A 57,671-nucleotide genomic window follows, 5' to 3' on the forward strand; every position below is an offset into this window, starting at 1 on the left:
CTGCCTTTCCTACCCATGTCTTTGTTACGGGGATAGCGATTTTTTCTACGTTGGTATTGGTAATCGTATAACCATTCTTTTGAGAACCTGTTATCTTATTTTCATAGCCATTTGGAATGTCCTCTTTAATAGTATATTTGATTTCTGTGCCATCTGAGTTGAATTTACGTAGGTTACCAAAAGTATGCTGCCAATGATTAGCCTTATTTAAAGTAGCACTCTTTCCGGTATCGACATTGTCTGCGATTAAATGTACAGTAACAGAATCTTGTTTCTTTCCAACCCATTTTTTATTGACAGATACAGAGGTTTTGACCGGTTCGTTTTTAATGGTTTGGATAGTTGCCTTTTCAGATGAAACAGTAACGGTATATTCTGTACTATCTGACTCATATCCCGGAGGAGCTACAATTTCTTGAAGCTTATAGTCTCCTGGTATCAATCTTTCTGAAATAGCTTCACCATTTGAATCTGTTGTTATATCAAATGTTTTTCCATCAGAAATTCTTGTAATTTTAAACCTCGCACCTGCAAGCTTTATTTCAGTATTTTCAGCATCTACCTTAATAATTTTAATTTTACCAAGTAAATCACCCTGCCCGTTTCCACCAGAAGATGCATTTTGATAGGTTGAAGTGGTTGTAAAATTATCTGTCTTTGATTTTATATTAGCTTTATTGCCTAATTTGACTCCGGGAACATATGTAGAACGATATCTGAGTCGATACTGCTTACCATTAACATCTCCGAGATTATATGTGAAAGAAGTTTTATCTCTATTAAATTTTATTTTATCACTAATATCCGTTGTCGATAAAGTCCTAATAGTGTCACCATATTCATTATATTCAACTTCCTCTAATTTAAACGTTCCAGGAATATAATGCATTCCTTGAAGGTTGTCATCGTAAGTGTAGAGACTATCCTTAATAACTACATTTGGATAGGTTCCTTTTTTGTGATTGATTCGTAAATTCCACAAAGCCTCAGTTTCACTATCTGTACTCTCTGACCATTTCCCCAAAATTTCATTATTTGGCTTAGTAGGACCTGTAATAGAAGGAACCGTTATTCGACTAACCTTGCCATTTACTGTAATATCAAAAACATTCTGACCTCCATAGGTTATTTTTTCTCCATAGAAAGTTGCAGCAAGCCACATTGTTCCTTTAATGTTAGATCTACTTTCAACGTAATTTGTAAAAGTAACTCTTAATTTCCCTCCTCCGTTTTTATTTGGAGTCACTACTGCTTTCGCAAGGACAGAGCCATCTGGTGCTGATATATCAAAATGAGTAGCAGCCGAATTAGTTGGAAACTTCATCTTATCTGGTAATTTTACATCAAAGTAATCTCCTTCACGTAAATTATTCTGATACATACTGGCATCCCAATTCATTTTTAATTTAAATTCTTCCCACCAGGCATAGGTATTTCCAGTAGTACCATCTTTATGTTCAATGGAGAAATCAGTTATTTTAATCTCCGTTTTCTCTGAATTATTTCCTTGTGCGGATACTGGTATGCTTGTTTGTATTAACATACCAAACAAAATGATTATCGACAAAAATATTGAGAAAATCCCTTTCTTTTTGATTTTCATCATTCTTCCTCCTTAAATTCCATAATTATCTTTGTAGATAATGTTAGCTCTTAATTTACAACGAATTATCAATGAATACACAGTATTACTCATCAACAACACATTGATACGCAAACAAAAACCTACCGCACACATTATACTAAATAATAATGAGAAAAAACCGCCATTATTAATCTATTTTTCTCAAATATAATCACTTTCGCACAATCATTTTGAAAAAATTCTGTGATTTTTATAAAATAACTTAACACCTTTTCTTAATTTATTCCTTCATTTTCAACTCTGGTATTTCTTGTTGACTTGATCATCACTTCATTGTGGTGTCATCTTGATATACTCAAAATTCTCTTTCTTTTCGATAATAAAATGTTAAAAGATTTCTAGCTAAGAAAAAATAAGGATTGAAACTAGATGAAAACCTAAGAAAATAAATTTTTTAAAAGATTTTGAAATCTTCAACGCTTTTTCTCAATGCGATCATTCAAAAACTTTCTGAGTCTGAAATCGACCTATTCCTTAAATCATAACCCCCCGTGAAAACGGGTGGCTTGTACACCGGCTATAAGCCGTTCATCTCCAGCGACGTCTAAAGACGTTCGCTGAACTTCGTTCAGGTTATGCTTTCGTTACTTGACTGATGCCCGTAACAACGGGCTTTATTTTGATCTGAATCCACCATCTGAAAACGGATCTTCATATTTCTTAACACTCAATTTATCGAGCGCTATGTCATTTTTCTCTTGCTCGCGTATATATTTCGCTACAGTTTTCTCATTTAATCCAACTGTACTGACATAATATCCCCTAGCCTAAAACTTACGATTTCCATATTTATACTTTAAATTCGCATGCTTATCAAATATCATCAAAGCACTTTTACTTTTTAAGTAGCCCATGAAATCTGAAATCGCAAGTTTTGGTGGAATAAGCACAAGCATATGGACATGATCTGGCATCAGATGTCCTTCAATAATTTCTACTCCTTTGTACTGACATAGATGACGGAAAATTTCAATTAAATCCTGTCTTATTTTGTAGTAAATGGATTTGCGACGATACTTTGGTGTGAAGACAATGCGATATTTGCATATCCATTTTGTATGTGATAAACTGTAACTGGTTTTAGCCATTTATTTTTCCTCCTTTGTCTAACCTAAACAATTAGATTGTACTAGGAAAAATAAATGGAAGCTACAAGCCTTGTTAGCCACCAGCTTAGCTGGTGGTTTTCTTGTTTTCCTCTTCGAGAAAAACTGCCTCGAAGCCATAAAATAAAATGCACCACTACTGTTCTAATGGTGCTAGTTAGTTATTGCTAAACAAAAAAGTTCACTTGGATTATACTGTCAGTGACAAAATAACAGAGGTAACCCAGATGAACCACTTATATGACAACCCCAACTCCCATCATTTACACTATAGTTTGCCACATTTAAAAGTCATCTGTACTCAATATTATCGCCAGCATACTCCATGTAAGTTATTAGAAATCAGAACTACAAGCGATGCAAAATCAATTATTTCAGTTTTTACTTGATAAAATTTTTTATAAATCATATAATCTAGTTATCATAACTAGATAAAGAGATTTTAATAATGATTTTTCCTACACTACCTACTTGGAAAGAATTGCCTGATCTAGAGTTATATTTAGACCAAGTTCTACTCTACGTTAATCAAGTAACAATGTTTACGGACACACAAGACAATAAAGCATTAACGGCTTCAATGATCAATAATTATGTCAAACATGGCTACGTTTCAAAACCAGTCAAGAAAAAATATCAAAAACAACAACTGGCCCGTTTAATTGCTATTAGTCTTTTTAAAACAGTCTTTCCTATTCAAGAAATTAGTCAAGTCTTGCAAGGACTTCAAACGACTGCTGATTCAGAAAATCTATATAATACTTTTGTTACTTGTTGGAATAACCCGTCTGCCAACATTGACACCATTCCTGACATCATCATCGTTGCATGTCAGACCGTTAAATATTACCATCAAACCATTCATTTATCTCAGGAGAAAATCTCATGAACCAAACCTTCAAACAGAACTTACCGCTGTCTTTTAGTGAGGAAATTGCTAATAGTGTAACACATGCGATTGGTGCCCTTGCTATGCTAGTACTACTGCCTATTTCAGCTATTTATGCTTATTGCACTTATGACTTGACTGCTGCGGTTGGCATTTCAATCTTCGTCATTAGCTTATTTTTGATGTTTTTATCATCCACTATGTACCATTCTATGGCTTATGGATCTATCCATAAATACATCTTACGCATTATTGATCACAGCATGATTTATATTGCCATTGCAGGGAGTTACACACCAGTTGCCTTATCTTTAGTGACTGGCTGGATAGGTTATGTTATTATTATTTTACAATGGGGCATTACTATTTTTGGTATTTTATACAAAATTTTTGCCAAACGGATTAACGAAAAATTTAGTCTTGCCCTTTATATTGTAATGGGGTGGTTAGTCATTTTTATCTTACCCATCATTATCCCTAAGACTAGCCTTATTTTTGGACTCTTAATGCTGTTGGGTGGATTGGCCTACACAGTCGGTGCAGTTTTTTATGCTCAAAAAAAACCTTATTTCCATATGATTTGGCATCTTTTCATATTACTGGCTTCTGCCTTGCAATTTATCGCAATTACTTTCTTTATGCTTTAATGGAATGAGATATGCTTGACAGAAAGTGATATAATAAAAACAGTCCACAGCATTTTAGAGGAGAAACGTAATGAAAACTGTTCGTATTTTTTACAATCCCAATTCTGGAAAAAAAGAAAACCAACTGGCAGAACAAGTAAAAGCTCACTTTATTCAAAACGGTTTTTCCAAAGAAACCGTTGAAATTATCACACCTAAAAATGCTGATCATGCTTTTTCATTGGCTAAGAAAGCCTCCCAAGAAAAAATTGATTTGGTCATTCCGCTAGGTGGTGATGGCACCTTAAATAAAATTATTGGAGGTGTTTTTGAAGGTGGTTCCTATTCTTTAATTGGTCTAGTGCCATCAGGTACCGTTAATAATTTTGCAAAAGCATTACACGCCCCCTTACAAATTACTGAGGCACTGGATACCATTCTGACAGGACAAATCAAAAAAGTTGATATTTGTAAAGCTAATAACAATTATATGATTTCTAGTTTGACTTTGGGGTTGTTAGCTGATATTGCCGCTAATGTCACAGCTGATGAAAAACGACGCTTTGGTCCATTGGCATTTTTAAAGGACAGTATTAGAATACTAAGACGAAATCGCAGTTATTCTATCTCCTTGATTAGCCATAATCATCGGGTTCATCTTAAAACGAAATTTCTTTTAATTACCATGACCAATACCATTGCCGGTTTTCCATCTTTTTCAACCGGAGCTCAAGTTGATGATGGTTATCTTCAAGTCTATACTATGGAAAAGCTCTCTTTCTTTAAATGTTTATGGCATATTAATGATTTTAAACAAGGTGATTTTTCAAAAGCAAAGGGAATTAGCCATTTTCAAACCAATAGTTTAACCTTGTTGCCACAAGCTATCTCTCCGCGCACTCGTATTGACGGAGATAAAAGCGACTATCTTCCTATCCAATTAGATATCATTCCAAAAGCCATTTCAATTATTGTCCCTAAAGAACAATAAAAAGTGCCAAAGGCACTTTTTTATCTTATTTATTATGGTTTGAAGCCGATTTTCTCTACGAGAAAAATCATAACCACCAGTACTAGTGGTTATGACTAGAATAGATATTTCTTTTGAAATAATAACCTTAAATAGTGCAAGAGTAATTGCTAACCCCAGAAACAATCTTAAAAATACCATTGCAGCGCTTCTAAAACATTAACATTTCTTTTCGTCACTTTCTTAAAAGTTACTCCTCTTTGTCTTTTCTTGATAGTCCAAATAAAAGACCTTTAAGGCTATTTTTAGCATCAGTGATGACTTCAGAAATTTTACCTTTTGTTTGTTCAACCTTGCCTTTTGTCTCTAGGTCTTTATCGTCTATAAGGTGACCAACCGTTTCCTTCACTTTTCCTGAAACTTGGTCTAGTTTGGCATCAAATTTTTCTTCTAACATTAATCCCACGTCCTTTCAATGAAGAGTCACAAAACTGCCTTATCTTAAATGATTAATGAATGGTTGTCGAAGTGACCACATCAATCATTTTTGCATTTCAAAGTGACAACACATTTTTTATTTCGTATTGTCATTATATCATCCTAGTGATTTTTCGTCAAAAATTTTGATTTTTTAGAACAATAGTAAGTCTTATTTTAAAGTTACTAGGAAAAGAATAAAAAAATCCAAAACCTATTTAAGACTTTGGATACTCATTTATGTTAATTGATTGAAATCCCAAACACTAGTTACCCAACCTTCATAAAAGTCAGGTTCATGACAAACCATCAAGATAGATCCTTTATAAGCTTTCAAAGCTCGCTTAAGTTCTTCTTTAGCATCGACATCAAGGTGATTGGTTGGTTCATCTAAAATAAGCACATTGTTTTCACGATTCATCAGGAGACAAAAACGAACTTTGGCTTGCTCACCCCCTGATAAGACTTGAATTTGACTTTCAATATGTTTCGAGGTTAGACCACAACGGGCCAAAGCTGCTCGTACTTCGGCTTGGTTCAAAGCAGGAAAAGCATCCCAAACAGCTTCCAAAGGTGTTTGGCGGTTACCACCTGCTACTTCTTGCTCAAAGTAACCCACTTCCAAGAAATCTCCCGTCTCCACTTCTCCGTCCAGAGATTGAGTGATTCCAAGAAGGCTTTTTAGTAAAGTAGATTTTCCGATACCATTAGCGCCGATAATAGCTATTTTTTGATTACGCTCAAAACTAAGATTCAATGGTTCTCTGGTCAACGGACGATCATAACCAATCATAAGATCTTTAGTCTGGAAAATAAATCGACTCGGTGTTCTTGCTTCCTTAAATTCAAAACTTGGCTTTGGTTTTTCTGCCTGAAGCTCAATCAGATCCATCTTATCAAGTTTCTTTTGACGAGACATGGCCATATTACGTGTTGCCACTCTAGCCTTATTACGATTAACAAAGTCTTGCAAGTCAGCAATTTCTTTTTGCTGACGTTCATAAGCTGCTTCCAGTTGTGATTTTTTCATGTCATAAACAGCTTGAAATTGATAGTAGTCACCAGTATAGCGAACCAAATCTTGATTTTCAACATGGTAAACAATGTTAATCACATCATTCAAGAAAGGGATATCATGTGAGATTAAGACAAAGGCATTTTCGTAATTTTGCAAATAACGTTTTAGCCATTCAATATGTTCAGCATCTAGGTAGTTAGTTGGTTCATCCAGTAAGAGAATATCAGGTTTTTCCAACAAAAGCTTAGCTAATAAAATCTTTGTCCGTTGCCCCCCTGATAAGGCTGTAACATCTGATTCCATTCCAAAATCCATGACGCCAAGAGCACGTGCAACTTCGTCAATCTTAGCGTCTAAAGTATAAAAATCGCGACTTTCTAGCCGATCTTGAAGTTCACCAACTTCTTCCATCAAGGCATCAACATTTGCCCCATCGTCTGCCATTGACATATAAATCTCATTGATGCGCTCTTCCGTCTTAAAAAGGTCATCAAAAGCAGTTCGCAACACATCACGAACCGTTTGCCCAGTTTTAAGAACGGTATGTTGGTCTAGGTAACCTGCTGTCACATATTTTGACCATTCTATCTTCCCTTCGTCAGGTTGGAGATGACCGGTCACAATACTCATAAAGGTAGATTTCCCCTCACCGTTTGCTCCCACAAGTCCAATATGTTCTCCTTTTAAAAGACGAAAAGAGACATTTTCAAAAATAGCACGATCTCCAAAACCGTGACTTAATTGTTTAACTTCTAATATACTCATGATTTCTTCCTTAGTTGTCATCAACAAAGCCGTAAAAACGACCTGTCATTTCCATCTAATTATGGCAAAAAGCAAGCCTTTTGTCAATGAAAGCCATGCCATTAACATGCGTTGTACGTACGAAAAACTCAATCATTAACCGTCAAATTCTTCGCTCACACATATCTATGATCAACCTTTATAATTTTTCTAAATTTCAGATGTCTGTTGTAAGAAGAAGTCTTATCAGGTACAATAGAAGTAAACTTAACTGTATGGGGACAATAATGACTAGTAAATATCAAATGATTATTGCAGATTTGGACAAAGCTATTCAGCAACAAGAATTTAAAAAAGGAGATAAACTCCCTTCCATCAGACAATTAAGTCAAAGCTATCAATGCAGTAAAGACACGGTTCAAAGAGCACTCTTAGAATTAAAATACCGTCACTTAATTTATGCTGTTCCCAAAAGTGGTTACTACGTTCTTGGCAAAGTTATTCAGGAAGATTTTTCGCATGATTTAAGTCTTGAGGATTATAATAATTTGGCTTATGAGGATTTTCGACTTTGTTTAAATGAAGCGCTAGTCGCTAGAGATTCCTATCTGTTTCACTATTACCATCAAACTGAAGGTTTGGAAGATTTGCGAAATGCCTTATTACCTTATTTGGCAAGTAATAGTATTTATAGCAACAAAAGTCAGCTTTTAATCACTTCTGGCACGCAACAAGCCCTTTATATTTTATCACAGATGACTTTTCCAACGACTGGTCAAAAGATTTTGATAGAAACGCCTACTTATCACCGTATGGAAGAATTAGTGAAAAAACTAGGGTTAGCTTATCAGACCATTGAGCGAGAATTTGAAGGGCTTAATCTGGTGGAGTTAGAAACTATTTTTCAGACTGGTGATATCAAATTCTTTTATACCATTTCACGTTTTTCAAATCCATTAGGGCTTTCTTATAGTCCAAAAGAAAAAGAAGCAATCGTCCAATTGGCAAAACAGTATCGTATTTATATTTTAGAGGACGATTACCTCGGTGATTTTGTAAACTCCAAAGAACCACCACTTCATTATTATGATACTAATGATCGTGTCATCTATTTAAAATCCTTTTCAATGAGTGTGTTTCCTGCACTTAGGATAGGAACTCTTGTTTTACCAACAGCTTTAAAAACTCATTTTCTCGCTCAAAAATCAATGATTGATTTAGATACCAATTTGCTCATGCAAAAAGCACTCGCCCTGTATTTAGAAAATGGCATGTTTCAAAAAAATCTAAAACATATTAAGCACTTTTTAAAACAGCGCAAAGAAGACTTACGGGATTTCCTAAACCAAGAATTCCCCCAATTAGATTATCGTCTAAGCCCAAATAATATCATTATCAACTGTACTCAAGCCACTCTTTCTCTTCCACAGCACTTTCTAAAGAAAGAGAATTATCTCCTAAAAACCACTAAAGCAAGCTACCTCAATATAACGATTAATCAAGAAACAAAAGCTAATTTATTACAATTACTTAAAAAATAACTGCTTAAAGATCTTATAAAAATAGAATCAGTGCTTAAATGCCTGATTCTATTTTTTTATTTTGTTTGCTCAAAATGTAAATGCACGATAATACTATCACCATAGCCATTTCTTTCAAGATCACGCTGAAGGCGATAAGAAATATAATGTTCGGCAATAGTAATATAACCAGCATCTATCAGTCGATTTTCCACGAGTGACTGAATCATATTGATCGTAGGGCGTTCAACATGCACTTCTTCCAAGTCAATTACAACTTTTTTAGTAACTTGAGCGAGATTTTGTCGCCATGTTTCATCAATAGCATAGACCGTCCTTGCCGCTTTGATAATCGCTTGATAAATTTTATCCGGATCAAATTCTGCTACTTGACCATCACGCTTAATAACTTGCATAAGATCGCCTCTTTTCATTAATTTTCACTTCCACTTACATTATGCAAATGTTTTCATGATTTGTCAAGCCATAGCCATCCAAAAGCACAGTATGATAGCCATAACCAACTTTTGTCACTATTACCAACAATAAGTGTTATTCTGACGAAAAAATAGTTTCTTGACTAGGATAGACCAATCCTCTTTCATGCAAGCTTTCAGCAATCTGAACAGAATTCCAGGCAGCACCTTTTAAAAGATTATCAGCAACCACCCAAAGGTGTATTCCTTTTTCAATATCAAGATCTTTACGAATACGACCAACATAAGTTTCACAACTGCCTACAGCATTAATGGCTTGAGGATAAACTTGGTGGGATACATCATCTTCTAGAACAGCTCCTGGAAAATGCTGAATGGCATCTTTGACAGCTTCAATAGGTGCTGCTATTTTGGTTTCAATATAAACTGATTCCGAATGAGCTGATAGAACTGGAACTCGGACACACGTTGCTGAAATCTTGATGCTGTCATCTGCCATAATTTTTTTTGGTTTCCTTAGTTATTTTCATTTCTTCATAGGTGTAATCATTGTCAGTAAAGAGATCAATTTGAGGCAAAGCATTAAAAGCGATCGGATAGTGTTTTTTATCTCCTGCTGACGGTAAAATACACGCTGTCACTTCTTTTGGCATCTTACCTTGGTGAAGCACCTGCTCGTATTGCGATAAAGTTTCAAAAATAGCAGATTGACCAGCGCCAGAAACAGCTTGATAAGTTGAAACAATAATGCGCTCTATCCCCCACTGATGACGAATAGGTTCAAGAGCAATCATCATTTGGATGGTTAAACAATTAGGACAGGCAATAATCCCTTTATTTGCCACAAGTGCATCAGCATTTACCTCTGGAATGACCAAAGGAACATCTGGATGCTGTCGAAAATGTGAAGTATCATCAACAACAACTGCCCCTGCTTTGACAGCATACGGAACAAAGGTTTCCGAAACACTCCCTCCTGCCCGAGAAAAAAGCAATGTCCACATCAGAAAAAGAAGTCTTTGTTGTCTCCTCAATACTGATGTCTTTCCCTTTGAAGGCTAAGGTTTTACCTACAGAACGTGCTGATGCTAGTAGTCTAAGACTAGAAATAGGGAGACTTGATTTTTCTAGCATGTTAAGCATCTGATGTCCAACAGCACCTGTTGTTCCAACGATTGCTACTGTATAACCCATAAAACACCTCTTTTATCTACCACAATGTACTAGCTACTTGTTGTAATTTTCTAAAAATTATACAAAACCTATTATAGCTTATTTCATTTTAAAAGGAAAGAACAAAAAGAGCTATCTCTAAAATGAGCAAATTCAGTACCATTCAATAAATTGATTGACCTTATTGTCTCAATTCGTCAATGTTAACATTATCCTCGTAACTTAACCTCATCAGAAAAACACCCCAATCGTTAGATTTTGTGTCTCGCTTTTGGAGTGCAACTTAAAATTGGAAAAGGGAAGTTTCGAACGATCTTGAAATAATTTCTAAATTTTAATTTTTAGATATTTCTTCCTTGAATCCAATCATGACAGTTAATAGAAAACCTAGTACAAACGCTAATATAGCAGCAACTATAGCTAATATATAATTATTCATATTCCCACCGCCAATAAAAATTGGTAAGGACAATAATGATGGACTAGCAATAGCATAAGCACGAACTTGGAATAATCCTAAAAAAATACTCCAGTAATTGCAGCAGCTAGACATGAAGCAACCAATGGTCGACGGAATCTAACTAAGTATCCATACAAGGCTGGCTCAGTAACCCTAACCAATGCTGCTATCAACGTTGAAAAACCAACCTGCTTATTATTGTTATTTTTTGATTTTACTCCTACTGCCATTGCAACAGCAAAATTAGCTGTCAAAGCTCTACAAAGCACAAGAGAATGAAAATAGTAATCCAACCCTAAAAAACTCTTTTAAAACAACAAGCCATTTATGTTTATGGCATACTGTTTCAAAAGAGTTCTAATTATTAATTATTTAAGTTATACTTCAACTCTAACAAAACCAAGTGCAACGATTCACAGCATTTGGAAATTATTAATGGAATTGCATGCCACCATCTATTTCAAGGGTATGACCTGTCATGTAATCTGAATCTGGTCCAGCAAGGAAAGATACAGCTGAAGCAACATCTTCTGGTTCTGACAAACGACCAAGCGTTATATTTTGTGTAAATTGTGTCAATGCCCAATCACTATCTTTACCATGAGCAGCTGCAATATCATTGACGGCGCCTAAAAGCATTGGAGTTTTTACTGTACCTGGAGCATAAGCATTAACTGTAATTCCACGATAAGCAAGATCTTTGGCAGCAACTTGAGTCAACCCACGAACGGCGAATTTAGAACCGCTGTAAAGAAAGGCTCCTGCATTACCGACAACTCCACCTTGCGAACTAGCATTAATAATTTTACCGATAATTTCATGCCCATGGCGTTCTTTTTTGGCAAATTGCTCTAAAGCTGCCTGTGTTCCCCAAACAATACTAGCCACGTTGATTTGGAAAATCTTATCAAAATCTTCCTGGCTAATTGTTTCAATTGGTGTCCCAGGACCGATGCCTGCATTATTTACCAAGACATCGAAATGTCCTAATTTCTCGGCAACCTTACGAACAGCTGCCAAAAAATCATCCTGATGAGAAACATCGACCCTAATAGCGTAGGCTTTTCCACCACCTTCTTCAATGTTTTTGACAACTTGTTGAGCCTTATCAAGGTTAAGATCCGCTACTGCTACTGTAAAGCCATCTTTTGCTAATCGTTTAGAAATAGCCTCGCCAATTCCTTGAGCACCACCTGTAACCATTGCCACTTTTACCATATTTAACTCCTTCAATTTATGTTTGTTTTAGATCCCATACATCAATACCTATATTAGGATCAAAGCATTGATGAATAGTCCCTTCAACAGGTGATAATTTGATTTCTGCTGTGTATCTGACTCTGGCTGAGGTTAAATGCCCACCCAAAAAAGCCATTTCTTGCTGATCATTTAGATAGGAGAATAGTGCATGAGCATGTTGAGAAAAATTGTTTTTCCCTTGTACTACATTGCCATTTAAGGAAATCATTTCTAACATCCCCTGTTTTTTGTGATCTAAAAATGACTCTGTTTCTGGCAAATAGGTGGATACAACAACCTGATCACAAGCTCCGATTCCCTGAAAAATGGCAGAAGTGATTCTAGCAAAACGACAGACTTCAATGATACTTGATAAGATTTCATCGCCTTTATCCACTCGAATAAAATAATCTGTCCCTATTTTTTGAAACTCCATTTTCAATACCCCTAAATTATTTTACAAATCCCTTGATTGTCCCCATATAAATAGATCCAAAGCCATCTAAAATATTACGAACAGCTGTGTTTGGACAACCATAAACCGTACAAGCATTGACGTCAACACAAGCCATAAAATCTTTTGCAAAGTTTTCTGTAAAGGTATTTAAGTGTATCAAGGTTGCATCATTATCTGCATAATGCTCAATCACATGCACATTATTTTCAGATATAGACCAGTGGTACGCTAAAGCACCAGGCTCTTTTTCGGCACTAGCCACCATTTTTTCAATCAAGCGAAGTAAGGCTTCTTTTTGTCCTTCTTTAATTGTGACATCGACAAGATACATGATACTGTTTGGCATAAATTTTTCCATTCTTTTCTTTTAAATTTTTAATTCATGGTTGCGCCACCATCAACATTGATGGCTTGACCGGTAATATGATCGGCTAATGATGAGGCTAAAAATAGTGCTGTGTAAGCGATATCTTCAGGTTTTTGATCCCCGCGTTTTAATGGGATAAAATGTTTCAAGTTTTCGGTCCAAGCCTCTTCCTTGTCCTGACCATGATCTGCATAGTTTTGAAGAATTGCTTCCCACATGTCTGAACGGATAATACCTGGGCAAATTGCATTTACATTGATGTTGTAATCTGCACCAGCATAGGCCGCTGCTTGTGTGAGGTAGTTAATGGCTGCCTTGGTCATGCCGTAGTGCGCAAAGCCCTCTGGTAAAGCATGACGCCCTGCAAAAGATGAGGTATTAATGATTTTACCATGTTGGTATTTCATCATACGCTTGATTCCAGCCTGCATGCCATTATTAGCTCCCATTAGATTGACATTGAACAGCTTTTGAATATCTGCTTGAGAAGTGTCCAAGAAGGAATCAAGAGTTACAATTCCTGCGTTATTAATGATAATATCCAAACGACCAGTATCTGCTTCTGCTTGTCCTAAGATAGCATCAATGGCTTCATAGTCTGATACATCACATTGCAATCCAACTGCTTTCAATCCCTGTTGACACAAACGTTTTGCCAAGTTTTGGCAATTTTCCAAGATAAGATCAGCAATATAGACAGTTGCCCCAGCTTGTGCAAAGATAGTTGCCATGGCCTCTCCAATGCCACGACCAGCACCATAAATAACCGCTGTTTGTCCATTTAATGAAATGTCCATGAATAATCATCCTCCTTTTAGTCTCTATGTCTTTGTCTGAATACTCAAAAAATGCTCCTTTTTGTATTTACAGGCAAATTGTGATACTATTATCATAATTCAGTCTATCAGATAATCACTTTCAACAAAAGTAGGTACAATAAGGTAATTTACTAACCTAAAGGTAAGATATGGAGGAAACATGGTCAAAAAGGTGTACCAAATGGGAATATATAAAACTTTGGAAGTTATTAGCGGAAAGTGGAAACCACTCATTCTCTGTTATTTGGGACATGGTCCTATGAGAACAGGAGAACTGCAGCGTTCGTTAGGAACTATCTCTCAAAAAGTATTAACAGAACAATTAAAAGAATTGCTTGATGAAGGGATCATCGAACGTATTAGTTACCCTGTTGTTCCCCCAAAGGTAGAATACCAATTGTCACATGAAGGGAAATCACTTCGAGATATTTTAGTCAGCATGTCTGAATGGGGTGAGACAAGAATTCAGGCTTTAAAAAAACAGGGAAAAACTATTGACATCATTCACTCTTCTCATGACGGATATCTTGATATTTTTTATAGCTAATCAAGGAACTTACCGTCTATTAGACGAGCGTAGCCGATAAAAGCTATAGATAGATTTAAGCCCATAGATACTCTTGACGGTGTATTTGAACCGCCCCCCAAATTATATATTATAGTTAAGTTAAGGATTGGGTTTCGTATTGGACAGAACGCAGTCCTTTTAGTTTTATTTTAATAGAAAAGGGCATATTATAATAGGTGTCACTTCTTTGATAGATTGATTATGATACAATCCTTGATCTTTTTAGTTTAGCTGAATTTGGAAACGTTCTTTAACTTTTGAACAATAACAATTCTGTGTTTATCAATAAAATGACCAAAGTAGGACCTTTCCTGTTTTAAACTTCAATTTTATCTTCATAACTTTACACAAAAGCACCCCATCATTAAATGTAATATTTAATAATGGAGTGTACTTCAACTTTGAGGAATCGGTTTTAATCATTTTTTGACACTTGACGGATCCAAAAACTAGTAAATCTTGGGAGTTTGCGGCTAGTATACTTTAATCTCTTGATTTATATTGCATTTGCTTGCTTAGACGATCAGAAAATAGCTGAAGCTATTTGTTTGAACTTTTTACTTTTATTTAAAGGATGGCGAAATGATAACATCTGTTCCTTCTCCCACTTCACTTTTGATTTGAATGGTAAGCTGTAATTGCTCCAGTATTTGTCTGGTCATATATAATCCTAGCCCAGTAGCCTTTTGATGTTCATGCCCATTAAAACCAGTGAATCCTTCTTCAAAAAGACGGGGCAAATCTTCTGGTAGTATTCCAATACCCTTATCTGATATTAGAATACTTTTATTTTTGATCTGAATATTAATCTGCCCGCCCTTATTAGAATATTTTATGGCATTGTCAATGAGTTGTGTCAGGACAAAGTCAAGCCACTTTTTATCTGTTTTTAATAGCCAATCGCCATCAATAGCAATGCTAATTCCTTTAGCAATGCAGATCTGACTTGATTTCTTAACAACTGAAACAATGATGTCCCTAACAGAAACAATTTGGAATCGGAAATCATCTTTGTGCTGACTAAACTTTAGATAACTCAACAAATTATTAAGATAGTTTTCTAACCGATAAATTTGCTGTTGATAATCTTTTAAATTCGTATTCTGTGTTTGAACCATCAATGACAAAGCAGACAGAGGTAATTTCATTTGATGCGACCACATTTTAATTACGGATTCTACATTCTTTTGTTTGTTAAGCTGATTCAATAACTGATCTGCTTCTGCTTCCTTTAATTTTATAATGAGTGAACGGTAGGCCTGCTCAGTAGGACTAGATAATTCATCAAGCTCGTTTACATAAATAAATTCCTGTAAAATAAAAATTTTCTCTTTGAATTTATAATATTTCCAAAGGCTATTTAGTCCCAAAATGGTTAAGGCAATCAGATTAGCTATTGTAAAATAAGCCATGGGAAGGTGATGTAAGTAAAAAATGACCCAATAGGTAGCGATGAGAAGTCCATATTGAAGGTAAAAGGAACGGTATTCCTTTAAAAAGGCTAAGATCATTTGACTAAGTACCCCACTCCTCTAACAGTATGAATACGATTAAAGCCGATCGTTGCAACTTTTTTACGCAGGCGTGTCATATTCACATTAAGGGTATTATGGTCAATGAAATTATCATTTTCCCAAAGTTTCTCTAAAATCTCTTCTTTTGAGACGATTTCCTGTTGTTTAATCATTAAAATAGTCAAAATTTTGTGTTCTGTTGGTGATAGGATAATCTTATCATTACCATTTGATAAGGTACCATCAAAATGCAATTTAAATTGATCTAGGCTGATGTCATCATTTGTAAATTGTTGAGTACGACGCAAAAAGGCTGCTATCTTGGCATCTAAAATACTAAGCGAAAATGGCTTAGAAATAAAGTCATCTCCCCCCATATTGAGCGCCATCACAGTGTCCATCTCATCATTACTACTTGAGATAAAAATGATAGGAATGGTGGAATGTTTTCTAATTTCTGTTGTCCAATAAAAACCGTTAAAAAATGGTAAGGTAATGTCCATTAAAATGAGGTCTGGTTGGTAAGTGGTAACCTCTTGTTTAATATCCCGAAAATTAGAAACACTTAGTACTTGATACTTTTGACTAAGATGATTTTGAAGAAGAGATAAGATTGTTTCATCATCTTCAATGATATAAATTTTGTCATGTTTTGTCATACTGTTATTCTACCAAAAAAGTGGCGAAAAATCGCCACCTATCTTATCTTTCAATAATACGATAATAGGTTCTGCTTGTCATCTTGTAAATGATAAAGTACAGACAGATAATGACTCCAATAGTTGTAGCACTGACAAGGTAAATTAAATTAGAATCAACAACACCAAACAGTAATAAAATTTGTTTAATCATTATAAGTGCGACACAGAAATGTAAAACTGCCATAACAATCGGCATAAAAAACACCAAGAGAATTTGTGAATTAATGGTTTCTTTAACTTGTTGTTTACTCATACCAACTTCTTGAAGAATTTGATATGATTTTTTATCTTCATGACCTTCAGAATACTGTTTATAATAAATGATAAGAGCTGCACCAAGAATAAAGCTTAATCCTAATAAAAATCCTGTAAAGAGAAAACCACCCGTTATGGCATAACCACTTTCTAGATAATCTTTCTTGGTTTCAATGTGTCCAACAACTTGTCCATTATCACTGATCATTCCTTGCCCATCCAAAATATTAGCAAGATCAGTCTTATTGAGATTCCCATAAGCTATTATGCCAGGTGCTGTTCCTAAATTAGTGCTATTATGAATACCACTATAAATAGCTTTCAAGGTTTCAAGATTATTAACGACTAAAATTCCTGGATTATAAGTATTCGCTACTTGTGGGAAAATGACATGTTTGAAATTTTTAATATTCTTGAATACTTTTCCCATAATGGTTATTTTTTTTAAATTGCTATCTCCTTTTTGTTTGAAGAAGGCTGTTTCATTAGCTTTTAAATACGGTAGCTGATTTCCTAAAGCGCGAAAATCGTCTTGGGTTATCAAATAGATAAATCCAAGCTTTGTTGGTGTGATCTGCTGTAAATTCTCTTTGCTAACCGTGATGGTTTCTCCTTTTGATATTTCAAAGGAAACAAAACTTGTTGTATAGAGGATGAAATCAGAAGCAGATTTGTTTGTTTTATCCACAACTAATTTTTTAAACAATGCTTTTTGATCCTCAATAGAGCCAACTTGATCAAAGCTAATAAGTGTATTTTTAGGATAGAGCTTATTAGCCATTGTTTCAGTACCGCTATAAAGGGCTGTTGTGGTTGCTATCGCAACGAAAGCCATAACAGCCAATAAGGTAATACTAGCTAGACCAACGGCGTTTTGCTTCATTCTAAAAATCATTTGTGAGGTACTGACAAAGTGTTCCGGTTGATAAAAATAAACCTTGTTGTGACGCCGACGTTTCAAATACCAAGTCATAAAGGAAATGTAAAAAAGATAAGTTCCAATGATAACAAAAATAACAGCTATAAAAAATGTCATCAGTGTTTCTAGTGAGGTTTTGTTGGTTGATGATAATGACAGGTAATAACCGATTGATAAGCTTGTTAAAGATAAGAGGGCTAACAAAAGGTTGCCACGTGGTTCTTTTTCACCTTTTTCTTGGTCGCGAAAGAGCATTAACGGAGAAGTTTTTCTAATCTTTACCAGACCAACTAGGGCTAAAAGTCCAAAAATAAGTGCAAAAATAATGGCAGATAGTGTAAAAGCACTCAAGCGAAATTGTAGGCTAAGATTCGTTGAATGTAAAAGATTTGCAAAAATGAGATAAAAGAAATGAGAGAAAATGGCAGATAGTACACTTCCCAAGCCCACTGTTACAAGATACATGAAGAAAAGTTCAATCGTAGATACCCAAACGACTTGTTTTTTATTCATTCCTAGCATATTATAGAGACCGAACTCTCGACTTCTTTGGTTGAGTAAGAAACGGTAACTGTAAATTTCCATAATAACAGCAAATAATACCAAAACAAAGGTTGCCATTCCCAATAACATTTTCCCATTTTTCATGTTTTCAGAAATGGGACTCATCAAAATAATTAAGACAATGCAGTTGAGCATGTATAAGACTGTACTAGCTAATAAAAATGGCGCTGATACAGATAAAGATTTTTTGAGATTATTCCAAGCTAATTTGAGGTAAAACATCTTATTCACCTCCTAAAAGACCAGTCATAGTAATTGAAATATCTTTGCTGAAGTCCAAATTTGTTTTGTTTCCACGGTAAATCTGGTGAAAAATGCGACCATCCTTAATAAACAATACACGATTGGCATGGCTAGCTGCATTGGCAGAATGGGTCACCATAAGAATGGTTTGACCATCCATGTTAATATCCTCAAAGAGATTGAGTAGTTCTTCGGAATTACGGTAGTCAAGTGCTGCTGTAGGTTCATCGGCAAGGAGTAATTGTGGGTAAGTGATGAGACTTCTTGCAATGGCAACCCGTTGTTTTTGCCCGCCAGAAATCTCAAATGGACGCTTGTCTAGCAGAGTATTAATACGTAATTTTGGTGCCATTTTGTTAAGACGATTCTCCATTTCTTTAAGTGGTTTCCGATTTAAAACCAAGGGGAGAAATATATTGTCACGGACAGATAAGGTATCTAATAAATTAAAATCTTGAAAAACGAACCCTAGATTTTTTAAACGAAAGTCTGCTACTTGATTCTCTTTAATTTTGGTAATATCCGTTTCATTTAAAAAAACAGAACCTTTGGTTGGTTTTTCTAAGGTAGCTAGAATATTTAAGAGGGTTGTTTTACCTGATCCGGATTCCCCCATGATGGCAATAAATTCGCCTTTATCTACTTTAAAGTCGACATCTTGCAAGGCTCTTGTTTCTTCCTTAGAAAAGCGGGTGCGAAATACTTTCTCTAAATGATTAATTTCTAATAACATGATAAACTCCTTTGACAACCTTGTGTCTATTATATCTTATTTCTTAACTTCTGATAACCATTGCTTGGCTTCAGCGAGTGGGTCTTGGCTATTTCTGTCAGGGAGGATAGAATTATTTTCATAAACTTGTCCTTGACGATTGATAATGCGACTGCTAGTAATAGCTAAAAGGGCACCATCATATAAGGGAATGACATTATTTCCTGTCGTATAACCTGCTGTTGGTTCTCCAAAGAAAAGGGTATTTTCTAATCCTTGAAAAGCAAAGGCGGTCATTTCTCCTGAGGAAGCTGTTTGGTGATCTATTAGAACGGCAACAGGGATGTCTTGTTTGACGACTGACTTATCTAATTCAATGCTCTCTTGGTTGACTAATTCTTGACCTCGTAGCTCCACGACCTGTTTGTTCCGATACTTATCTTCAAAACTGAATAAATCCCCATCTGGTAGAAGTCCCGATAATCCGATAAGCATAGGGGTCATATTACCACCAGTATTACCACGCAAGTCAACGATTGCTCCCTTATATTTCTTTGTAAGAGGAGTGTTTAACTTATTGGCGTAAGCTGCCAATGCTTTTTGATTTAATCCTTCGATAGCAGGCACCTTTAGGTAAATAATATCATCCTCAACCTGTACTACGGGCTCCTGCTGATCGACTAAGCTTTTTGGGAAACTGTTTTTGCTGACTAAAGAGGAATGTTTTCCTCCTGCTACGCTTACTGCTTTTTGGAGAATTTGCTGAGCTTCTTTGTAAGATTTTGCTTTTTTAAGAGACTTGTGAGTTTCTTGCTGTGTTTTGTCCCACTGTTCACCTTGAGCATATAAGCCGAGCATATCTAACCGTTTTAAGGCAATGTCCCCATATTTTTGAGCACTGGGTGGAAATAGATACAGATTAAAGTTAGGTCCATAACGTTGAATACCATAAATGCCTATGCCGGTGATTATCACCAGAGGAATTCCTAATAAGGCTAATACTTTGGTATATCGTTTCATGAGACAGCCTCCTTTCTTAACTTGTTTTTTGATAAGTCTAGTTTAGCATTGCCAGACTAAGAGTAACCTTACAGTGCTAAACAAGCAACTTACAGTTCTGTAAGGTTTATCGCATGCTATTTTCAGATAGTTTGATATAATAGGGAAAAGAAGTAACTTTAGGAGATAAGCGATGCCAAAGAAAATTAGGAAAGCCTTAGGTGCTGTTGGAAAAATCATGTCGATTATTCCTGATGCCACTGAGATTATTGGAAAAACCATTGATAATAGTCGGCCTATTATTGAAAAACATATGGAACAAAAGCATGAACGCAAAATGCAGCTACGTGTCATAGATGATGTTATTGGTCTACCTGTTGATGAAGCACAGACCCACTTAGAACGGCGTGGTTTTGTAGTGGCAACTTTACCTGTTAAGCCTCATAAAAAATGGCTTCGCCATAACCTTAATGAGGTGGTTGCTATCTCACCAAATTCTGGGAAACATCAAATTGGGAGCTTAGTCAAACTTTACTATATTACTGTGGCTGTTTTAGAAAAGAGCCAAGAGTTATTAGATCGAGAAACATTAAGAACTATTAAGCGTCATCAGAAAATTGTTGATACGTTTGAAATTGTGAAGCAACTGCGTTTTCCTTTAAAAAAATATCATTAATCATAACCTAAATACCAAAACAAGCTGAAACCTCATTAAAGGTTTCAGCTTGTTTTGATAAGTTTGAAAACTCTAACAACTCAAATAAGGAGATTATTAAAAGAGTTTGTTAAAATCTGTTGTGAGTGATCGATTAGTCCTTAATGGCTAATTGAACCATTACTTCTTGTATAGGAATATCGTAAAAACGATCTTCTCGGCGTCCTAAGAAATCCCTCGCTTGTTGTGGAAAACTAGCGTAGCTAAGCACATCTTCTTCTGAGCGAGCATATCGGGCAATATCTTTACGAAGTTGTACAAGTTGTGGCTCAATTAAATCGGCTGGTCGACAAGTGATCACATCTTCGCCACCAATAATTTTTTCTTTAATCCCTTCTGCTAATGGGGCAGGTGATTTCCCGTAGAGACCACGAACATAGTCCTTGATTTCATTTGGCACCACCTTGTAGCGCTCACCAGAAATAATATTCATTAAAGCTTGTGTTCCAACCATTTGCGATAATGGTGTTACTAATGGTGGGTAACCAAGATCAGCACGCACCTTAGGAACTTCTGCTAATACTTCTTCGTATTTATCGGCTAATCCTTGCTCTGTTAATTGACTTAGGAGATTAGACAGCATACCTCCTGGTACTTGATAAATGAGGGTTTTTGGTTCAGTATCTTTGACTTTAGGGTTTAAAATCCCTGCTTCTCGGTAATGGTCGCGAATCGTATTGAAATACTCTGCTACTTTAGCAACTTCTTGCATGTCTAAGCCTGTATCGAAGCCTAAATCGGTTAAGGCAATCGCCATTGATTCTGTGGCGGGTTGACTGGTTCCGCCTGAAAAGGAAGAAATAGCGGTGTCAATAATGTCAGCACCTGCTTCTGCCACTTTCAGGTAAGTCATTTCTGAAATCCCACTGGTTGCATGGGTATGAACCTCAAGGGGAATACTTATATTTTTTTTGATACGTTTTACCAATTGGTAACCCGTTTCAGGGGTTAGAACTCCAGCCATGTCTTTGATACAGATTGAATCAGCACCAATAGCTTGGTAGGATTTCGCCAATTTTACAAAATAATCAACAGTATGCACTGGGCTGGTTGTGTAAGAAATAGCAACCTGTGCATGTCCACCAAATTCCTTTGTTGCTGAAACTGCCGTTTGAAGATTGCGTGGATCGTTTAGAGCATCAAAAATGCGTACAATATCAATTCCGTTTTCAATTGATTTTTGAATGAATGACCTGACCACATCATCTGCATAATTACGATACCCCAAGAGATTTTGCCCACGCAAGAGCATTTGTAGCTTGGTTTTTTTAACCGCTTTACGAATAGTTCGCAAGCGCTCCCATGGATCTTCGTTTAAAAAGCGTAAACAAGAATCAAAGGTTGCTCCACCCCACATTTCAAGGGCATAATAACCAGCATTATCTAATGTTTCTAAAATGGGGATCATTTCCTTGGTGGTCATACGTGTGGCAATTTGACTTTGCTGACCATCACGTAAAACCGTTTCTGTTATACGGATTTTTGTCATAATTATTCTCCTCATAAGCCGGTCCTATCTTATGACTGGCACTGGTTTTCGTCGTTGAAAATGAATAAAGTAGATTTGCGATGGCAGTTTGCATATCGTCAACACTATGTTGTCGCAAACGACCACAAACTTTTGCCTCCTTAGAACAGATAAAGCATTTCCTAGGGGCTTCTCCTAAAGCTGTTCGACTAATTGGGTGAGGCAAACCATTTTTTAAGGTAAGGACATCTAAATCCATTAGACGCCCAATAATTGTATCTGTTTCCAATGCCATCATTTTTAATTTTAGATCTTGGCTAGATAAACTTGTCACAAGGTAATACTCATAGCCTGTTTTGGGAAGCAGCCGTAATTGGTATAAAATCGTGTGATTAGCTAATGTTTGACGAATAGCTTTGATGACCCAATCAAAGGTTTCGAGTAGCTTTGGAGAGGTTTTAACAGGACCTGGAATGTTCATGGTGACTGATAATAGACTACTATCAGAATATTCTTTTAATAAGTGTAACTGGCGTAGTCCCCTCTCTTCACGAGCTCTTAACATAGCATCAAGATCAACAGTTTCCCCTGAAAAAAAGACTTCTTTAGACATTGTAAACCACGTCAATCAAGCTACCATCACGATATTCAATAAGGGCAACAACCTTGTCACCATATTGAATGCGTTCAGGTGTTCCAACAATAGCGTAGGCTTTTTCTTTTAATTCTTCAATGCTAAATTGAGGCACATTGAGATCCTTGAAGTGTTCTACTAAATCTTGGCGATTCGGATTAATAGCAATGCCTACTTCGGTCACAACGACATCAACACTTGTTCCCGGTGTAATAACGGTATTGACTTTGTCAACAAATGTTGGAATGCGTCCTCGGATGAGTGGTGAAATTACGAGACTCATCTTAGCAGCAAAGGCAGTATCACAGTGACCACCAGAAGCCCCACGAATGACACCATCCGAACCTGTCATGACATTAACGTTGAAGTTAGTATCCACCTCAAGGGCTGATAAAATACAAGTATCCAACTGGTTAATGACAGACCCCTTGCTAAGTGGTGATGCATACATATTCGCATCAATTTCATAATGGTTGGTATGTTTATCAAGCGAAATGGCAGATGGATGGTCAAAATCTTGGACATCGAGAATTTTTTCCACTAGTCCTTCTTCTAATAATTCTACCATCGCATTCGTAATACCACCAAGAGCAAAGCTAGCTTTAATGTTTTCGTTAATCATCGCTTTACGCATGAAACGGGTCACAGCAAGTGAGGCACCTCCTGTACCAGTTTGGAAGGAGAAGCCTTCTTTGAAGTAAGGAGAGTTGATAATGACTTTAGCAGCATATTCGGCAATCAATAGCTCTTTAGGATTCTTCGTATAGCGTGTTGCTCCTTTGGCAATTCCTTGAGGATCCCCAATAGCATCTACGGTGACCACATAGTCAACATCTGTTTGAGGAATACTGATTGGAGTATTTGGATAAGGAACTAAATTGTCGGTCAAAACAACCACTTGGTCAGCGTATTTGGCATCAATCATGGCATACCCTAAAGAACCGCAAGTTGCTTTTCCTTTTGTCCCGTTGACATTCCCGTATTCATCTGAACTTGGTGCCCCTAAAAAGGCAACATCAATATGGATGTCACCACTGGCAATCGCACGAGCACGACCACCATGGGAACGAATGACTACAGGATTTTCCATTAAGCCTGCTGAAATGGCAGCTCCGACCTTATCACGAAGACCTGATGACGTGATGTTGGTGACCACACCATTTTTGATGTGATCAATCAAAGGCTCGTGAACATTGGCAATGGAACTCGGAGCAATGGATAGGTTTTTAATCCCCATTTTTGCAATCTCATCCAAAACCATGTTCATAATGAAATCCCCTTCACGGAAATGATGGTGAAATGAAATAGTCATGCCGTCTTTTAAGCCCGTTTTTTCAATAGCTTCACGAATAGATCCTAATAATTTAGAATCTCCAGGTTTAACTGGTTTAATATGGCGACTTGATTCATCGTGGTCATTAATATGTGCTAATTCTCCTTCAAAAACACCGTACTGATCAGCGTATGGTTGAGGAATATCTCGACCGAGTTTGTTTGTTACCATCTTTAAATGTCCTCCTCAGATAAAACACCAGCTGCTGTTGCTAGGGCAATAACACGTTTTGCGCGTTCAACAATTGGTTTGTCAATCATTTTTCCATTTAAGGAAATAACACCAGATCCCTTGCTTTCCGCCTCATGAATGGCCCAAATGACTTGCTTAGCATGGTCAATTTCTTTTTCTGTCGGGGTATAAATCTCATTAACAAGCGGAATTTGGCGCGGATTGATGACCGATTTGCCATCAAAACCTAGTTGTTTAATCAAACGAACTTCATTTTGGAATCCTTCTGTATTATTAACATCAGAATACACCGTATCAATAGCAGCAATTCCAGCAGCACGAGCAGCGTGTAAAATCATGCTACGAGCAAAGAATAATTCTTGTCCATCTGAGTAACGATGTGTTTTCATATTCGTGACATAGTCTTCTGCCCCAAGAGCAATACCAATCAAGCGCTTAGAAGCTTTTGCAATCTCTCGGGCATTTAAAACACCTTCTGCTGATTCAATAGCTGCCATCATACGAGTGCGCCCAATTTCAATCCCATTTTCACGTTCCACACGTTCAATAACAGCTTCGACATCAATAATATCTTGAGCAGTTTCTGTTTTTGGCAGACGAACCACATTGACACCTGCTAAGACCACCGCCTCAATATCCAAAGCGCCACAAGAATCAAGACCATTGACACGAACAACCGTTTCAACACTTGAATAATCAAAGGTTTTGAGTGCAAAATGAACAAGAGCGCGAGACGTGTCCTTTTCTTTAAGGGAGACCGAATCTTCCAAGTCAAACATAATAGAATCGGCACCAAATAAAGGTGCATCACGAAGCATAGCGGCATTCGCACCAGGCACAAACATCATTGTCCTTCTTAAGCGTTCCATGAGTCAATCTCCTTCCAATTATACCGGTCAATACCAGCCGCACGATGAACCGCAGCGATAGTTCTCGCTTGGATGGTACAATCAAGTGCTCCCTTATCAATAGCTTCAACCTTGGCAGCCTTAACCTCTAAATGCATTAAGGTCTGTTTAATGAGTTTTCGGATATGATTGCCAAATTGTTTTTCGACACTACTGTCAAGTATAATTGTAATTGTTTGCTCATCATTAGGGGATACTGTAATCATAAGGTCACTTGATTCAAGCGAACCGGCGACTGCTATTTGTTTAATATCCATATCATTGACCTCCATCTTTTACCTTAACTTATTTTCCTACTGGGAACAATTTGATTAGAATTTCTGCCACAAGGTAGAGAATGCCTAATACTATAAATACACCAGCCATGCCGAGTGCCATTAGCTCAAAGGAACTAATCAGATGGTCTATATTAATGGTCATAACAATTCTTTCCTTTCTTAGCTAAAATAGGCGAGTAGCAAACCGCCTGCAATAACAGAAGCAATTTGTCCAGAGACATTGGCACCAACTGCATACATTAAAATAAAGTTTTGCGGGTCCTCATCGGTCGCCATTTTTTGAATAACACGGCTTGACATTGGAAAGGCTGAAATTCCAGCAGCACCAATCATAGGGTTAATTTTCTCTTTACGGAAGAGATTAAGGAATTTGGCAAACATAACCCCACCAATTGAATCCATGATGAAAGCAAGTAAACCAAAGACGATAATTAAAAGAGTTTGCACATTCAAGAACAGATCCGCTTGCATTTTGATAGAAATGGTTAATCCTAGCAAAATACTAACAATATTAACCAATTCATTTTGAGCCGTCTGTGATAAACGATCGAGCACACCGCACTCACGCAACAAATTACCAAACATCAAAAAGCCAACTAAAGGTAGTGAGATTGGAGCGATAAAACCAGCAACAAGCGTGATGATGATTGGGAATAAAATTTTAGTCATTTGAGACACATTCTCAGCCTTGTAAGTCATGCGAATGCGACGCTCTTTTTTAGTTGTTACTAACTTGATAGCAAATGGTTGGATAATAGGAACTAAAGCCATGTAAGAATAAGCAGCAACCGTAATTGGTCCCAATAAATCTTTGGCTAATTGATTGGCTACAAAAATTGAGGTGGGGCCATCAGCTGCTCCGATAATACCAATGGAAGCAGCCTCTTTAATGTCAAATCCTGCTAAAACAGCAACGACAACAACAAAGAAAATCCCAAACTGAGCAGCGGCACCGAATAATAGCATAAATGGATTTTGAAGTAAGGGACCAAAATCAATCATGGCACCGATGCCAATAAAAATCAAAAGTGGAAAAAGTTCTGTTCCGATACCAAAGTTAAAGAGGGCATCAAAAACACCTTCTTGCTTGACACCATTCACAACCTGTGTTAAAACCCCTGACCCAGGGAAGTTAACGAGAATTGTTCCAAGTCCCATTGGAACAAGTAAGGTCGGTTCGTATTCTTTTTTAATTCCTAAATACATTAAGAGAGCACCGATGCCCATCATAACAATCTGGGGAATGGTAATGGCTGTTATTCCTGCGATTAAAGTTTCCACAAATTCACTTCCTTTTCTATAAGTTTTGCTCGATCATTAGCTGATAGTTATAAGCCCATCGCCAGGATTCACGACTTGACCTGGACTAACATGGATGGCACTGATTGTACCTGCTGATGAAGCAACAATTTCATTTTCCATCTTCATCGCTTCTAAGATGAGTAATGGCTGGTTTTCTACCACCTGATCACCAATATTTACTAAAACTTTTAAAATGGTTCCAGGCATTGGCGATGGGACAGCATCTGCACCAGCCACTGCTGTAGGTGTAGACTGAGGAACTACTGCTTCAGCGGATTGAGGTTGAGGGCTTGGTTCAGCAACAGAGGGAGAGACTGGAGTTTGCCCTGCTTGAATTGGCATAGTTGGTTGGTTAGGGGCATCAATTTCTTCCATTTCAACAAGGTATTCTTTCCCATCAATAGTAATTTTAAATTTACGTAACATCACTTTTCTCCTATTATGTTTAATACTTTATTTAATGTGTAATGATAATACTATCTTTTACAATAGATTGATTTAATCTGAAACTGTTTTTCTGGATAAATACTTGCAGCAATACTTGAGGCAATAAGGGATACAGTCACTACTTCTGAATTTCGTTGTAAAAGGCGCTTAACTTTAAATTGACTGTTAGAGCGGTCACTAGCGGCTATGGCACTTGTAATTAAAGAAACGATCAAATAATCCTTTTCATCTGCAGCGACATAGCCAGGAATTTTCTCCCATTCATCTGAAACTTCTGTTGATTTCGTGAGTAGTACTGGCTCTGTTATGGTCTTTTGATTAGAATGTTTAAACCATCTTTGGAAAAATTGCATGAACTACCTCCTTTCCACATTTGCCCATTTAGGGAACCTCTAAGCTTATTATATACTACCACCAATTTTTGAGATGATTTTTTTGTGTTCTTTCTAAGAGCGCTTTCAACCTTTCACAATCGCTTACAATAGTTACCCAATTTAAATAAAAAAGGTAACAAACCAACTTTTTAAATCAAAAAATAATAGGGCTCTAAACCCTTGATAATATTGCTTTATACGCTATTATAAACTTTTTGAATCTATCCTTACAACCTCTGGTTTATTTTCAAAATGGATTTTCAAATTGTTTTTTTTGTGTACTTCTGAACAAAGAAGTATTTCTTTTCTAAGCGCTTTCAACTATACTGAATTCATAAAATGAAAAAAGGAGATAACAATTATGTTATTAACAATTCTGGCTTATGCCATGATCATTGTCTTCATGTATGTTGTAATGAAGAAAAAAATGACCCCTTTTACAGCCTTGGTCATGATTCCATTGATAATGACAATTGCTGTCATACTTACTGGCTCGGCTGATTTCAATGCCGATGCGAAATTTGTTGCTTTTGTTGGTGAAAAAGGCATTGCCAAAAGTCTTACAGCTATTGGACCTATGGTGATGTATGGTATCAATAATACGGCTAAAACGGGTATCATGTTGCTCTTTGCCATTTTGTTCTTCTCAATTATGCTAGATGCAGGATTGTTTGATCCTATTACTGAAAAAATGATTCGCTTTGCAAAGGGCGATCCGATGAAGGTTCTTATTGCAACAGCGGTAGTTGCTGCTGCAGTGTCTCTTAATGGTGATGGGACAACAACGACCTTGATTTGTTGCTCTGCTTTCTTACCTATCTACAAGAAACTAGATATGAAAGTGATGAACCTAGGTGTTTTGATCATTCTTCAAAATACCATCATGAACCTCTTGCCATGGGGTGGTCCGACTGCTCGTGCTATGTCAGTCCTTAGCGTTGGTCCTGAAATTCTTGGTTACCTTGCACCAGGTATGATCCTATCACTTCTTTATGTGATTTGTTGGGTTGCTCCAAGTATGGGACGTAAGGAACGTGCAAGACTCGGTGTCGTTGACCTAACTGAGGATGAAATGCGTAAATTAACAGACATTACCGATCCGGATACACTTTCTATCCGTCGTCCTAAAAATTTTGTTTTTAACGCTATTTTAACCATCGGTTTAATTACGTGGTTAGTTGCCGGTTCTTTTGAAAAAAGCATTGCCATGGCACCACTTCTTCTCTTTGCTGTCGGTACTTGTATTGCTTTGATGGTCAATTACCCTGTGCTTAAAGACCAATCGAAACGTATTGGTGACAATGCTGGTGATGCGGTTCAAGTGGTTATCTTAGTCTTTGCAGCTGGTATCTTTATGGGACTTTTCCAAGGGTCTGGTATGGCTAGCGCTCTTGCACAAAGTTTTGCAACCATTATTCCAAAACAACTAGCAGGTTTCTGGGGACTTGTTATCGCCTTAATTTCTGCTCCTGGTACTTTCTTTATTTCAAATGATGGTTTCTATTACGGTATCCTTCCAGTCCTTGCAGAAGCTGGTGCTGAATATGGTTTTAGTAACATGGCTATGGCTCTTGCTTCTCTTATGGGACAAGCCTTCCACTTACTTAGCCCATTAGTCGCTTTCATCTATCTTCTTCTACGCTTAACAGGTCTTGATATGGGAGAATGGCAAAAAGAGGCTGCAAAATATGCCCTTATCATCTTTATTATCTTTGTTGTAACTATCATTGCTATGGGACAAATGCCACTTTACATCCCACAATAAGCCTTAAGCACTACCTTATTCCTTATGAGATGATTAAAGTCATGTTCTAGATGAGCATGACTTTCGTTTTTAAGAACGACTCAAGTCAGTAGTGATATGTTTCATAAATTGAAGTATAATAGAGTGAGGATACTAAAAACAAGGAGATAAAATGAATCCGATTATTGAAGCTGTAAAGAATAATCTTGACTTATCAAGAAATATCCCTTTGAAATTAGCCTTTTATAATGCGCTTAAAAAGACCATTATCTTGAGACAAATTCCTGTTGGAAGTCGTATTAATGAAAAAGAGTTTTCGATTGCGCTGAATATCAGCCGGACGCCTATTCGTTACGCTTTGGGATTATTGTCTGAAGAACACCTTGTGGAGCACATTCCTAAAAAGGGGATTATTGTCAAGGGAGTCAGTATTAAAGATGCTTGTGAAATTTTTGAAATTCGAAAAGCTCTGGAAACTCTGGCGACTACTCAAGCGATGCATTTAATGACCGAGGAAGATTTTAAGGTCATGCATGATTTGTTGGCAGACTGTGAAACCTTTATTGAAGAGGATGACATCAATCGTATTTTGGATAATTTCAATGCCTTTAACAATTTGATTTACGGTTATAGCCAAATGGTTCGCTTGAAGGAAATTGTAACAGAATTGCAAGCTTATTTGGTCTATTTTAGAAAAATTTCTATTTCTTCAGTTGAACGTCGCAAACGTGCCCTATCTGAACACTGGATGATTTATCGTGGGATGAAAAATAGAGATCATGAGCAAATTGCCTTGATTACACACGAACATCTCAATAGTTCTCTTGAGTTTATTCTTAAAGAAATGAGTCCTGATACAGATGACCAACACTAAGCTTATTCCTATTAGTCAATTTGCTCTAAAAGCACTACTGTATGAAGTATCACTATCACCTAAGCCTGGTCTAGTAGACCGTTTTGACAATGGCGCTCACGATGATATGACCTTTTCAACCTTTGTAGATAGTGCTATAGCGTTATCTCCCTTTTTTCAGGCTTACCTTGAAATAGGCTTTGATCATGCTGACAAGGAACCACTGTTGCTATTTAATCGTTTAAGGAATCTAGGAAAAAAAGCTGATCAGGCAATGTTTGCAGCAACTGATGGCATTAATACTCATAAAGGCTTGAATTTTTCCATGGCCTTGCTTCTTGGGGCAACAGGCTGCTATTTGGCAAAAAAAAAGAATTTATTGAAAAATTTAGAAAAATTCACTAAAGAAGATACTATTGCTATTTGTGATTTAGTGAAACCAATGACCACTCATTTAATCCAAGCGGACCTAAGTCACCTCAGTTCTAAACAAGAACTGACTTATGGTGAACAACTCTTTTTAAGCTATGGCATCAAGGGACCTCGTGGTGAGGCGAGTGAAGGATTTCCAACCCTGACCAAACAAGCTTTACCTTTCTTTCGTCAGATTGTAAAGCAAACTGATTCTGAAACCAGTCAACACTTACTTCTTGTTTATTTAATGTCCATTGTTGAAGATGGGAATCTGATTCATCGAGGAGGCATTGAATCATGGAAAAACATTCAAAGAGAGATGAAGCATTTATTCCAACAACAATTACCACCACAAGAGTTACTATCTGCTTTATCTGCTTATAATGAGCTGCTTATTCAACGGCATTTAAGTCCGGGTGGATCTGCTGACTTACTAGCCTTGAGTTTCTATTTTGCTTTTTTAGAAAGATTGCTTTAAAATGAGTGATTTCCCTACACCATAAACCCTTATTGACGAAAAACCACTGAACCAAATAATGAATAATGATAACGGAGGAATTAACTTGTCTACCTATACGATTGAACGTGTATTTCCTTTTGATCAGAAACGAATGAAATTAATCGACAAGCTATTAGCTGACCAACAGATTAGACGAGATCCTAACTTAGATTATAGTTGTGTTCTTCTTGATGAAAATAGGCAGATTATTGCTACAGGATCTTTATTTCAAAATAGCTTGCGCTGCTTAGCTATTTCTCAAAAATATCAAGGAGTAGGTTTATTGAATAAGCTTGTGTCGCATCTTGTTGAAGAGGCTTATTCTAGAGGATACTACCATCTCTTCATTTACACCAAAATAGTAGCCGCAAATTGGTTCAAGGGTCTTGGTTTCTATGAAATTGCCCACATAGGAGAAGAGTTGAGCTTTTTAGAGAATAGGCAGACAGGATTTGCAGACTATCTGACCCAGCTAGAAAACCCATCAATAGTTGGCAATAGAATAGCTGCGGTGGTCTTAAATGCTAACCCCTTTACCTTAGGTCACCTCCATTTGGTGGAAAAAGCTTGTGCTGAAAATGATTGGGTTCATCTCTTTTGTGTGAGTCAAGATAGCAGTTTGATTCCTTATCAGGTCCGCAAAGAATTAATCAAAAAGGGTACCCGCCATTTATCAAATATTACTTATCATGATACTGGTTCTTATATGATTAGTCAGGCAACTTTTCCCTCTTACTTTCAAAAAAATGACCTAACGGTTATTGATAGTCAAGCACGGTTAGACACTGTTATTTTTACTAAGATTGCCCGCTCTTTAAATGTCACAGATCGCTATGTCGGTGAGGAACCAACCAGCCTTGTAACCCAACGCTATAATCTTATCATGACTAATGAATTGCCTAAGCAAGGCATTACACTTCATGTCATCCCAAGAAAAACAGATACCCACGGAGAAATAATTAGCGCTTCACTCGTTCGTCAAGCTTTAAAAGATGGAAATAATCAACTCTTAGAACAGTTTCTGCCAAAAACCTCTTTTGATTTCTTTAATAGTGCAGCTGCTGAGCCGATTATAGCAATAATTAAAGCAACAACAGATGTGCATCACTATTAAAAACCTCTTTAGTTTTCTGGTACTAAAGAGGTTTTTAATAGTTTCAAATAAATGTCAAACAAAGTTCAAGATCTGCCAAGGCACGAGTAGCAATTGCTTCATAACGTTCCTTTTTATCACGAATCCGAGGACCTTCTAATGCTTTGATAATCCCAAAATTAACATTCATTGGTTGAAAGTGTTTGCTATCAGCATGGGTAATGTAATACGCAAGACTTCCAATAGCCGTTGTTTGAGGGAAAATAAGGGTTTCTTCTCCTTTGAATAAACGAGCCGCATTAATTCCTGCAACCAAACCTGATGCAGCAGACTCCACATAACCTTCAACTCCAGTCATTTGACCTGCAAAGAAAAGGTTACGATTGACGCGTGACTGAAACGTTTCTTGTAAAAGATTCGGAGAATCCATATAGGAATTGCGGTGCATGACCCCATAACGCACAAAGTCAGCATTTTCAAGCCCAGGAATCATTTGAAAAACACGTTTTTGTTCCCCCCATTTCAAATGCGTTTGGAAACCAACAATGTTATAGAGACTCCCTGCAGCATTGTCTTGACGCAATTGAACAACAGCATAGGGGGTCTTGTATGCACCATCACGGGGACCAGTATAAGTTTCAGGATACTCCAAACCAACTGGCTTCATTGGTCCGTATAGCATGGTTTTAATCCCACGTTTAGCCATGACTTCAATTGGCATACAGCCTTCAAAATACTTCTCTTTTTCAAAAGCATTAAGCGGTGCTTCTTCTGCTGCTATCAAGGCTTCATGAAAATTCATAAATTCTTCTTTGGTCATTGGACAATTAAGATAAGCCGCCTCTCCCTTATCATAACGAGATTTTAAATAAACCTTGTCCATGTTAATGCTCGCTTTATCAATAATTGGAGCAGCGGCATCATAAAAATAAAAACCTGATCCACCATTTAAAGCATGGATTTTTTCTGCCAAAGCATCTGATGTTAAAGGACCCGTTGCAATAATGGTAATAGCATCTGTTGGGATAACTGTCATTTCATCACGAATCACTTCAATCAATGGATGATTCTCTAGTTCGGCAGTCACTGCCTTGGCATAGCCTTCACGATCAACTGCCATAGCTCCGCCAGCTGGAACGCGATGCTCTTCTCCAATACGCATGATTAACGAATCTAAGCGACGCATTTCTTCTTTCAACAGACCAACAGCATTGGTCAAGCTATCACCACGAAAAGAATTGGAACAGACCAACTCAGCAAAATTGTCGGTTTTATGCTGAGGGGTTGCTTTGATCCCACGCATTTCATACAATTTAACAGGAATCCCACGTTTTGCAATCTGATAAGCTGCCTCAGAACCCGCCAAACCAGCACCAATAACATTAATATAAGATTGAGACAATAGACTAATACCTCTTTAAAAGGTAACTTGTCACAGCTACCTCTCACAAATCTTTCTAACTTATTTATCTGGATTATTATAACAGAAATAATGGAAAACCAAAAGAAAGAATTCCACAAAGAATGTCCTCACTAAGCGTGAATGAAATTAGAAAAAACAGATCCATGCAGCGATAAACACACTAAGAATACTAAACAAAGAACCAATCAAATAATACTCAGCAAAAGATGGGCTTTCTGAAATTTTATTGTAGCGAGCGATGGATTTAGCCGTAAAAACCAAACCAATAGAAGCAAACTGACCCATGACCATGCAAATGCCAATGACAATTCTTTCTAAAATACCAATAGTAGCTCCTGCCCCAGCAATAGTATCTATTTTCTGATCTTGATCAGGTTGGTATTTACTAAAAAATATTTTAAAGACAATATTGGTTGGTTTTGTAACGATAAGGCTAAAAAGAATAGTCGATAAAAGGCGATGATCTAACCAATTAGGAAAATCAGTTACGACTAAACGATGACTAGCAAAGACAATGATGACTAGGTGCAAACACTGATCCAGAAGAAAAAGCCCTACGTTTTTACCTTTCAGCCATCTTGCAACTTGAGGTTTCATCCAATCAATAAGGGCATGACTGACAAAAACTAAGAGACTGAGCCACCAAAGTTTGGGCATGATAGTCGTAAATATCAGTAATGGGATGCCGACACCAACTAGATGATACCCCAAATAGATTAAGTTTTCTCCTTTATGATCTGCGATTGTCTGACTTTGTAAATGATAATCAGATAACAGATGGCAAATAACTAACAGCGTCAGAACAGGCTGGTGATGTAAGTATTGAGACAAACCTTCAATCATTGTTCTCCTCCTCTTCATCATTTTCTCTGATTAATCGTAGCGCACTTTGGCGCGTCCTTAAATAAACTTTTAAATTACTACTTTTTAAACGTTTAGATAGAGCGCTTGAAGTAAGAGACAGCTGATCTCCCAATAGTTGTTGATCAAATTGTTCTTCATAGATTCCTTCAGATAGAAGCGCTTGAAATACAGCTAACTGACTGGCACGCCAATTCGATTTAATAGCTTCTCCAGCAGATAGTAAACTGTTTAAAAGTTCATCTCGATCATTATGCCCCGTTCGCACAGCTAATTGCGTATTTCCATAATCATTTTTTTGATGAACATAAGCAATCGCTTCTCTAGCATACCAGTAGGCTGGTCCATCGGCACCGATGCTAATCTCGGGATTAATAGCTGTTAAGATACGTCCCAGACCAATTCCAAATCTAAGTGGATAATCTCTCATTTCTTGAGTAATTAAATCAATAAGGTAAAAAATAGGTGCATTAACCTGAAATAAGCCTTGAAATTCGTCTCCTAATGTCAGAGATAAATTGGAAACTAAATAAGGCGCAAACCTCTTGTTTAATTTATCCAAACAATTTTTTAAACGTTCTTGTGCTTTGGAACGCTGTAAAAGCTGTTTAGACTGGATCATATCACCAATAAGCGCTAAATAAACCATCTTGTCTCCTTTCTTAAAGTCCATTATAACAGACCAATCAATAAAAGTCCATTATAAAGGAAATATATTAATAATGCCCTTATAATGGACTTAAACCATTCATCAATGAAATTCTTAGCGGTGATTTCTCTAATGACAACTAGGTTTTTGCTGGGTCAAAAGACTGTTTTTAATTAAAAAGAACGTGTTATTGACATTAATTCCAATTCCCTTGCACCGATTTATTTATCTATGACAGTAAGATTTACAAACAAAAATTATGAAAATGACTATTTTTTATAATTATCAAGTTTGGTAATATAAAAAATGCCTGCCCAGTACGTTGGATATTAAAAAAAGAGGACGATGATCGTCCTCTTTAGATGTTACTAATCATTCAATTCATGAGCTATAAGACAAGCGCTGCCACACTTAGAAATCTTTCTCATTTTTTATAAACGATATTAATTAACTTCCGTCATATTTCGAATATCATAGTGAATCGTTTTGCCTTTAGCTGTAAAAATAATGGTATCTTGATAGCTAAAAGCTTCCATGCTGACACGATAAGTTAAGGCAATCTTAGCTAAGCGTGATTGCAAGGTTTTTACATCAAGTCCATACTTCTTAGCAAGTTCTGCCATTTGGCGATCATAATCATCTTCTTCCATCGGTGCTGAAGAGTTTTCTTTTTCAGTCGGTTCTTCATCTGGTTTGTAAGTGTTCGATATGTTTTTATTTCCTTTCTTGCCGTGATCACTATCACTTCCCCAACCTTCTTTTTTAGGAAGAGCTGATGGGTTTTCCAAATAATATTTGATTGTAGCAAAGAAATCTCTCAAACTATACCCTTCTGGTGCAGTATATAACCCTTCATCAAACCAAGAAAAGCGTAAGTTATGATAATGGTCTAAATGAGGAATAACAAGGTAATCGCCTTGAACACTAACAGCATAAGCAGCATTGTACGGCATTTTTTCTAGAGGAATGATTTTTTCAGCCTTGACAGATTCATATAAAGCTCTAGCTGTAAGCGGCTTAGCCGTTTCTTCAGTTGGACGTTCTTTTTTTACGGATTCCCCTTTTTTCTTCTCCCAAAATGCTTTAGCTGCTGCCAGTTCTTTCTCTGATAACTCCTTTTTAGGAATCCAATGTTCGTGTCCCATGTGTGGTGTCACATAACCATCACCAGTATCCGCAATAATATCTGAAGGGTCAAAAATATAACCATCAGAAGTTGCATAATGACCTGCTGCTCGGGCGGCTTTGATTTCCTCAGCACTGTAAACAATTTTAGAATTTGGCTTGCCTTGTCGTTCCTGTAGTGGTGTCACCGGATGGTGCTCCTCTTTATCCAATCCAAGCTTGTCTTTAGGAGTAGACTTATCTGTTTCTTTTTCTGATTTTGGTTTTATTGGTGAAACGGTGCTATCGTCAATAGAAATACCATTTGCCTTAGCAATTAATTTCGTAATTTCTAATTCCAACGCGGACATGCTACGGTAATAAATAAAATGATAATGGTCACCATGAGGCACAGAGACACCATCTTTTGTAAAGCTATGAATTTGAGCAGGATCATAAACAAGACCATCTGACTCCACATGACGTTCTGATGTTGGTAAGGCATAAAGACGTGCCAAAAGGGCTTCATAATTATTGTTTTTAGGCGATTGCTGTTTAGGAACTGGTTGAACAATGGTCTTAGTACCATTACCATAAGAAGGGGGAAGGACTTCCCCTTTTTCAGGAGAATAAATAGGTCTCGTTGTCGCATGGTGCGAACTATTAGTGCCAATTGTTTTTGGCTGTACCTGTCCTTTATTTGCTTTAGCATTCCAATAAGCTTGTGCAGCAGCTAATTCTGAAGGAGATAAATCGGCTTTAGGAATGTAATGGAAATGATCGCCATGAGGAACCAAGAAAGCGTCCCCAAAGTCATTTATCACATCGGTCGGGCTAAAAATATAGCCATCATCTGTTGTGTAGCGTCCCTCTTTTTTAGCTGTTTTTATTGCTTCAGCATTAACGGTTTGAGATGATTTTAGCCCTTTTTTCCTAGCTTCCTTAGCACCTTTGGCAGCCTGTTCCGCAATTTGTGCTTTCGTCCTTATATTTTCGCGCTTACTACCCTCTTTTAAATAAAGATAATAATGTCCTTTAACTTTGATGATATAGCCATCCTTAACTTCATTAACAACATCTGCCCGATTAAATACATAAGATGGATCTTTGATAATAAGTTCCTCGCTAATTAAAGCGTTATAGGGAACTTTTCCATTGTAATAATGATAATGATCACCATGCGAAGTGACATAACCTTGGTCTGTAATTTTAACAACAATTTGCTCAGCAGAAATGCCTTCTTCTTGACTAATTTGTTCTGGTGTTTTTTCTGCCGCTAAAGATGCCTTTTTTGCCTTATTACGACCGGTATCTTTGACATAAGCTACCGCATTTTTTTGTGCATGCTCTGCCTGATATTTTCCCAACTCGTAACCACAGACACTACATAGAACTACAAGTGCTGCCGCTGCACCAATTAATTTTTTATGCTTCATTGTTTCCTCCTTTATTTTAATTCTTGATATAGAATTGTAAGGTTTTCTTTCACATTCTCCAAATAGGGCTTATTATTTTCTGGATCAGCTTCTAACGGACTTAACATTTTTAACTTAACACCAGTTGTTTTAGCAACAGTCTTAGCTAATTTTTGGGATACATTACGTTCTACAAAAATTGTTTTAACACGATACGTTTTAATAAAATCCCTAATTTCTGTCAACTGTCTAGCAGTCGGTTCCTGCTCTGGAGAAATGCCTGCAATTCCCAACTGTTTAAGCTGATAACGTTTGGCAAGATAAGAAAATGCCGTGTGCTGTGTCACAAAAGTTCTTGCTTTTACTTTTTTAAATTTGGCTTGAAAAGTTTCATTAATAGCAGTAGCCTCACTTCTAAAAGCTTTGGCATTTTTTTCATAAATAGCCCGATGTTTTGGATCAATACGTGCTAGCTGTTTTGCAATAATATCTGCTTCATCCGCTGCTAGCAAAGGATCAGACCAGGTGTGTGGATCATAAAGTCTAGCTGGATCAATCCCATCAGTCACAGGCACATCTTCTAGACCTTCTACCTTGTCCAAAGTCAATCCTTTTGAGGCTTCAATGATTTTAACTTTTGAATGATGTTTATTAGCATCTAGTTTACCTGCCCAAGCTTCCAAAGTATGAGAATGATAAATGAATAAATCCGCATCATATATAGCTGCAACATCATTAGGAGAAGGTTCAAAAGAATGAATCCCAGCCTTGGACTGAATCATCTTGACATCATTCAAATCTCCAGAAATATATTTGGTCATGGCATAAACTGGGTAAAAACTGGTTACAATACGTAGCCCACTCTTATCCTGTTTTGTCTGCTTTTGACAGGCTGTTATGAGTGGCAAGAATAAGCAACATAAAAGACCAAATCCTAAAGCAACATATTTTCTTTTCACGATAAGCTCCTTTCTAAATGATTAATCAGTTAAGCATCAGCGCAAAACGCTTCTTAACCAGTTAAGTATATGCCTCTTTGTTTTTTTTGTCAATCCCCTTTTTAGGGACTATTTTGTTTTAAAACGACTAAGAAAGGCTTTAAATCAATGCCTTATAGGAATTAATCTAGTTTAAAAAATTTTTTAACCAAGCAAAAAGCTAAGTCATCTAAACTCAGCTTTTGGGAATTATCAGTTAACTATTGAGAACAATCTTACTCGGCAACATTAGCGTTAATTTCATTTTCTTACTTCTTCTTAGCCACCAACAAATTGTTTAAAGAACTCAACAATTTGTTGCCAAATTCCCTTTCCTGCTTCAATAGCTTGACTAGCATTAAAATTAAGGTCAATGTGTTCAAAAGTTCCCTTAGCATTGCTTACAATGCTATTTTTTAACGTATTTAGGGTTTTAACAAATTGAGTATTGGTAATCACACCACTATTTGAAAGGTGACTAGCAAAATTAACAATTAGATTAATTTGGTTTGTGGTTATAACCTTTGTTAAATTATAATTTTTGAGCGTATCCTCAACAATTTTACGAATTTGGTCTTCAGTCAGATTATTCCCACCTTTGGCGATTGCTGCTTTAATATCTGTCAAGGCAACATTTAATTTGTCAGCATCATAACCTGCTTTACCTGCATTTTCAGCATTAATCCCTGAAAGAGCAGATAATTCTTCCTGAGCTAATTGCTTGTTTTCTTCTGGAACTTTAGCACCATTCTTTTCAAGAGAATAGTAAAGACCAGCTAAGGCAGATTCCCCCGTTACAGGAATAGGGGAAGCAACTTGGATATTGGCATGTTCGATACCAAGCGTAATAGCCGCATTTCGATACATATCCTGAGTTACTTTTTGAATATTTTCAGGCGTCACAATCTTAACTGTCAAGCTTTCCTTGGCACCCAACTTTTGAATTCGTACAGAAGAATAGAGTTGAATACCTGGATCATCTGCCACATTCATAATAGCTGCATAGGCAGTGGTATTGAGCGTTTTTACCTTTTTGTCTTTAACATTATTGTAGTTTAACAGTGCTAACGTTTGATTTTTTTGTTCAGGAGACAGTGAATATCCTAAAACATAATCTGGCTGAACGTAGCTTTCGTCAATAACATTCTGAACCTGATTTGTCGCTGCATAAGCTGTCTGAACAGTTAGTACCGAAGCCAAAACAAGAGCACCTACAACTAATTTTTTTCCATACGTCATTTTTTACCTCTTTAATTAAAATGGATTTCCCATGTCATGGTAATGTCACAGCATAATTCTATGGCGCAATAATTAACCAATCCACTTGTCTTTTTCAAAATCTAATGGAATTATTGTAACATTTTTATCTTCGGAAAACGATAAAAAAACAATCAACCAAACTTCAAATAAAAAGCCTGTCAGAATAATTCCTCACAGGACTAGAATAACATTATCATCACATGATGGCATTCAAAATTGGCTTAGTTCTCTTTCACTGTCCGAAGATTTTCTCGACGATTTTGATCCTTAAGGTAAACATAATAATTGTCATTAACTTTAACGATATAACCATTATTAATCTCAGTCACAACATGACTAGCATTAAACTGATAACCTTTTGGAGTCAATAATTCCGATGAAAATAAACTATCAAAAGGCACCTCTCCATTATAAAAATGGTAATGATCCCCATGTAATGTCACAAAACCATCATCTGAAACAGAAACAACAATTTGTTCAGCAGCTATTTTTTCTTCTTTATTAATCTGTTCCGGTGTTTTATGATTCTCGTCTTTCAATACTTTTTCTTTAGAATGGCTGTGCTGCCTTGTTTTATTGTTTTTATTAGCATGTGAATGACTAGATGGACTGCCGCAGGCTGACATTCCAAACAAGACAAGTAGCAATAATAAACTAAGGTAGATACGTTTACTCATTTTTCCTTCTCCAAAACACAGTAGAGTGTTTCTAAATTCATTTCAAGATTATCAAGGTAGCTCTTCTGATTGTTTGGGACTATTTCGAGAGGACTCAAGCGTTGAATACCGATTCCACTGCTTTTCGCCAAGGTTTTCGCCAACTTATCTGAAGTATTTTCTTCCATCAAAATTGTTTTCACACCATACCTTTTAATGAAACGGTTCATCTCAGCCAACTGTTGCGGACTAGGCTCCTGTTCTGGTGATACCCCTGCAATGCCTAGTTGTTTTAAACCAAATCGTTTCGCTAAATATGAAAAAGCAGTGTGCTGAGTAACAAAAGTATGATGTGAGAGACTGGCAAATTTGGTTTGGTAGTGATCAACGAGCTTTTGTGCTTTTTGTTTAAAGCGCTTTGCATTTTTAAAGTAATAATCCTTATGAACAGGATCTTTCTGCGCTAGTAATTTGGCAATACTATCAGCTTCTTGACTTGCTAAAATAGGATCTGTCCAAGTATGAGGATCATTTAGAGAATCAGCAGACATTCCTTTTTTTAAGGGCACTTTTTCCAATCCCTGAACTCTCTCTAAAGGCAATTTAGCAGCTCCCTCTAAGACAGTAATGCCCTTTTTTTCTAGCTGAGGAGCTAAATCTGCTGCCCAAGCTTCTAAAATCCTAGAGTGGTAAATGAATATCTCTCCATCGTACAACTTTGCTACCTGATTAGGACTTGGTTCATAAGCATGAATACTGACATTTTTAACCACTAAGTCAATCTGATTCAAATTTCCAGAAACTTCTTTGGTTAACGCATATACAGGATAGAAACTTGTTTTGATTTGAAGACCATTTGCCTCTTTCTGACTCACCTGTTGACACCCAGATAAAACAAGCAACAGTATTCCTGTTATTAGACTTCTTAGCATTAATGTAGTGTGTTTGAACATACTTACTCTCTTAACTAGTTAATAATCTATAGCATACCATCCTTCCATTCTCCTGTCAATCTCCGATTATTTGAATTCATAAAAGTTTCTTAACTTGAAACAAAAACACTTGCTCCCATCAATTTAATTAACGAATAATTACTTCTCTTACTCATGCAATTCCAAAGGAAGACCGTCTGGATCAAAAAAGAAAGTCATCTTTTTATGAGTATAATCATCACATCTGATCGGTTCGACCGGAATACCTAAGCTTAATAGTCTTTCCACATAAGCTTCAATATTATCTACACGAAAAGCCAAATGCCTTAAACCACAAGCTTCTCTATCAAACTCCGGTCTACCAATGCGCTTTGGTGGCATTTGATAAGCAGGATCACTAATGACATTTCCAAAAATTTCTAGTTCAACCTGACCACAGGCTAAATCCAATTTATAATCATGCCGTTCCGGTCTATAATTTTCACGGATAATCGGAAATCCCAGTTTATTGACATAAAATTCCTTTGATTTTTCATAATCAGAAACAATAATCGCCACATGGTGAATAGCATCCAATTTCATGACAGTACTCCTTTCAAACGAAAAAGTAGGATAAGGAATATGACCCCCTCAACCCTACTTTTATCCAATACTTGATAAATAACCTATCGTTAACTAGAAATTTGATTATAAGAATGGTTAAAGGCTTTCAAAACATTGGCTGGCGCCTTATCAAAGTCATATTCTGTCTTTAACTGTCCTTTAACAATAATACGTTCCGTAGCTTCTAGGTCTGTACAGGTAACTAGAGTCACTTCTTTTAGTCCAGGTGTGTCATTGATAACATCAACACGCTCAGGGGTTACGGTGAAAACATCGTTAATAACATATTCATAGATCTTTTCTTTATCAGTAAGATAAATAGACATCCCGTTTTTGGCTTTTTCAAGTGGTGAAAAAAGCATCTGTGATGAACCTGCCATATTGAAAATGTGATGGCTGGCAAGTGAATAATTATTATCACCGCCCATCACTTGATCTTCTTTCATGGTACCGGCACCATACATCAATTCTACATTTCCTAATCCTTTGAAAATAGGTAGGTTAATACCAACATCTGGTATTGCAATACCTCCTATTACTGGAAGCTGCTGTGATGCCATCTGAGCCTGTGCTCGCAAAACAGCCTCTGTGCTGACAGGCTTGACAGCTTGAAAATCAAAAGTTGATTTTGCTTTCTTATTCTTTTTAATCGCTTTCTTTGACACTTTGGTTACTTGATATTTGTTAGAATTCCAAGCAATTAAAGTGTTTCGAATCGGTTTATTAAAGAGTAAACCGAAGCCCACAATCAAGAGAATTACAATTAGTAACTTTCTTCCCCAAGACATAGCTCTTCTTTTTTGGCGTTTTTGACGCCTATGCTTTCTTGCCATTTATTTTTATTCCTCGCTAACATTTATTTCTGTATTTTCTAAAGTCATTTCAGTTGAAGGGCTGCCTTCAGTTTCCGATTGAACTAGGGCAAAGGTGACAATTTTAGCATCTGCATCACGTTTCATGACTCTGACACCCAAGGTTGCACGTCCTGTTTGTGAAATATTAGCAACGCTAGTCCGAATAATGACTCCTTTATCAGTAATAACCATAATATCTTCTGTACCATCTACTGTAACAAGACCGGCTAATTGCCCATTTTTAGAGGTAATATTCGCTGTTTTAATTCCTTTACCCCCTCTACCTTTTGTTGGGTATTCTGCGGCATTGGTACGCTTACCATAACCATTTTCAGTAATCACCAATACTTCTTGAGTGTCGTTAATACGTGAGGCACCCACAACTTTATCATCTTCACGCAACTTAACCCCACGAACACCAGTAGCTGAACGCCCCATGTAACGGATGCTTTCCTCATTGAAACGAACAGAGTAACCCGACTGAGTACCAATAATAATATCTTCCTTGCCATCGGTCAACAAGACATTAATTAATTGATCTCCTTCTTTAAGGTTTAAGGCACGCAGTCCACTTTGACGAATATTGCTAAATTCTGAAACTTCCGTACGTTTAACAATTCCTTGCCTGGTTGTAAAGAAGAATGACTTGTCTGTAACGTCTTCTTTTCGCACATTGATAATGGTTTGAATGGTTTCTGCATCATCTAATTTTAATAAATTAACAATCGGAAGACCTTTGGCAGTTCGACCATATTCTGGAATTTCATAGGCTTTTAAGCGATAAACACGTCCAAAATTGGTGAAGAACAGCAACGTGTCATGGGTACTAGTGGAAACTAATTCACGGACAAAATCGTCATCATTGACACCTGTCCCTTGGATTCCACGTCCCCCACGTTTTTGAGCACGAAATTCATCTTGAGCTAACCGTTTGATATAACCTTTATTCGATAGAGTGATCAAAACATCTTCTTCTTCAATCAAATCCTCATCCTCTAGAGAGAGTACTTCTCCGACCATTAATTCTGTCCGACGTGGATTAGCATACTTGCGCTTAATCTCATCCATCTCTTCCTTGATAATAGCAACAACACGGTCTGGTTTCGCCAAAATATCTGCTAAATCAGCAATTAGTGCCAGTAAATCATCGTATTCAGCTTGAATTTTATCCCGTTCCAAGCCTGTCAAACGGCGCAAACGCATATCTAAAATCGCTTGACTTTGACGTTCTGATAAGTTAAAACGTGCTATCAGTTCGGTTTGAGCAATAACATCTGTTTCACTGTTTCGAATAATAGCAATCACTTCATCTAAGTGATCTAAGGCAATCAACAGTCCCTCTAAAATGTGAGCTCTTGCCTCAGCCTTGTCCTTGTCAAATTGCGTCCGACGAGTGATAACCTCTTTTTGGTGACGAATGTAATTGTCAATAATTTGTCTCAGCGATAAAATTTTGGGGACACCATTTTCGATAGCCAGCATGTTAAAACTAAAGTTGGTCTGAAGACTGGTTAATTTGAAGAGATTATTTAAAATGACGTTGGCGGAAGCATCACGACGAATTTCAATCACAAAGCGAACACCTTCACGATTAGATTCATCACGAACAGCTGTAATGCCTTCAATGCGTTTTTCTTGTGCTAAGCGAACAATATGTTCATGCACTTTCGTTTTGTTAACGCCATAAGGAAATTCTGTAACAACTATACGTTCACGACCTGTTTTGGTTGTTTCAATTTCAGTACGTGATCTTAAAACGATAGAACCCTTACCGGTATCATAGGCTCTATGAATTCCTGATCGTCCCATAACAAGGGCACCAGTTGGAAAATCCGGTCCAGGAATAACTTCCATTAACTCTCTAGTTGTGCAATCAGGATTTTCCATCACCATTTTAACAGCATCAATAGATTCTGCCAAATTATGAGGCGGAATATTGGTTGCCATACCAACTGCAATACCAGTGGCACCATTGACTAACAAATTAGGAAAACGTGCTGGTAAAACTAAAGGTTCTTTTTCACTTCCGTCATAGTTATCTTGAAAGTCAACAGTATTTTTATTGATGTCTCGTAAAAGTTCCAGAGCAATTTTACTCATCCGCGCTTCGGTATAACGCTGCGCCGCTGCGCCATCACCATCCATCGAACCGAAGTTTCCATGACCATCAACAAGCATGTGACGGTAACTCCACCATTGCGCCATACGAACCATCGCTTCGTAAATAGAAGAATCTCCGTGTGGGTGGTATTTACCCATAACATCACCAGTAATACGCGCTGACTTCTTATGTGGTTTATCAGGCATAACTCCTAGTTCATTCATTCCATAAAGAATCCGTCTATGAACAGGTTTTAAACCATCACGTACATCTGGCAATGCCCTAGCCACAATAACACTCATGGCATAATCAATGAAACTTGTTTTCATTTCATTTGTCAGATTGACGTCAATTAAATTTCTATCTTGCATTTAAGGAATGCTCCTTTTCTAGTCAATACTACGTTTTATTATATCACAAAATCCGTATTTTTTCTTATTGGTAACGATTTCAGAAAACCATTTTCATTATTTTTCTGAATTCCATGACAAACACATGGCAATATGTTAAAATAAGGTCGTACGGGCTGTTGCTCTAATAAATTTAAGGAGATGTTTAGAAATGACTGCAACTAAACAACATAAAAAAGTAATCTTGGTCGGTGATGGTGCCGTTGGATCGTCATACGCTTTTGCATTAGTAACGCAAAATATTGCACAAGAACTTGGTATTATTGACATTTTCAAAGAAAAAACACAAGGAGATGCGGAAGATTTAAGCCATGCACTTGCATTCACATCCCCTAAAAAAATCTATGCCGCTGAATACTCAGATTGTCATGATGCAGATCTTGTTGTCCTAACTGCTGGTGCCCCTCAAAAACCAGGTGAAACTCGCCTTGACCTCGTTGAGAAAAATCTTCGTATCAACAAAGAAGTTGTTACGCAAATTGTTGCTTCTGGTTTCAATGGAATTTTCCTTGTTGCTGCTAATCCTGTAGATGTCTTGACTTATTCAACATGGAAATTTTCAGGTTTCCCTAAAGAGCGTGTTATTGGTTCAGGGACTTCACTTGACTCAGCACGCTTCCGTCAAGCACTTGCGGCTAAAATTGGTGTGGATGCTCGTTCAGTCCACGCTTACATCATGGGTGAGCATGGTGATTCAGAATTTGCAGTTTGGTCACACGCCAATGTGGCAGGTGTTGGTCTCTACGATTGGCTTCAAGCAAATCGTGATGTTGATGAGCAAGGCTTGGTTGATCTTTTCATCTCTGTACGTGATGCTGCTTATTCTATCATTAACAAAAAAGGGGCTACTTTCTATGGAATTGCAGTTGCCTTAGCGCGTATTACAAAGGCTATTCTTGATGATGAAAATGCAGTCCTCCCACTTTCTGTTTTCCAAGAAGGTCAGTACGAAGGTGTTGAAGATTGTTATATTGGTCAACCTGCCATTGTTGGTGCTTATGGAATTGTTCGCCCAGTTAACATCCCTCTAAACGATGCTGAATTACAAAAAATGCAAGCTTCTGCTAACCAATTAAAAGCTATCATTGACGAAGCATTTGCTAAAGAAGAATTTGCAAAAGCTGCTAAAAACTAATTTTCATCCCTATTTTAAGAGGCTGGGCAAAAACTAACTTCCGAACACAAAAAACGGGCATTTCCGCAGTTGGAGATGCTCGTTTTCCTATGCCATGGTTTATAATTATAATAACCACAAAACAACTAGAAAGCCATGACGATGTATAAAGAGTATAACACAAATCAGTTGCTTGTCATTTGACAAATTTTTTGCTATTACTTCACCAAAAAGTTTATTTCTTCTTTTTCTTATCCCAAGCCAAGGTTTTATTTTGAAATGATAGCCGATCTCCTAATCCACCAAAGCAATTCTGCCCTGTTTTTTCTCCACAAAAAGTGAAGAAAAAGTCCCGTTTGGATAGTTTCGTCAATCTTTTTTCTTTGTAAATGAAAAATTAAAACTCCTAGAAAGATTGCTGTAACAGGTCCTCTAGGAGTTTATATCAAGTGGGTTGCAAAACCAATTTGATAATTTCTTTAGATACGGTACGTTTGTTTACGTTCCGACTAGCCTGATCTTCTAGGAGAGATAGGCTATTTTTAATTCCCAAACTTATTCTTTGGCGCTAAGCGCTGCCATTGTGATATAATTGTAAGGTTTGTTGAAATGTGGCAAGAAGAAAATATCTGTCAATGCCAATTTTTCAATAGTCACCCCTTCTTGGATGGCAAGTGAGAACATGTGAATACCCATTGAAATATCTTCACGCGCTGCCATTTGAGTGCCCAAGATACGACGAGAATCTTTATCGTAAACAATCTTAATCGTTACTGGGAAGTTACCATGCTCAATAAATTCAGGTTTTTGATTATCAGTATACTCAGTCACTGCAGCATCAAAACCAAGACATTTAGCCTTTTCAAGAGTTAAACCAGTTGATACCATGTGAAGACCGTAAATTGAGATACCATTTGACCCTTGCACACCAATTCCTTCAAGATCTGTCCCACAAGCGTTATGAGCCGCTACAATACCTGTACGAACAGCGTTTGAGGCAAGAGCAATATAGTTTGTGTCACGTGTTGCGTTATCATAGATCGTTGCACAGTCACCGATAGCATAAACACCCGGAATAGAGGTTTCTTGATGTTTGTTAACAAGGAATGCCCCATTGCGGAAAAGTTCAATCTTACCATTACCAAGCGCTGTGTTTGGACGGAAGCCAACAGCAAGAATAACCATATCTACATCATATTCATTTTTATCTGTAATGATTTTTTCAACCTTACCATCACCGGCAACTTCTTTGACTGTTTCACCAAAGGCTAATTGAATACCATGGTCTTCCAAGTTTTTAGACATTAAATCCGTCAAATCACGGTCATAGTATCCCGCTAAACAAGTATCAACAACATCAATCAAAACGACTTCTTTGCCTTTACGTTGGAAAGCTTCAGCAAGTTCAACACCAATGTAACCTGCACCAACAACGGCCACACGTTTAATGTCTTTGTTTTCAAGTTTTGCAATCACATCAGCTGAGTTTTGATATAATTTCACAAATTGAAGATTTTCAAGGGTTGCTTCAAATTCAAGAGAGCCTTCTTTGATCTCAGCACCTTTAATTGGTGGCAAGATTGGTTGTGAGCCTGTCGCAAAAATTAATTTTTCATATGTCTCAACATGCTCTTTACCATCGACAAGCGCTGTTACTGTTTTGGCATCATAATCAATGGATTGAACCGGTGATTCCATGTAGACTCTAGCGCCGAGTGACTCTAATTCTTCTTTGTCAGAATAAAAAAGTCCCTCCGGTCCGGCAATTTGCTCACCAATCCAAAGTGCCATGCCACAACCTAAAAATGAAATATTTGAGTTTTGGTCAAATACCACAATTTCATTAGCATCACCATAATTCGTTAACATGGTTTTAATACAAGCGGTACCTGCGTGGTTCGCACCAACAACAACGATTTTACTCATATACTTTGTTCCTCATTTCACAATATTAATTAGAACTCTATTATATCATAGTCAAAAAGCGCTTCCAAATATATTGCTCACTCTTTTTACGTTTTTCTTTGTCAATACCTCTAGCTGTCCATTTCGTTATAAACTATTGTCTCCTATTTCACAAAACACACCCTATCAGCTCCCACAAAATTCTGCTAATTAACTAAAAGATGGCTTTTCATCTATTTTCTGTAATCTAAAATAGAATCCTTTTTTTGCCATCAATTCGGAATGCTTCCCCCACTCAACAATCCGTCCCTGGTCCATCACTAAAATCAAATCAGCTGTTTGAATCGTTGACAAACGATGAGCAATAATAAAACTGGTTCTATTTTGCATTAGCTGATCAAGGGCTTTTTGAATTAAATTTTCTGTTCGACTATCAATCGAGGAAGTTGCTTCGTCTAAAATTAAAACTTTTGGCTTTTTCAAAAACATTCTAGCGATAGCTAGTAATTGAATTTGTCCCTGAGACAAGGTATCCCCCGAATCCGTTAAGTAAGTATCATAAGTGTTAGGAAGTTGCCTAATAAAAAAATGCGCATTGGCTGCTTGGGCTGCTGCAATCACTTCTTCTCGACTAACGTTTTCACTTCCATAAGCAATTAATTCATGAATGGTGGCGTCCTTTAACCAAGTTTCCTGCAAAACCATACCCACAATGTCTCGAAAATCTTCTTTGGCATAGTGATTAATGGCGACCTGGTCCAAGCAAATGTGTCCAGCATCTAAATCATAAAACCGCATTAACAAATTAATCAGTGTTGACTTTCCGGCTCCTGTTGGTCCCACAATTGCCACTCGAGAGCCGGCTGGAACAGAAAAGGAAATATTCTGAAGAAGAGGACGATCTTTTTGATAAGAAAAATAAACACTTTCAAATGTAATCTGCCCCTTAATGCTTGATGGAGTTTGTAACAAAGAATTTTGTTGCTCTGCTATTTCTATATCTAAAAGACTATAAAGTCTCTGGGCACAGGCTAAAGAACTCTGTATCTCTGCCATAACGGATGAAATGTCATTAAAAGGTTTTGTGTATTGTACGACAAAATTTAAAAATGTAGTGAGCTGTCCTATTGAGAAAAGCCCAGCCATAATACGAACAGCTCCTAGACCAGCAAGCAACGCATAACTAATACTATTAATAAATCGCGTTGTAGGATTGACGGTTGACGCATAAAAAATAGCATATTGGGAATAACCGCAATAGGTTTTATTTAAAAATTGGTAGTTCTGGATGGCTTGCTCTTGCGCATTAAAAGCCTGTACCAAATCTTCTTGACGAATCATCTCTTCTGTAAATTGAGCAAGATTCCCTCTAGTTTTTGCTTGTGCTTGAGCATAATAATAACTTTTCCAAGCAATAAACCTTGCTAAGAAAAGAGAGATTGGTGTTAAAAACAAAACTAGAAATAACATCAACCAGTCAATTCTTGCCATGGCAAAAATGGTAAAAAGAAGCGTTAATAAGCCGATAACAAACTGATTAAAAAATATCTGTAAACCGTTGGTTAATTGTTCGCTGTCTGTTGTAACCCTACTAACCAAATCCCCGATACTTTGCTGATCAAGATAGGCAAGCGGAAGGTGGTGTAACTTAACCATAAGCGCATCTTTCAACCGTTGGCTATAAGCATAAAGTAAACGATTATACAACAAGGGAGTCAGCCACTGGCTAAAAGTATTCAGCAAAATGACGAGGGTCATTTGCAATAAAAGATACTTTAACGATTGCCAATTCCGATCAAGCAAACTAATATCAACTGCCTTTCCGATCAAAACAGGTAAGTAAACACTTAAACTGACCTGTAAAAGGCTTGCCAACATAAGAATAAAGACGTAAAGGGGACGATTTAACAAATCATGAAGCAAACGCTTCAAGAGTGTTTGATCTGCTGTTTTCATTTGATCTTTCCCTTCGTTTGAAGTTCTAACATTTCTTGATAAAGCGAATTAGTTGCTTTTAGCTGTTCATGACGAGCAAAGCCAATCTGGTAACCTTGATCTAACAACAAAATATTATCTGTAAACTGCAAATTCTTGACGGACTGCGTTACTAGAATCACCAAGGAATCTTTAATGTTTCGTTTCATGGCTTTAAATAGCTGCACACGTGTCAGATTATCCAAAGCAGAACTTGCATCGTCTAAAATAAGGATGGGCTTAGGAATAAGAATAGCTCTTGCAATGGCTAAACGCTGGCGCTGACCACCTGAAAAATTACGACCAAAAGCTTCAACAGATGATTCTAATTGATTTGGTAAGGCAGCCACAAATGCTTTAGCCTGTGCTATTTCAAGAGCTCGCCAAAGCTGATCATCAGCAATGGGGTCATTTTGACCAAGCAAGAGGTTGCTTCGGATTGTTCCTTGAAATAGCTGTGCTTTTTGTGGAACTAAAGCGATTAAATCTCGCCAATCTGCTAATGATTTGAGGTGTTTCCCATGCCAATTCAGCACAATATGCCCATCGTACCGAGGATAAGTCTGACAAATAAGATCTACCAAAGTGGTTTTCCCTGCCCCTGTTCCACCAATAACCCCAATCCATTCTCCTTGCTTAGCCCTAAAGTGAATATCATACAGACTAGGCTTGGCTGCCCTAGGATAAGTAAAGGTCAAATGTTCAATAGTTAATAAATTAGAATAAGAAGAATTGATCTGTTCTTTTATTGGTGAAGAAGAATCATTAGCTAGATCAATCACTTGATTAATACGCTTAACCGCTGTCAAACTTTGATTAATTGTTCCCATCAGTATGGTCATTTTCAAGAGCTCAGTCAATATCTGTAACAAGTAATTAATCAAAGCCACCAACATCCCTTGACTAAGTAAAGACTCAGAAATTTGCAAATTTCCCTGCCAAATTAAGAGCAGTAACGTCATATTAACCACAAAAAAAGTTATGGGATTTAATGAACTAGCAAGCGTTGCAGCCTTATATTGATCTCGACTTAACTTCTGATTTTGCTGATTGAATTGGGTAATTTCTTGCCTTGTTTGATTAAATGCCTTGATAACACGAATTCCTTGTAATTGCTGACTGGTCAGACGTACCAAGTGATCTGTCCCTTGTCGAATACGCAGATAGAGCGGAACTAATAAACGAGACATGAAAAAAACAAGAACCAGCAGAATAATAACCATTATGATAAAAAGCAAAGCTACCTGTTTATTGATTAAATATGCCATAAGAATGGCACCAAAGACAATAATTGGAGCTCTCAAAAAGAGACGTAAAAACTGATTAATACCTGTTTGGACTTGAAAACTATCACTGGTCAAGCGAGATAACAGACTAGCATAGCCTAAATGATCTTGTTGTTCCTTATTCAAAAACATAATTTTTTCAAACAGGTCATCAGTTAGCTGTCTTGTCATGCCTACTGCTGCTTTTGAAGAATAATATTGAGCCGTACTAGAAAACACTAAGCTTATGGCTGATAAAAGAACTAATTGCAGCACAACTGCAAAGATCCCCTGACCATTTCGCTGGCTAATTTCGACATCAATCATATGAGCAATAAGCAAAGGAACTAATAATTCAAATAAGGCTTCTAATAATTTGAAAAAAGGACCCAAGATAATTTCTTTGAGGTACCCTTTCATATATGGATATAATCGTTTCATCATAACTTTCTAGAAAAGACTCATTAGTTCAATTAAATAGAGATTGAAATGAACTTCTCGTGAATAATAAATGTTACCACCATTCTTATAAAGTTTGCCTCCAGAAATGAGGGCTAGAGGATGGTAATAAAAGTAAGTTTGACCGTTTGTATTGCCAAGACTTGGTGCCACGACATCTCTAGAATAGGCAGTGGCTAAATCAATGGTATTTTGACCACCGTGATTGGCAACATAATCAATATAAGCAGTCCCAAAATTATAAGCCTGAACAGCTGTCCAAGAATCAACACCTGTTTTTTCTGCTACGGCAAGATTATGAGAGAGCAGACTAACACCATGCTCAATACTTGCTTGGCTATTTGTAATAGAGTCTTTTTTTCCTGAACTACTTTCGCTGGATTGCATGACATCCGCTTTGCCACCTTTGGTTTCTGTATATATCATAGCTAACACTAGATCAACATTGGCTTTGGTATCATTTTCAGCCAAGATTTTCTCAACCATGGGTTTATACTCAAGCACACGATGAACATTATGATGAATTACAAAAGCTTGATAACACAGAAAAAGAAGAAGAACGAAACCAATGACACGCTTAAAAAATTTAAACATTTATTTTGTTTTAATATCCTCTATATTCTTAATTAAAATAGAATAGGTCCCGTCATCATTTAATAGAAATTCAACCGATTCGGCATCTTGATAAATAGCATTTGGTACCGTTAATTCTATTCCATTTGACAAAGAAAGTTTTTGACTCTCTAATTTCTTAATTTGCCGAGAATGATCAATATCGCTTACCTGAATGGGTTTTGGAATAGTTTCCTTGACTTGATCCACAAAGGTTAGACGAGCGGTTAAATTATCATCGAATAACTGATCTGCTAATCTTTCTGGAGACAGGGTTTCTTCTTCCAAATTTTTAAAAATCGCTGACTTCATCTTTGATTGGAAAGCAAAATCATCTTGATTAAAATTCTTCGCAACTTTTTGCGCTGTTTGTTCAATCACTTTGATTGATTTTTTAACAGATTGTTCGGGTTTTACATTTAACAGGTTCTCAGAAAAATAATTGGCAAAACTACCATTATGCTTGACCCTTTTTTCGATGAGATAATAGTAACCAGATTTAAGATTGATAACTAAAGCTTCATCTGGTGCTTGCGTCGGACTTGGCAAATTGTTTTGTGTAACAATAAATGGATTTTCATAATTATCAGAAAGATGAGCAACTCGTTCTTTTAAAGCAATTCGTAAGAAAGCAAAGAAAGTGTCACCCCCCTTATCAAATTGAATAAAAATTAAATCATTAATTTTTTGATCTTGTAAAATGACAAATTCTTCTTTCCATAACTGAGCAACTGTGACAGATGTCTCTAAAAGGTCATCATTAATAGTGGTAAAAAAATGATTATCAGCTTCAAACTGACCTCTTTTGGCATCATCTGAGAAAACTTTGGCTAATTTTTTTCGGAAATAATCATCAATTCTTGGCGTTATCGCTACTAACCGATCGGATAACACCAATTCTGTATCATTTGGAGAAAATTGATGAATGACAATACGTTTTATATAAATATCTAACATGTTTTATTTTTTATAAAGTGGAAAAGCATCAGTTAATTGGCGTACTTGCTGACGAACCTCTTCAAGAATAGCAGCTTGGTCATGATTAACTAAAGCTTTGATGATAAGGTGAGCAATAGTCTTACTCTCGTCAACACCCATTCCTCGACTAGTTATAGCAGCACAGCCGATTCGAATGCCTGATGTTGTAAAAGGCGATAATGTTTCAAAAGGAATAGCATTTTTGTTAAGCGTAATATTAACCTCGTCAAGTAAATTTTGTGCAAGTTTTCCATTAGCAATGACTTTTGTAATATCAAGCAAAAAGACATGGTTATCTGTACCACCTGAAATGAGACGGAAACGGTCATCTTGAGCGAAAACATCTGCCATAGCTGCTGTATTAGCAACAATAGCTTGTGCATAATCTTTAAAGGTTGGATCAAGTGCTTCTTTAAAAGCAACTGCCTTAGCAGCAATCACATGCTCAAGTGGTCCTCCTTGCAAACCAGGAAAGATGGCAGCATTTATTTTTTTAGCAATGCTTTCATCATTAGTTAAGACCAAACCACCACGAGGACCTCGAAGCGTTTTATGAGTAGTTGATGTTACGACGTGGGCATAAGGAACTGGATTAGGATGTAAGCCCACAGCCACAAGACCAGCAATATGAGCCATATCAACCATTAAATAGGCTCCAACTTGGTCGGCAATGGCACGAAATTTTTCAAAATTAATGGTACGAGAATAAGCAGAAGCTCCAGCTACAATTAATTTAGGTTGAACCGCCTTTGCCTGCTCTAAAATCGCATCATAATCTAACATTTCAGTATCAGCATCTACTGAATATCCCACAAAATGGTAGGTTTTTCCTGAAAAATTCACTGGTGACCCATGTGTCAAATGACCACCTGCTGCCAAGTCCATTCCTAAAATAATATCTCCTGGTTCAACCAGTGCCATATATGCCGCTGCATTTGCCTGACTTCCTGAATGCGCTTGAACATTTGCAAACAAAGCCCCAAAGAGTTTCTTGGCACGTTCGATAGCAAGATTTTCAACAATGTCCACGCATTCTGTTCCCCCATAATAGCGATTGCCGGGGTAGCCTTCTGCATATTTATTGGTCAAAACAGAACCTTGTGCTTTCATAACCGCCCTTGAGACCATATTTTCAGAAGCGATTAGTTCGATATTATGTTCTTGCCTTTCTTCTTCAGCATGAATAGCATCCCAAAGGTCTTGATCAAAATCTTCAAAATCTTCTCTGTCAAAAATCATTGTCATCTCCTTTACAACATCTTTATAAATCGTAATTGTGTTTTATCACCCACATAATCGAGATTGCGGTAAAAAGCATGGGCTTCTTTGCGGTGACTGGCTGAATTAAGACGAATAAAAGCAAATCCTTCTTTAACAGCAAGATTTTCCATGGCTTCTAGTAAAGTACGCCCTATTCCCCTTCCTTGATAATTAGGTAAAACTGCTAGTGCTAATAGGTTAAGACCACTATCAGAATAAAACGTCTCGTAACGCTCAGCATGAACATATCCCAACAACTGATCCGTTTTTTCATCAACATAGCCAAGAAAATAATGGTGATTATCTTTCATCAAATGATTAAATTGTTTTTCTAACAAATCTAAGGAAACACCATAACCCAAAGCTTGAGTATTAATCTCTTGGAGAGCTGGACAATCTTTTTTAATTAATGGTCTCAACATAGAGAGAACCTCCTAAAAATGAAGTTCAGGGACTTTCACCAATAATTCTTCTTTAGTGATAGCACCTTGACGTAAAATAACCGCATGCTCACTTGATAAATCTAAAATAGTCGAATCTTGACCAGTCAAAAATGCATCATCAGCATAGCCAGTTACTTTAAACTCGAACTCTTGCAGAATACATTCAAATCGTTTACCGCTAGCTGTACCTGATAAATTAGCTGAAGGCCCAATCAGAGGACCTGTTTTTTGAATTAAGGCTGCTGTGACGGGATGACTTGGTACCCTGAAACCAACTGTCGGTAATCCCGAATTAATCCAATGTGGGACACGATTATTAGCTTTCAAAATAATGGTTAAGGGACCGGGTAAAAACGCTTGATAAAGTTTTTTGAGGTATCTTGGTTGTTCTTTTGAAAAAGCTAATACACTATTAAAATCTGAAACGTTAAGATTCATAGCTTTATCACGGGGACGATGTTTCAAATCATAAACCAAATTAACAGTTTTTTCATCTAAAGCCTTAGCAAAAAGTCCATAAACCGTTTCAGTTGGTAAAACAAGAACACCACCAGATTCAATAATTCTATTTAACTGTTCTATAATCAGCAACCACCATCCTTTCTTTTCCCAAAAGATCACACAGCACACGCACCCGTTTTTGGGGAAGCCACTCTTGTAAGAATCTTTTTATTCCTTCCCCTTGCTTATAACCAATTTCAAAATATAATTTCCCTTCTTTAGTCAAATAAGCACTCGCCTCTTGAATGATTCTTCGGTAGATCGCATAACCATTTTCTGCTGCAAAAAGGGCTACATGTGGCTCTGATTGATAGACATTGAGACCTACCTCATCTTGATCTTCGTAGGCGATATAGGGAGGATTAGACACAATAATATCAAACTTTCCTGAAAGATGGCTAAAAACATCCGATTCAATAAAAGTCAAGTCAACTTGGTTTTTTCCTGCGTTTTCTTGAGCCAAGCTAAGGGCATCACTTGAAATGTCAGAAGCTGTTACCTGCCAGTCAGGTCTTTCTTTTTTTAAAGAAATGGCAATTGCCCCACTGCCTGTTCCAATATCAAGAACAGTCAAATGAGAAGCTGCATTTTCCTTTAGAATCAAGTCAACCAATTCTTCTGTTTCTGGTCTTGGAATTAATACGCGTTGGTCCACTGCAAGCTGTAAGTCTCGAAAATAAGCCTTTCCTGTAATATATTGAGGAGATAAATGCTGGCTTAATGCCTTAAAAATTTGATCTAAGAGTTTCTTGTCTTTTGTGTTAACTTCTTGATTTTGGTGAAGCAGAAAATCTAAACTGGTCCACTCTTTCATCTCCTTAAAAACATAGGAGAGGTTTTCGCGATCCTCACCTATGTTTTCTAACTTATCTTCATAAGTTTTCATTAATCTAGCGTAATTCATTAGTTGCTGAGTGATTCCAATTTTTGTGTTTGATCATACATGACAAGAGCATCTATAATCTCATCCATTTTCCCAGATAGAATGGTATCCAATTTTTGTAGGGTCAACCCAATACGGTGGTCGGTCACACGATTCTGTGGAAAATTATAAGTACGAATGCGTTCAGAACGGTCACCTGTACCAACTGTTGATTTACGCTCAGCATCTTGTTCATCTTGAGCAATTTGAGCAAAATGATCAGCCACACGTGCACGAATAATCTTCATCGCTTTATCACGGTTTTTTTGCTGTGTCCGCTCTTCTTGCATTTCAACCTTAATCCCTGTCGGAATGTGA

The 57,671-nt window shown here is 37.0% G+C and carries 55 protein-coding genes and 3 pseudogenes (1 of these 58 running past the window's edge); 11 read left to right on the top strand and 47 right to left on the bottom strand.

Features of this window, described 5'->3' with window-relative positions:
- Positions 1-1,606 (bottom strand): Ig-like domain-containing protein (locus H346_RS09660; RefSeq protein ID WP_156888846.1); only part of this gene is annotated, 1,606 nt, incomplete at its 3' end.
- Between the two features lie 653 nt (positions 1,607-2,259).
- A pseudogene (tnpA, locus tag H346_RS09665) lies at positions 2,260-2,733 on the bottom strand (IS200/IS605 family transposase).
- Positions 2,734-3,199: 466 nt separating this feature from the next.
- Here tnpA and H346_RS0104240 point away from each other — a divergent pair.
- The 3 genes from H346_RS0104240 to H346_RS0104250 all read left to right on the top strand — a co-directional run bounded on the left by H346_RS0104240 (position 3,200) and on the right by H346_RS0104250 (position 5,257).
- Positions 3,200-3,640 (top strand): DUF1836 domain-containing protein, encoded by a 441-nt coding sequence (locus tag H346_RS0104240; RefSeq protein ID WP_027969993.1) that lies wholly within the window; start codon positions 3,200-3,202, stop codon positions 3,638-3,640.
- A complete protein-coding gene (trhA, locus tag H346_RS0104245; protein WP_027969994.1) occupies positions 3,637-4,287 on the top strand; it encodes a PAQR family membrane homeostasis protein TrhA in 651 nt (216 codons plus the stop codon). Before H346_RS0104240 ends, trhA begins: the two co-directional genes overlap by 4 nt.
- Positions 4,288-4,357: 70 nt before the next feature.
- Positions 4,358-5,257 (top strand): diacylglycerol/lipid kinase family protein, encoded by a 900-nt coding sequence (locus tag H346_RS0104250; protein WP_027969995.1) that lies wholly within the window; start codon positions 4,358-4,360, stop codon positions 5,255-5,257.
- 229 nt (positions 5,258-5,486) lie between these two features.
- Here the strand turns inward: H346_RS0104250 and H346_RS0104255 are convergent, their stop codons facing one another.
- Together H346_RS0104255 and H346_RS0104260 are read right to left on the bottom strand one after the other, a co-directional pair.
- The gene (locus H346_RS0104255; protein ID WP_027969996.1) at positions 5,487-5,693 is read right to left on the bottom strand and encodes a CsbD family protein; all 207 of its coding nucleotides are present in this window, start codon (positions 5,691-5,693) and stop codon (positions 5,487-5,489) included.
- Between the two features lie 258 nt (positions 5,694-5,951).
- Entirely contained in the window at positions 5,952-7,496 is a 1,545-nt protein-coding gene (locus tag H346_RS0104260) for an ABC-F family ATP-binding cassette domain-containing protein (protein WP_027969997.1), read from the bottom strand.
- Positions 7,497-7,762: 266 nt separating this feature from the next.
- On the opposite strand from H346_RS0104260, the gene H346_RS0104265 reads away from it, so the two are divergent.
- Entirely contained in the window at positions 7,763-9,016 is a 1,254-nt protein-coding gene (locus H346_RS0104265; RefSeq protein WP_027969998.1) for an aminotransferase-like domain-containing protein, read from the top strand.
- A gap of 56 nt (positions 9,017-9,072) precedes the next feature.
- Here H346_RS0104265 and H346_RS0104270 read toward each other — a convergent pair whose 3' ends face one another.
- The 7 genes and pseudogenes from H346_RS0104270 to H346_RS0104300 form a co-directional block, all read right to left on the bottom strand.
- Complete coding sequence (locus H346_RS0104270) at positions 9,073-9,411, bottom strand: ATP cone domain-containing protein (RefSeq protein ID WP_027969999.1); 339 nt, start codon at positions 9,409-9,411, stop codon at positions 9,073-9,075.
- Between the two features lie 136 nt (positions 9,412-9,547).
- Positions 9,548-10,626, bottom strand: a pseudogene (locus H346_RS09670) (aspartate-semialdehyde dehydrogenase).
- 495 nt (positions 10,627-11,121) lie between these two features.
- Positions 11,122-11,295: a hypothetical protein gene (locus tag H346_RS0104280; protein ID WP_156888848.1), complete on the bottom strand. Its 174-nt coding sequence runs from the start codon at positions 11,293-11,295 to the stop codon at positions 11,122-11,124.
- 202 nt (positions 11,296-11,497) lie between these two features.
- The gene (locus H346_RS0104285) at positions 11,498-12,283 is read right to left on the bottom strand and encodes an acetoin reductase (protein WP_027970001.1); all 786 of its coding nucleotides are present in this window, start codon (positions 12,281-12,283) and stop codon (positions 11,498-11,500) included.
- 16 nt (positions 12,284-12,299) lie between these two features.
- On the bottom strand, positions 12,300-12,740 hold the full coding sequence (locus H346_RS0104290; RefSeq protein ID WP_027970002.1) for a PPC domain-containing DNA-binding protein: 441 nt from the start codon (positions 12,738-12,740) through the stop codon (positions 12,300-12,302).
- 16 nt (positions 12,741-12,756) lie between these two features.
- Positions 12,757-13,119 carry a putative quinol monooxygenase gene (locus H346_RS0104295; protein WP_027970003.1) on the bottom strand — a complete coding sequence of 121 codons (363 nt, stop codon included), beginning with the start codon at positions 13,117-13,119 and terminating at the stop codon, positions 12,757-12,759.
- 17 nt (positions 13,120-13,136) lie between these two features.
- Entirely contained in the window at positions 13,137-13,925 is a 789-nt protein-coding gene (locus H346_RS0104300; protein ID WP_027970004.1) for an SDR family NAD(P)-dependent oxidoreductase, read from the bottom strand.
- A 202-nt stretch (positions 13,926-14,127) separates the two neighbouring features.
- Between H346_RS0104300 and H346_RS0104305 the strand changes: the two genes are divergently transcribed.
- Complete coding sequence (locus H346_RS0104305; RefSeq protein ID WP_244147249.1) at positions 14,128-14,493, top strand: winged helix-turn-helix transcriptional regulator; 366 nt, start codon at positions 14,128-14,130, stop codon at positions 14,491-14,493.
- Between the two features lie 584 nt (positions 14,494-15,077).
- On the opposite strand, the gene H346_RS0104310 is transcribed toward H346_RS0104305, so the two are convergent.
- Genes H346_RS0104310 through H346_RS0104330 form a run of 5 tightly spaced genes read right to left on the bottom strand, consistent with a single transcriptional unit; the run spans position 15,078 to position 20,442 of the window.
- Entirely contained in the window at positions 15,078-16,025 is a 948-nt protein-coding gene (locus H346_RS0104310) for a sensor histidine kinase (RefSeq protein WP_027970006.1), read from the bottom strand.
- Positions 16,022-16,687, bottom strand: coding sequence for a response regulator transcription factor (locus H346_RS0104315; protein ID WP_027970007.1), 666 nt, complete (start codon positions 16,685-16,687; stop codon positions 16,022-16,024). Before H346_RS0104315 ends, H346_RS0104310 begins: the two co-directional genes overlap by 4 nt.
- Before the next feature lie 43 nt (positions 16,688-16,730).
- Positions 16,731-18,689, bottom strand: coding sequence for an FtsX-like permease family protein (locus tag H346_RS0104320; protein ID WP_027970008.1), 1,959 nt, complete (start codon positions 18,687-18,689; stop codon positions 16,731-16,733).
- Position 18,690: 1 nt separating this feature from the next.
- Positions 18,691-19,443, bottom strand: coding sequence for an ABC transporter ATP-binding protein (locus H346_RS0104325; RefSeq protein WP_027970009.1), 753 nt, complete (start codon positions 19,441-19,443; stop codon positions 18,691-18,693).
- Positions 19,444-19,479: 36 nt separating this feature from the next.
- Positions 19,480-20,442, bottom strand: a complete 963-nt coding sequence (locus H346_RS0104330; protein WP_027970010.1) for a S41 family peptidase — start codon at positions 20,440-20,442, stop codon at positions 19,480-19,482.
- A 172-nt stretch (positions 20,443-20,614) separates the two neighbouring features.
- On the opposite strand from H346_RS0104330, the gene H346_RS0104335 reads away from it, so the two are divergent.
- Positions 20,615-21,097: a hypothetical protein gene (locus tag H346_RS0104335; protein WP_027970011.1), complete on the top strand. Its 483-nt coding sequence runs from the start codon at positions 20,615-20,617 to the stop codon at positions 21,095-21,097.
- A gap of 133 nt (positions 21,098-21,230) precedes the next feature.
- Here H346_RS0104335 and H346_RS0104340 read toward each other — a convergent pair whose 3' ends face one another.
- From H346_RS0104340 to H346_RS0104380, 9 genes are read right to left on the bottom strand one after another with little or no spacing between them, the layout of a single operon-like run.
- Positions 21,231-22,625, bottom strand: coding sequence for an oxaloacetate decarboxylase subunit alpha (locus tag H346_RS0104340; protein WP_027970012.1), 1,395 nt, complete (start codon positions 22,623-22,625; stop codon positions 21,231-21,233).
- Positions 22,588-23,217: a citrate lyase holo-[acyl-carrier protein] synthase gene (gene citX / locus H346_RS09675; RefSeq protein WP_051188352.1), complete on the bottom strand. Its 630-nt coding sequence runs from the start codon at positions 23,215-23,217 to the stop codon at positions 22,588-22,590. Before citX ends, H346_RS0104340 begins: the two co-directional genes overlap by 38 nt.
- The gene (citF, locus tag H346_RS0104350) at positions 23,210-24,742 is read right to left on the bottom strand and encodes a citrate lyase subunit alpha (protein WP_027970013.1); all 1,533 of its coding nucleotides are present in this window, start codon (positions 24,740-24,742) and stop codon (positions 23,210-23,212) included. Before citF ends, citX begins: the two co-directional genes overlap by 8 nt.
- A 2-nt stretch (positions 24,743-24,744) precedes the next feature.
- Complete coding sequence (gene citE / locus H346_RS0104355) at positions 24,745-25,632, bottom strand: citrate (pro-3S)-lyase subunit beta (RefSeq protein ID WP_027970014.1); 888 nt, start codon at positions 25,630-25,632, stop codon at positions 24,745-24,747.
- Positions 25,620-25,928 carry a citrate lyase acyl carrier protein gene (gene citD / locus H346_RS0104360; protein WP_027970015.1) on the bottom strand — a complete coding sequence of 103 codons (309 nt, stop codon included), beginning with the start codon at positions 25,926-25,928 and terminating at the stop codon, positions 25,620-25,622. Before citD ends, citE begins: the two co-directional genes overlap by 13 nt.
- Positions 25,929-25,956: 28 nt before the next feature.
- On the bottom strand, positions 25,957-26,091 hold the full coding sequence (locus H346_RS10930) for an OadG-related small transporter subunit (protein ID WP_037562608.1): 135 nt from the start codon (positions 26,089-26,091) through the stop codon (positions 25,957-25,959).
- Between the two features lie 17 nt (positions 26,092-26,108).
- On the bottom strand, positions 26,109-27,230 hold the full coding sequence (locus H346_RS0104370; RefSeq protein ID WP_027970017.1) for a sodium ion-translocating decarboxylase subunit beta: 1,122 nt from the start codon (positions 27,228-27,230) through the stop codon (positions 26,109-26,111).
- 36 nt (positions 27,231-27,266) lie between these two features.
- Complete coding sequence (locus tag H346_RS0104375) at positions 27,267-27,677, bottom strand: acetyl-CoA carboxylase biotin carboxyl carrier protein subunit (protein ID WP_027970018.1); 411 nt, start codon at positions 27,675-27,677, stop codon at positions 27,267-27,269.
- Between the two features lie 50 nt (positions 27,678-27,727).
- A complete protein-coding gene (locus H346_RS0104380) occupies positions 27,728-28,051 on the bottom strand; it encodes a hypothetical protein (protein WP_027970019.1) in 324 nt (107 codons plus the stop codon).
- 382 nt (positions 28,052-28,433) lie between these two features.
- Between H346_RS0104380 and H346_RS0104385 the strand changes: the two genes are divergently transcribed.
- From H346_RS0104385 to citC, 4 genes are all read left to right on the top strand, one after another.
- On the top strand, positions 28,434-29,837 hold the full coding sequence (locus H346_RS0104385; protein ID WP_027970020.1) for a CitMHS family transporter: 1,404 nt from the start codon (positions 28,434-28,436) through the stop codon (positions 29,835-29,837).
- Positions 29,838-29,988: 151 nt separating this feature from the next.
- A complete protein-coding gene (locus H346_RS0104390; RefSeq protein WP_027970021.1) occupies positions 29,989-30,690 on the top strand; it encodes a GntR family transcriptional regulator in 702 nt (233 codons plus the stop codon).
- A complete protein-coding gene (citG, locus tag H346_RS0104395; RefSeq protein WP_027970022.1) occupies positions 30,677-31,561 on the top strand; it encodes a triphosphoribosyl-dephospho-CoA synthase CitG in 885 nt (294 codons plus the stop codon). Before H346_RS0104390 ends, citG begins: the two co-directional genes overlap by 14 nt.
- A gap of 85 nt (positions 31,562-31,646) precedes the next feature.
- Positions 31,647-32,696 (top strand): [citrate (pro-3S)-lyase] ligase, encoded by a 1,050-nt coding sequence (citC, locus tag H346_RS0104400; protein WP_027970023.1) that lies wholly within the window; start codon positions 31,647-31,649, stop codon positions 32,694-32,696.
- Positions 32,697-32,739: 43 nt separating this feature from the next.
- Here the strand turns inward: citC and trmFO are convergent, their stop codons facing one another.
- The 12 genes and pseudogenes from trmFO to gyrA form a co-directional block, all read right to left on the bottom strand.
- Positions 32,740-34,077 carry a methylenetetrahydrofolate--tRNA-(uracil(54)-C(5))-methyltransferase (FADH(2)-oxidizing) TrmFO gene (trmFO, locus tag H346_RS0104405; RefSeq protein WP_037562611.1) on the bottom strand — a complete coding sequence of 446 codons (1,338 nt, stop codon included), beginning with the start codon at positions 34,075-34,077 and terminating at the stop codon, positions 32,740-32,742.
- A 147-nt stretch (positions 34,078-34,224) separates the two neighbouring features.
- A complete protein-coding gene (locus tag H346_RS0104410; RefSeq protein ID WP_027970025.1) occupies positions 34,225-34,941 on the bottom strand; it encodes a DUF3307 domain-containing protein in 717 nt (238 codons plus the stop codon).
- Positions 34,934-35,608, bottom strand: a complete 675-nt coding sequence (locus H346_RS0104415; RefSeq protein WP_027970026.1) for a SatD family protein — start codon at positions 35,606-35,608, stop codon at positions 34,934-34,936. The genes H346_RS0104410 and H346_RS0104415 overlap by 8 nt, the downstream gene beginning before the upstream one ends.
- A 443-nt stretch (positions 35,609-36,051) precedes the next feature.
- Entirely contained in the window at positions 36,052-37,083 is a 1,032-nt protein-coding gene (locus H346_RS11030) for a pneumococcal-type histidine triad protein (protein ID WP_425262075.1), read from the bottom strand.
- A pseudogene (locus H346_RS11035) lies at positions 37,059-38,148 on the bottom strand (pneumococcal-type histidine triad protein); the annotation flags it as partial. The gene H346_RS11030 and the pseudogene H346_RS11035, both read right to left, overlap by 25 nt.
- 11 nt (positions 38,149-38,159) lie before the next feature.
- Complete coding sequence (locus tag H346_RS0104425) at positions 38,160-39,086, bottom strand: metal ABC transporter solute-binding protein, Zn/Mn family (RefSeq protein WP_027970028.1); 927 nt, start codon at positions 39,084-39,086, stop codon at positions 38,160-38,162.
- A gap of 297 nt (positions 39,087-39,383) precedes the next feature.
- Entirely contained in the window at positions 39,384-40,343 is a 960-nt protein-coding gene (locus tag H346_RS0104430; RefSeq protein ID WP_027970029.1) for a DUF1002 domain-containing protein, read from the bottom strand.
- Positions 40,344-40,585: 242 nt separating this feature from the next.
- Positions 40,586-41,041 carry a pneumococcal-type histidine triad protein gene (locus H346_RS0104435; protein WP_027970030.1) on the bottom strand — a complete coding sequence of 152 codons (456 nt, stop codon included), beginning with the start codon at positions 41,039-41,041 and terminating at the stop codon, positions 40,586-40,588.
- Positions 41,038-41,973, bottom strand: a complete 936-nt coding sequence (locus tag H346_RS0104440) for a metal ABC transporter solute-binding protein, Zn/Mn family (RefSeq protein ID WP_027970031.1) — start codon at positions 41,971-41,973, stop codon at positions 41,038-41,040. Before H346_RS0104440 ends, H346_RS0104435 begins: the two co-directional genes overlap by 4 nt.
- A 147-nt stretch (positions 41,974-42,120) precedes the next feature.
- On the bottom strand, positions 42,121-42,534 hold the full coding sequence (gene gloA2, locus H346_RS0104445; RefSeq protein WP_027970032.1) for an SMU1112c/YaeR family gloxylase I-like metalloprotein: 414 nt from the start codon (positions 42,532-42,534) through the stop codon (positions 42,121-42,123).
- A gap of 89 nt (positions 42,535-42,623) precedes the next feature.
- A complete protein-coding gene (locus tag H346_RS0104450) occupies positions 42,624-43,388 on the bottom strand; it encodes a class A sortase (protein WP_027970033.1) in 765 nt (254 codons plus the stop codon).
- A gap of 6 nt (positions 43,389-43,394) precedes the next feature.
- On the bottom strand, positions 43,395-45,881 hold the full coding sequence (gene gyrA, locus H346_RS0104455) for a DNA gyrase subunit A (protein WP_027970034.1): 2,487 nt from the start codon (positions 45,879-45,881) through the stop codon (positions 43,395-43,397).
- A 190-nt stretch (positions 45,882-46,071) separates the two neighbouring features.
- Between gyrA and H346_RS0104460 the strand changes: the two genes are divergently transcribed.
- Positions 46,072-47,055: an L-lactate dehydrogenase gene (locus H346_RS0104460; RefSeq protein WP_027970035.1), complete on the top strand. Its 984-nt coding sequence runs from the start codon at positions 46,072-46,074 to the stop codon at positions 47,053-47,055.
- Between the two features lie 534 nt (positions 47,056-47,589).
- On the opposite strand, the gene nox is transcribed toward H346_RS0104460, so the two are convergent.
- The 10 genes from nox to prfA all read right to left on the bottom strand — a co-directional run.
- Positions 47,590-48,960 (bottom strand): H2O-forming NADH oxidase, encoded by a 1,371-nt coding sequence (gene nox / locus H346_RS0104465; protein ID WP_027970036.1) that lies wholly within the window; start codon positions 48,958-48,960, stop codon positions 47,590-47,592.
- Between the two features lie 189 nt (positions 48,961-49,149).
- Positions 49,150-50,895 carry an ABC transporter ATP-binding protein gene (locus tag H346_RS0104470; protein WP_027970037.1) on the bottom strand — a complete coding sequence of 582 codons (1,746 nt, stop codon included), beginning with the start codon at positions 50,893-50,895 and terminating at the stop codon, positions 49,150-49,152.
- On the bottom strand, positions 50,892-52,619 hold the full coding sequence (locus H346_RS0104475; protein WP_027970038.1) for an ABC transporter ATP-binding protein: 1,728 nt from the start codon (positions 52,617-52,619) through the stop codon (positions 50,892-50,894). Before H346_RS0104475 ends, H346_RS0104470 begins: the two co-directional genes overlap by 4 nt.
- Before the next feature lie 9 nt (positions 52,620-52,628).
- On the bottom strand, positions 52,629-53,231 hold the full coding sequence (locus H346_RS0104480; RefSeq protein ID WP_027970039.1) for a lysozyme family protein: 603 nt from the start codon (positions 53,229-53,231) through the stop codon (positions 52,629-52,631).
- On the bottom strand, positions 53,232-54,206 hold the full coding sequence (locus H346_RS0104485; RefSeq protein WP_027970040.1) for a nucleoid-associated protein: 975 nt from the start codon (positions 54,204-54,206) through the stop codon (positions 53,232-53,234).
- A gap of 3 nt (positions 54,207-54,209) precedes the next feature.
- Positions 54,210-55,466, bottom strand: a complete 1,257-nt coding sequence (gene glyA, locus H346_RS0104490) for a serine hydroxymethyltransferase (protein WP_027970041.1) — start codon at positions 55,464-55,466, stop codon at positions 54,210-54,212.
- An 11-nt stretch (positions 55,467-55,477) separates the two neighbouring features.
- Positions 55,478-55,909, bottom strand: a complete 432-nt coding sequence (locus H346_RS0104495; protein ID WP_027970042.1) for a GNAT family N-acetyltransferase — start codon at positions 55,907-55,909, stop codon at positions 55,478-55,480.
- Between the two features lie 12 nt (positions 55,910-55,921).
- Entirely contained in the window at positions 55,922-56,512 is a 591-nt protein-coding gene (locus tag H346_RS0104500) for an L-threonylcarbamoyladenylate synthase (protein WP_027970043.1), read from the bottom strand.
- On the bottom strand, positions 56,496-57,335 hold the full coding sequence (gene prmC, locus H346_RS0104505; RefSeq protein ID WP_027970044.1) for a peptide chain release factor N(5)-glutamine methyltransferase: 840 nt from the start codon (positions 57,333-57,335) through the stop codon (positions 56,496-56,498). The genes H346_RS0104500 and prmC overlap by 17 nt, the downstream gene beginning before the upstream one ends.
- Positions 57,335-57,671, bottom strand: the 3' portion of a protein-coding gene (gene prfA, locus H346_RS0104510) for a peptide chain release factor 1 (protein ID WP_027970045.1). It continues 743 nt past the right edge of the window; the window shows 337 of its 1,080 coding nt (coding positions 744-1,080); its start codon lies off the right edge, out of view — the gene reads right to left on this strand; its stop codon occupies positions 57,335-57,337. Before prfA ends, prmC begins: the two co-directional genes overlap by 1 nt.

It is taken from the genome of Streptococcus castoreus DSM 17536 (assembly GCF_000425025.1).
Taxonomy (GTDB): Bacteria; Bacillota; Bacilli; order Lactobacillales; family Streptococcaceae; genus Streptococcus; species Streptococcus castoreus.

Bases quoted from the DNA above. Each gene is read 5' to 3' on its own strand.
- H346_RS0104240 (WP_027969993.1), top strand. From the start codon at position 3,200: ATGATTTTTCCTACACTACCTACTTGGAAAGAATTGCCTGATCTAGAG.
- trhA (WP_027969994.1), top strand. From the start codon at position 3,637: ATGAACCAAACCTTCAAACAGAACTTACCGCTGTCTTTTAGTGAGGAA.
- H346_RS0104250 (WP_027969995.1), top strand. From the start codon at position 4,358: ATGAAAACTGTTCGTATTTTTTACAATCCCAATTCTGGAAAAAAAGAA.
- H346_RS0104255 (WP_027969996.1), bottom strand. From the start codon at position 5,693: ATGTTAGAAGAAAAATTTGATGCCAAACTAGACCAAGTTTCAGGAAAA.
- H346_RS0104260 (WP_027969997.1), bottom strand. From the start codon at position 7,496: ATGAGTATATTAGAAGTTAAACAATTAAGTCACGGTTTTGGAGATCGT.
- H346_RS0104265 (WP_027969998.1), top strand. From the start codon at position 7,763: ATGACTAGTAAATATCAAATGATTATTGCAGATTTGGACAAAGCTATT.
- H346_RS0104270 (WP_027969999.1), bottom strand. From the start codon at position 9,411: ATGCAAGTTATTAAGCGTGATGGTCAAGTAGCAGAATTTGATCCGGAT.
- H346_RS0104280 (WP_156888848.1), bottom strand. From the start codon at position 11,295: ATGGCAGTAGGAGTAAAATCAAAAAATAACAATAATAAGCAGGTTGGT.
- H346_RS0104285 (WP_027970001.1), bottom strand. From the start codon at position 12,283: ATGGTAAAAGTGGCAATGGTTACAGGTGGTGCTCAAGGAATTGGCGAG.
- H346_RS0104290 (WP_027970002.1), bottom strand. From the start codon at position 12,740: ATGGAGTTTCAAAAAATAGGGACAGATTATTTTATTCGAGTGGATAAA.
- H346_RS0104295 (WP_027970003.1), bottom strand. From the start codon at position 13,119: ATGGAAAAATTTATGCCAAACAGTATCATGTATCTTGTCGATGTCACA.
- H346_RS0104300 (WP_027970004.1), bottom strand. From the start codon at position 13,925: ATGGACATTTCATTAAATGGACAAACAGCGGTTATTTATGGTGCTGGT.
- H346_RS0104305 (WP_244147249.1), top strand. From the start codon at position 14,128: ATGGGAATATATAAAACTTTGGAAGTTATTAGCGGAAAGTGGAAACCA.
- H346_RS0104310 (WP_027970006.1), bottom strand. From the start codon at position 16,025: ATGATCTTAGCCTTTTTAAAGGAATACCGTTCCTTTTACCTTCAATAT.
- H346_RS0104315 (WP_027970007.1), bottom strand. From the start codon at position 16,687: ATGACAAAACATGACAAAATTTATATCATTGAAGATGATGAAACAATC.
- H346_RS0104320 (WP_027970008.1), bottom strand. From the start codon at position 18,689: ATGTTTTACCTCAAATTAGCTTGGAATAATCTCAAAAAATCTTTATCT.
- H346_RS0104325 (WP_027970009.1), bottom strand. From the start codon at position 19,443: ATGTTATTAGAAATTAATCATTTAGAGAAAGTATTTCGCACCCGCTTT.
- H346_RS0104330 (WP_027970010.1), bottom strand. From the start codon at position 20,442: ATGAAACGATATACCAAAGTATTAGCCTTATTAGGAATTCCTCTGGTG.
- H346_RS0104335 (WP_027970011.1), top strand. From the start codon at position 20,615: ATGCCAAAGAAAATTAGGAAAGCCTTAGGTGCTGTTGGAAAAATCATG.
- H346_RS0104340 (WP_027970012.1), bottom strand. From the start codon at position 22,625: ATGACAAAAATCCGTATAACAGAAACGGTTTTACGTGATGGTCAGCAA.
- citX (WP_051188352.1), bottom strand. From the start codon at position 23,217: ATGTCTAAAGAAGTCTTTTTTTCAGGGGAAACTGTTGATCTTGATGCT.
- citF (WP_027970013.1), bottom strand. From the start codon at position 24,742: ATGGTAACAAACAAACTCGGTCGAGATATTCCTCAACCATACGCTGAT.
- citE (WP_027970014.1), bottom strand. From the start codon at position 25,632: ATGGAACGCTTAAGAAGGACAATGATGTTTGTGCCTGGTGCGAATGCC.
- citD (WP_027970015.1), bottom strand. From the start codon at position 25,928: ATGGATATTAAACAAATAGCAGTCGCCGGTTCGCTTGAATCAAGTGAC.
- H346_RS10930 (WP_037562608.1), bottom strand. From the start codon at position 26,091: ATGACCATTAATATAGACCATCTGATTAGTTCCTTTGAGCTAATGGCA.
- H346_RS0104375 (WP_027970018.1), bottom strand. From the start codon at position 27,677: ATGTTACGTAAATTTAAAATTACTATTGATGGGAAAGAATACCTTGTT.
- H346_RS0104380 (WP_027970019.1), bottom strand. From the start codon at position 28,051: ATGCAATTTTTCCAAAGATGGTTTAAACATTCTAATCAAAAGACCATA.
- H346_RS0104385 (WP_027970020.1), top strand. From the start codon at position 28,434: ATGTTATTAACAATTCTGGCTTATGCCATGATCATTGTCTTCATGTAT.
- H346_RS0104390 (WP_027970021.1), top strand. From the start codon at position 29,989: ATGAATCCGATTATTGAAGCTGTAAAGAATAATCTTGACTTATCAAGA.
- citG (WP_027970022.1), top strand. From the start codon at position 30,677: ATGACCAACACTAAGCTTATTCCTATTAGTCAATTTGCTCTAAAAGCA.
- H346_RS0104410 (WP_027970025.1), bottom strand. From the start codon at position 34,941: ATGATTGAAGGTTTGTCTCAATACTTACATCACCAGCCTGTTCTGACG.
- H346_RS0104415 (WP_027970026.1), bottom strand. From the start codon at position 35,608: ATGGTTTATTTAGCGCTTATTGGTGATATGATCCAGTCTAAACAGCTT.
- H346_RS11030 (WP_425262075.1), bottom strand. From the start codon at position 37,083: ATGTCCGCGTTGGAATTAGAAATTACGAAATTAATTGCTAAGGCAAAT.
- H346_RS0104430 (WP_027970029.1), bottom strand. From the start codon at position 40,343: ATGACGTATGGAAAAAAATTAGTTGTAGGTGCTCTTGTTTTGGCTTCG.
- H346_RS0104435 (WP_027970030.1), bottom strand. From the start codon at position 41,041: ATGAGTAAACGTATCTACCTTAGTTTATTATTGCTACTTGTCTTGTTT.
- H346_RS0104440 (WP_027970031.1), bottom strand. From the start codon at position 41,973: ATGTTCAAACACACTACATTAATGCTAAGAAGTCTAATAACAGGAATA.
- gloA2 (WP_027970032.1), bottom strand. From the start codon at position 42,534: ATGAAATTGGATGCTATTCACCATGTGGCGATTATTGTTTCTGATTAT.
- H346_RS0104450 (WP_027970033.1), bottom strand. From the start codon at position 43,388: ATGGCAAGAAAGCATAGGCGTCAAAAACGCCAAAAAAGAAGAGCTATG.
- gyrA (WP_027970034.1), bottom strand. From the start codon at position 45,881: ATGCAAGATAGAAATTTAATTGACGTCAATCTGACAAATGAAATGAAA.
- H346_RS0104460 (WP_027970035.1), top strand. From the start codon at position 46,072: ATGACTGCAACTAAACAACATAAAAAAGTAATCTTGGTCGGTGATGGT.
- nox (WP_027970036.1), bottom strand. From the start codon at position 48,960: ATGAGTAAAATCGTTGTTGTTGGTGCGAACCACGCAGGTACCGCTTGT.
- H346_RS0104470 (WP_027970037.1), bottom strand. From the start codon at position 50,895: ATGAAAACAGCAGATCAAACACTCTTGAAGCGTTTGCTTCATGATTTG.
- H346_RS0104475 (WP_027970038.1), bottom strand. From the start codon at position 52,619: ATGAAACGATTATATCCATATATGAAAGGGTACCTCAAAGAAATTATC.
- H346_RS0104480 (WP_027970039.1), bottom strand. From the start codon at position 53,231: ATGTTTAAATTTTTTAAGCGTGTCATTGGTTTCGTTCTTCTTCTTTTT.
- H346_RS0104485 (WP_027970040.1), bottom strand. From the start codon at position 54,206: ATGTTAGATATTTATATAAAACGTATTGTCATTCATCAATTTTCTCCA.
- glyA (WP_027970041.1), bottom strand. From the start codon at position 55,466: ATGATTTTTGACAGAGAAGATTTTGAAGATTTTGATCAAGACCTTTGG.
- H346_RS0104495 (WP_027970042.1), bottom strand. From the start codon at position 55,909: ATGTTGAGACCATTAATTAAAAAAGATTGTCCAGCTCTCCAAGAGATT.
- prmC (WP_027970044.1), bottom strand. From the start codon at position 57,335: ATGAATTACGCTAGATTAATGAAAACTTATGAAGATAAGTTAGAAAAC.